Origin of the sequence: Rhizobium sp. P38BS-XIX (assembly GCF_012641435.1) — a bacterium.
Classification (GTDB): domain Bacteria; phylum Pseudomonadota; class Alphaproteobacteria; order Rhizobiales; family Rhizobiaceae; genus Rhizobium.
The window spans coordinates 336,088-391,017 of sequence record NZ_JABAIJ010000005.1 but is presented as its reverse complement, the minus strand read 5'-3'; the positions used below and the strand labels follow the sequence as shown (position 1 = coordinate 391,017).

57 protein-coding genes and 2 tRNA genes (2 of these 59 cut by a window edge) are annotated in these 54,930 nt (G+C 60.1%); 24 read left to right on the top strand and 35 right to left on the bottom strand.

Annotated elements, in window-relative coordinates:
- Both argF and HGP17_RS18745 read right to left on the bottom strand, forming a co-directional pair.
- On the bottom strand, window positions 1-98 hold the 5' portion of the coding sequence (gene argF, locus HGP17_RS18750) for an ornithine carbamoyltransferase (RefSeq protein ID WP_168811711.1). Its footprint begins 820 nt before the window's first position; 98 of the gene's 918 nt are visible here — the first part of the coding sequence; its start codon is at window positions 96-98; its stop codon lies off the left edge, out of view.
- Between the two features lie 73 nt (window positions 99-171).
- Window positions 172-1,371 carry an aspartate aminotransferase family protein gene (locus tag HGP17_RS18745; protein ID WP_168811709.1) on the bottom strand — a complete coding sequence of 400 codons (1,200 nt, stop codon included), beginning with the start codon at window positions 1,369-1,371 and terminating at the stop codon, window positions 172-174.
- A 425-nt stretch (window positions 1,372-1,796) separates the two neighbouring features.
- Here HGP17_RS18745 and HGP17_RS18740 point away from each other — a divergent pair, with 425 nt between their 5' ends.
- On the top strand, window positions 1,797-2,324 hold the full coding sequence (locus tag HGP17_RS18740) for a GcrA family cell cycle regulator (protein WP_168811707.1): 528 nt from the start codon (window positions 1,797-1,799) through the stop codon (window positions 2,322-2,324).
- A 93-nt stretch (window positions 2,325-2,417) separates the two neighbouring features.
- Here the strand turns inward: HGP17_RS18740 and phoB are convergent, their stop codons facing one another.
- From phoB to phoR, 7 genes are all read right to left on the bottom strand, one after another.
- On the bottom strand, window positions 2,418-3,101 hold the full coding sequence (gene phoB, locus HGP17_RS18735; RefSeq protein ID WP_004128368.1) for a phosphate regulon transcriptional regulator PhoB: 684 nt from the start codon (window positions 3,099-3,101) through the stop codon (window positions 2,418-2,420).
- A gap of 31 nt (window positions 3,102-3,132) precedes the next feature.
- On the bottom strand, window positions 3,133-3,846 hold the full coding sequence (gene phoU, locus HGP17_RS18730) for a phosphate signaling complex protein PhoU (protein WP_015338719.1): 714 nt from the start codon (window positions 3,844-3,846) through the stop codon (window positions 3,133-3,135).
- Between the two features lie 51 nt (window positions 3,847-3,897).
- Window positions 3,898-4,713: a phosphate ABC transporter ATP-binding protein PstB gene (gene pstB, locus HGP17_RS18725; RefSeq protein ID WP_168811705.1), complete on the bottom strand. Its 816-nt coding sequence runs from the start codon at window positions 4,711-4,713 to the stop codon at window positions 3,898-3,900.
- 14 nt (window positions 4,714-4,727) lie between these two features.
- Window positions 4,728-6,062, bottom strand: coding sequence for a phosphate ABC transporter permease PstA (gene pstA, locus HGP17_RS18720; protein WP_168811702.1), 1,335 nt, complete (start codon window positions 6,060-6,062; stop codon window positions 4,728-4,730).
- Entirely contained in the window at window positions 6,059-7,540 is a 1,482-nt protein-coding gene (gene pstC, locus HGP17_RS18715; RefSeq protein ID WP_168811700.1) for a phosphate ABC transporter permease subunit PstC, read from the bottom strand. Before pstC ends, pstA begins: the two co-directional genes overlap by 4 nt.
- A gap of 62 nt (window positions 7,541-7,602) precedes the next feature.
- Window positions 7,603-8,637 (bottom strand): substrate-binding domain-containing protein, encoded by a 1,035-nt coding sequence (locus HGP17_RS18710; protein ID WP_168811698.1) that lies wholly within the window; start codon window positions 8,635-8,637, stop codon window positions 7,603-7,605.
- A gap of 184 nt (window positions 8,638-8,821) precedes the next feature.
- Entirely contained in the window at window positions 8,822-10,042 is a 1,221-nt protein-coding gene (gene phoR / locus HGP17_RS18705) for a phosphate regulon sensor histidine kinase PhoR (RefSeq protein WP_246704153.1), read from the bottom strand.
- 278 nt (window positions 10,043-10,320) lie between these two features.
- On the opposite strand from phoR, the gene ppk2 reads away from it, so the two are divergent.
- The gene (ppk2, locus tag HGP17_RS18700; protein ID WP_168811694.1) at window positions 10,321-11,202 is read left to right on the top strand and encodes a polyphosphate kinase 2; all 882 of its coding nucleotides are present in this window, start codon (window positions 10,321-10,323) and stop codon (window positions 11,200-11,202) included.
- A 17-nt stretch (window positions 11,203-11,219) separates the two neighbouring features.
- Here ppk2 and HGP17_RS18695 read toward each other — a convergent pair whose 3' ends face one another.
- Entirely contained in the window at window positions 11,220-12,491 is a 1,272-nt protein-coding gene (locus tag HGP17_RS18695; protein WP_168811692.1) for a hypothetical protein, read from the bottom strand.
- 313 nt (window positions 12,492-12,804) lie between these two features.
- Here HGP17_RS18695 and HGP17_RS18690 point away from each other — a divergent pair, with 313 nt between their 5' ends.
- The 4 genes from HGP17_RS18690 (at window position 12,805) to HGP17_RS18675 (ending at window position 14,711) form a co-directional block, all read left to right on the top strand.
- Window positions 12,805-13,764, top strand: coding sequence for a nitronate monooxygenase family protein (locus tag HGP17_RS18690; RefSeq protein ID WP_168811690.1), 960 nt, complete (start codon window positions 12,805-12,807; stop codon window positions 13,762-13,764).
- Window positions 13,765-13,900: 136 nt separating this feature from the next.
- Window positions 13,901-13,976: transfer RNA gene (locus HGP17_RS18685), tRNA-Thr, on the top strand.
- A gap of 163 nt (window positions 13,977-14,139) precedes the next feature.
- Window positions 14,140-14,388: a DUF982 domain-containing protein gene (locus tag HGP17_RS18680; RefSeq protein ID WP_168811688.1), complete on the top strand. Its 249-nt coding sequence runs from the start codon at window positions 14,140-14,142 to the stop codon at window positions 14,386-14,388.
- Window positions 14,389-14,459: 71 nt separating this feature from the next.
- On the top strand, window positions 14,460-14,711 hold the full coding sequence (locus tag HGP17_RS18675; protein WP_168811686.1) for a DUF982 domain-containing protein: 252 nt from the start codon (window positions 14,460-14,462) through the stop codon (window positions 14,709-14,711).
- A 110-nt stretch (window positions 14,712-14,821) separates the two neighbouring features.
- Here the strand turns inward: HGP17_RS18675 and HGP17_RS18670 are convergent, their stop codons facing one another.
- A complete protein-coding gene (locus HGP17_RS18670; RefSeq protein ID WP_168811684.1) occupies window positions 14,822-15,193 on the bottom strand; it encodes a TM2 domain-containing protein in 372 nt (123 codons plus the stop codon).
- Between the two features lie 209 nt (window positions 15,194-15,402).
- On the opposite strand from HGP17_RS18670, the gene HGP17_RS18665 reads away from it, so the two are divergent.
- The gene (locus tag HGP17_RS18665; protein ID WP_068397432.1) at window positions 15,403-15,702 is read left to right on the top strand and encodes a putative quinol monooxygenase; all 300 of its coding nucleotides are present in this window, start codon (window positions 15,403-15,405) and stop codon (window positions 15,700-15,702) included.
- A gap of 130 nt (window positions 15,703-15,832) precedes the next feature.
- Here the strand turns inward: HGP17_RS18665 and HGP17_RS18660 are convergent, their stop codons facing one another.
- From HGP17_RS18660 to HGP17_RS18650, 3 genes are all read right to left on the bottom strand, one after another.
- Window positions 15,833-16,048: a hypothetical protein gene (locus HGP17_RS18660; RefSeq protein ID WP_168811682.1), complete on the bottom strand. Its 216-nt coding sequence runs from the start codon at window positions 16,046-16,048 to the stop codon at window positions 15,833-15,835.
- A 184-nt stretch (window positions 16,049-16,232) separates the two neighbouring features.
- Window positions 16,233-16,607: a hypothetical protein gene (locus HGP17_RS18655; RefSeq protein ID WP_205926028.1), complete on the bottom strand. Its 375-nt coding sequence runs from the start codon at window positions 16,605-16,607 to the stop codon at window positions 16,233-16,235.
- 94 nt (window positions 16,608-16,701) lie between these two features.
- The gene (locus HGP17_RS18650) at window positions 16,702-17,928 is read right to left on the bottom strand and encodes a LysR family transcriptional regulator (RefSeq protein WP_168811993.1); all 1,227 of its coding nucleotides are present in this window, start codon (window positions 17,926-17,928) and stop codon (window positions 16,702-16,704) included.
- A 442-nt stretch (window positions 17,929-18,370) separates the two neighbouring features.
- Here HGP17_RS18650 and HGP17_RS18645 point away from each other — a divergent pair, with 442 nt between their 5' ends.
- The 4 genes from HGP17_RS18645 to HGP17_RS18630 all read left to right on the top strand — a co-directional run bounded on the left by HGP17_RS18645 (window position 18,371) and on the right by HGP17_RS18630 (window position 22,262).
- A complete protein-coding gene (locus tag HGP17_RS18645; RefSeq protein WP_168811680.1) occupies window positions 18,371-19,282 on the top strand; it encodes an ABC transporter substrate-binding protein in 912 nt (303 codons plus the stop codon).
- Between the two features lie 123 nt (window positions 19,283-19,405).
- On the top strand, window positions 19,406-20,572 hold the full coding sequence (locus HGP17_RS18640) for an ABC transporter permease (RefSeq protein ID WP_168811678.1): 1,167 nt from the start codon (window positions 19,406-19,408) through the stop codon (window positions 20,570-20,572).
- Between the two features lie 5 nt (window positions 20,573-20,577).
- Window positions 20,578-21,516, top strand: a complete 939-nt coding sequence (locus tag HGP17_RS18635; RefSeq protein WP_246704152.1) for an ABC transporter ATP-binding protein — start codon at window positions 20,578-20,580, stop codon at window positions 21,514-21,516.
- Complete coding sequence (locus tag HGP17_RS18630) at window positions 21,513-22,262, top strand: ABC transporter permease (protein ID WP_168811674.1); 750 nt, start codon at window positions 21,513-21,515, stop codon at window positions 22,260-22,262. Before HGP17_RS18635 ends, HGP17_RS18630 begins: the two co-directional genes overlap by 4 nt.
- A 50-nt stretch (window positions 22,263-22,312) precedes the next feature.
- On the opposite strand, the gene HGP17_RS18625 is transcribed toward HGP17_RS18630, so the two are convergent.
- Window positions 22,313-22,696, bottom strand: coding sequence for a YciI family protein (locus HGP17_RS18625; protein WP_168811671.1), 384 nt, complete (start codon window positions 22,694-22,696; stop codon window positions 22,313-22,315).
- Between the two features lie 173 nt (window positions 22,697-22,869).
- Here HGP17_RS18625 and HGP17_RS18620 point away from each other — a divergent pair, with 173 nt between their 5' ends.
- On the top strand, window positions 22,870-23,265 hold the full coding sequence (locus tag HGP17_RS18620; protein ID WP_168811669.1) for a VOC family protein: 396 nt from the start codon (window positions 22,870-22,872) through the stop codon (window positions 23,263-23,265).
- Window positions 23,266-23,325: 60 nt separating this feature from the next.
- On the opposite strand, the gene HGP17_RS18615 is transcribed toward HGP17_RS18620, so the two are convergent.
- The gene (locus HGP17_RS18615) at window positions 23,326-23,718 is read right to left on the bottom strand and encodes a PRC-barrel domain-containing protein (RefSeq protein WP_168811666.1); all 393 of its coding nucleotides are present in this window, start codon (window positions 23,716-23,718) and stop codon (window positions 23,326-23,328) included.
- Window positions 23,719-24,065: 347 nt separating this feature from the next.
- On the opposite strand from HGP17_RS18615, the gene HGP17_RS18610 reads away from it, so the two are divergent.
- Window positions 24,066-25,763, top strand: coding sequence for a long-chain fatty acid--CoA ligase (locus HGP17_RS18610; RefSeq protein WP_168811664.1), 1,698 nt, complete (start codon window positions 24,066-24,068; stop codon window positions 25,761-25,763).
- Window positions 25,764-25,937: 174 nt separating this feature from the next.
- The gene (pgi, locus tag HGP17_RS18605; protein ID WP_168811662.1) at window positions 25,938-27,563 is read left to right on the top strand and encodes a glucose-6-phosphate isomerase; all 1,626 of its coding nucleotides are present in this window, start codon (window positions 25,938-25,940) and stop codon (window positions 27,561-27,563) included.
- Between the two features lie 80 nt (window positions 27,564-27,643).
- On the opposite strand, the gene HGP17_RS18600 is transcribed toward pgi, so the two are convergent.
- From HGP17_RS18600 to HGP17_RS18590, 3 genes are all read right to left on the bottom strand, one after another.
- Window positions 27,644-28,570 (bottom strand): carbohydrate kinase, encoded by a 927-nt coding sequence (locus HGP17_RS18600; protein ID WP_168811660.1) that lies wholly within the window; start codon window positions 28,568-28,570, stop codon window positions 27,644-27,646.
- Between the two features lie 77 nt (window positions 28,571-28,647).
- The gene (locus HGP17_RS18595; protein ID WP_168811658.1) at window positions 28,648-29,346 is read right to left on the bottom strand and encodes an orotate phosphoribosyltransferase; all 699 of its coding nucleotides are present in this window, start codon (window positions 29,344-29,346) and stop codon (window positions 28,648-28,650) included.
- 119 nt (window positions 29,347-29,465) lie between these two features.
- Entirely contained in the window at window positions 29,466-30,116 is a 651-nt protein-coding gene (locus HGP17_RS18590; RefSeq protein ID WP_168811656.1) for a TetR/AcrR family transcriptional regulator, read from the bottom strand.
- A 98-nt stretch (window positions 30,117-30,214) separates the two neighbouring features.
- Between HGP17_RS18590 and HGP17_RS18585 the strand changes: the two genes are divergently transcribed.
- Window positions 30,215-31,045, top strand: a complete 831-nt coding sequence (locus HGP17_RS18585) for an NmrA family NAD(P)-binding protein (protein ID WP_168811655.1) — start codon at window positions 30,215-30,217, stop codon at window positions 31,043-31,045.
- Window positions 31,042-31,521, top strand: coding sequence for an anthrone oxygenase family protein (locus HGP17_RS18580; RefSeq protein ID WP_168811653.1), 480 nt, complete (start codon window positions 31,042-31,044; stop codon window positions 31,519-31,521). Before HGP17_RS18585 ends, HGP17_RS18580 begins: the two co-directional genes overlap by 4 nt.
- Before the next feature lie 25 nt (window positions 31,522-31,546).
- On the opposite strand, the gene HGP17_RS18575 is transcribed toward HGP17_RS18580, so the two are convergent.
- From HGP17_RS18575 to HGP17_RS18550, 6 genes are all read right to left on the bottom strand, one after another.
- Window positions 31,547-32,698, bottom strand: a complete 1,152-nt coding sequence (locus HGP17_RS18575) for a GGDEF domain-containing protein (protein WP_168811991.1) — start codon at window positions 32,696-32,698, stop codon at window positions 31,547-31,549.
- A gap of 199 nt (window positions 32,699-32,897) precedes the next feature.
- A complete protein-coding gene (gene pyrC / locus HGP17_RS18570; RefSeq protein WP_168811651.1) occupies window positions 32,898-33,938 on the bottom strand; it encodes a dihydroorotase in 1,041 nt (346 codons plus the stop codon).
- A 144-nt stretch (window positions 33,939-34,082) separates the two neighbouring features.
- Complete coding sequence (locus HGP17_RS18565; protein ID WP_168811649.1) at window positions 34,083-34,715, bottom strand: nucleoside triphosphate hydrolase; 633 nt, start codon at window positions 34,713-34,715, stop codon at window positions 34,083-34,085.
- Window positions 34,712-35,500, bottom strand: coding sequence for an ATP-binding cassette domain-containing protein (locus HGP17_RS18560; RefSeq protein WP_168811988.1), 789 nt, complete (start codon window positions 35,498-35,500; stop codon window positions 34,712-34,714). Before HGP17_RS18560 ends, HGP17_RS18565 begins: the two co-directional genes overlap by 4 nt.
- Window positions 35,497-36,561, bottom strand: a complete 1,065-nt coding sequence (locus tag HGP17_RS18555; protein ID WP_168811647.1) for an ABC transporter permease — start codon at window positions 36,559-36,561, stop codon at window positions 35,497-35,499. The genes HGP17_RS18560 and HGP17_RS18555 overlap by 4 nt, the downstream gene beginning before the upstream one ends.
- A gap of 170 nt (window positions 36,562-36,731) precedes the next feature.
- Entirely contained in the window at window positions 36,732-37,757 is a 1,026-nt protein-coding gene (locus tag HGP17_RS18550) for a sugar ABC transporter substrate-binding protein (RefSeq protein ID WP_168811645.1), read from the bottom strand.
- A 244-nt stretch (window positions 37,758-38,001) separates the two neighbouring features.
- On the opposite strand from HGP17_RS18550, the gene HGP17_RS18545 reads away from it, so the two are divergent.
- Window positions 38,002-39,249 (top strand): ROK family transcriptional regulator, encoded by a 1,248-nt coding sequence (locus HGP17_RS18545; protein ID WP_168811643.1) that lies wholly within the window; start codon window positions 38,002-38,004, stop codon window positions 39,247-39,249.
- A complete protein-coding gene (locus HGP17_RS18540) occupies window positions 39,233-39,667 on the top strand; it encodes an RbsD/FucU domain-containing protein (RefSeq protein ID WP_168811641.1) in 435 nt (144 codons plus the stop codon). Before HGP17_RS18545 ends, HGP17_RS18540 begins: the two co-directional genes overlap by 17 nt.
- A 119-nt stretch (window positions 39,668-39,786) precedes the next feature.
- Here the strand turns inward: HGP17_RS18540 and HGP17_RS18535 are convergent, their stop codons facing one another.
- The 5 genes from HGP17_RS18535 to HGP17_RS18515 all read right to left on the bottom strand — a co-directional run bounded on the left by HGP17_RS18535 (window position 39,787) and on the right by HGP17_RS18515 (window position 45,361).
- Complete coding sequence (locus tag HGP17_RS18535) at window positions 39,787-40,824, bottom strand: 4-hydroxyproline epimerase (RefSeq protein ID WP_168811639.1); 1,038 nt, start codon at window positions 40,822-40,824, stop codon at window positions 39,787-39,789.
- Between the two features lie 168 nt (window positions 40,825-40,992).
- On the bottom strand, window positions 40,993-42,297 hold the full coding sequence (locus HGP17_RS18530) for an alpha/beta hydrolase (RefSeq protein WP_246704141.1): 1,305 nt from the start codon (window positions 42,295-42,297) through the stop codon (window positions 40,993-40,995).
- Between the two features lie 584 nt (window positions 42,298-42,881).
- Window positions 42,882-43,763 carry an aldo/keto reductase gene (locus tag HGP17_RS18525; protein ID WP_168811637.1) on the bottom strand — a complete coding sequence of 294 codons (882 nt, stop codon included), beginning with the start codon at window positions 43,761-43,763 and terminating at the stop codon, window positions 42,882-42,884.
- A gap of 233 nt (window positions 43,764-43,996) precedes the next feature.
- Window positions 43,997-44,650, bottom strand: a complete 654-nt coding sequence (locus HGP17_RS18520; RefSeq protein ID WP_168811635.1) for a TetR family transcriptional regulator — start codon at window positions 44,648-44,650, stop codon at window positions 43,997-43,999.
- A gap of 12 nt (window positions 44,651-44,662) precedes the next feature.
- Window positions 44,663-45,361, bottom strand: coding sequence for a methyltransferase domain-containing protein (locus tag HGP17_RS18515; protein ID WP_168811633.1), 699 nt, complete (start codon window positions 45,359-45,361; stop codon window positions 44,663-44,665).
- A 216-nt stretch (window positions 45,362-45,577) separates the two neighbouring features.
- Here HGP17_RS18515 and HGP17_RS18510 point away from each other — a divergent pair, with 216 nt between their 5' ends.
- Window positions 45,578-46,525, top strand: coding sequence for an oxidoreductase (locus HGP17_RS18510; RefSeq protein WP_168811631.1), 948 nt, complete (start codon window positions 45,578-45,580; stop codon window positions 46,523-46,525).
- Between the two features lie 54 nt (window positions 46,526-46,579).
- Here the strand turns inward: HGP17_RS18510 and HGP17_RS18505 are convergent, their stop codons facing one another.
- On the bottom strand, window positions 46,580-47,044 hold the full coding sequence (locus HGP17_RS18505) for a BA14K family protein (RefSeq protein ID WP_348648966.1): 465 nt from the start codon (window positions 47,042-47,044) through the stop codon (window positions 46,580-46,582).
- Between the two features lie 139 nt (window positions 47,045-47,183).
- Here HGP17_RS18505 and HGP17_RS18500 point away from each other — a divergent pair, with 139 nt between their 5' ends.
- Together HGP17_RS18500 and HGP17_RS18495 are read left to right on the top strand one after the other, a co-directional pair.
- Entirely contained in the window at window positions 47,184-47,633 is a 450-nt protein-coding gene (locus HGP17_RS18500) for a MarR family transcriptional regulator (protein ID WP_168811629.1), read from the top strand.
- Entirely contained in the window at window positions 47,630-49,186 is a 1,557-nt protein-coding gene (locus HGP17_RS18495; protein WP_168811627.1) for an MDR family MFS transporter, read from the top strand. Before HGP17_RS18500 ends, HGP17_RS18495 begins: the two co-directional genes overlap by 4 nt.
- Window positions 49,187-49,209: 23 nt before the next feature.
- Here HGP17_RS18495 and HGP17_RS33465 read toward each other — a convergent pair whose 3' ends face one another.
- The 4 genes from HGP17_RS33465 to HGP17_RS18475 all read right to left on the bottom strand — a co-directional run bounded on the left by HGP17_RS33465 (window position 49,210) and on the right by HGP17_RS18475 (window position 53,534).
- Entirely contained in the window at window positions 49,210-49,398 is a 189-nt protein-coding gene (locus tag HGP17_RS33465; RefSeq protein WP_205926026.1) for a hypothetical protein, read from the bottom strand.
- A 244-nt stretch (window positions 49,399-49,642) separates the two neighbouring features.
- Window positions 49,643-49,719 (bottom strand) — tRNA-Arg (locus HGP17_RS18485).
- Between the two features lie 126 nt (window positions 49,720-49,845).
- Window positions 49,846-51,366, bottom strand: coding sequence for a HAMP domain-containing sensor histidine kinase (locus tag HGP17_RS18480; RefSeq protein WP_168811625.1), 1,521 nt, complete (start codon window positions 51,364-51,366; stop codon window positions 49,846-49,848).
- 167 nt (window positions 51,367-51,533) lie between these two features.
- Window positions 51,534-53,534: a methyl-accepting chemotaxis protein gene (locus HGP17_RS18475; RefSeq protein WP_168811623.1), complete on the bottom strand. Its 2,001-nt coding sequence runs from the start codon at window positions 53,532-53,534 to the stop codon at window positions 51,534-51,536.
- Window positions 53,535-53,933: 399 nt separating this feature from the next.
- Between HGP17_RS18475 and rpmH the strand changes: the two genes are divergently transcribed.
- The 3 genes in view from rpmH to yidC are tightly spaced (at most 25 nt apart) and all read left to right on the top strand, a layout consistent with a single transcriptional unit that may run on beyond the window.
- Entirely contained in the window at window positions 53,934-54,068 is a 135-nt protein-coding gene (rpmH, locus tag HGP17_RS18470) for a 50S ribosomal protein L34 (RefSeq protein WP_092843085.1), read from the top strand.
- Window positions 54,069-54,093: 25 nt separating this feature from the next.
- On the top strand, window positions 54,094-54,495 hold the full coding sequence (rnpA, locus tag HGP17_RS18465; protein WP_168811621.1) for a ribonuclease P protein component: 402 nt from the start codon (window positions 54,094-54,096) through the stop codon (window positions 54,493-54,495).
- Window positions 54,495-54,930 carry the start of a membrane protein insertase YidC gene (gene yidC, locus HGP17_RS18460; RefSeq protein WP_168811619.1) on the top strand. 1,376 nt of this gene lie beyond the right edge of the window, so only the first 436 of its 1,812 coding nucleotides appear in the window; the start codon lies at window positions 54,495-54,497; its stop codon lies off the right edge, out of view. Before rnpA ends, yidC begins: the two co-directional genes overlap by 1 nt.

Genomic DNA, 54,930 nt, shown 5'->3' with positions numbered 1-54,930 from the left:
TTCTGCGCGGTCTTTCGCACGATCGCATCATCGATGATGCTGCGCAGATCGGCAGTCGCGACGGCCGAGAGATCGAGAAAGTGTTTCGGAGAAGCCATGTCCTTACCTGTACTCCAGAAAAAACAATAACGCCCGCGTGGGGCAGGAACGCCCCGACAGCGGGCGTTGAGTTCAAGCCGATTTTTTGGTGCGAGCTGCGCGCGCGCGCTCGGCGGCACGCTCGATGCGTGCGATGCCTTCGCGTGCCTCTTCGGCAGTGACCACCAGCGGCGGCAACAGTCGGATGACATTGTCGCCGGCCGGCACGCCAAGCAGGTGCTCGGCGCGGATCGCCTGCAACAGGTCTGCCTGCGGAATGGCAGCCTTGATGCCGAGCATCAGGCCCTCGCCGCGAACGTCCTCGATGATATCGGGAAAGCGATCCTTGAGCGACGCGAGACCCTGACGGAAGACGAGGGCGATATCGCGAACGTGTTGCAGGAAGCCATCGGCAAGGATGACATCGAGAACGGCGTTGCCGACTGCCATGGCCAGCGGATTGCCGCCGTAGGTGGAACCGTGCGTGCCCGCCTTCATCCCGGAAGCGGCTTCCGCCGTTGCAAGGCATGCACCGAGCGGGAAGCCGCCGCCGATACCCTTGGCGACGGCCATGATATCGGGGGTGATGCCGGCCCATTCATGAGCAAAAAGCTTGCCGGTACGGCCGACGCCGCTTTGAACTTCGTCGAGGATCAGCAGCAGGCCATGCTCGTCGCAAATCTGGCGCAGGCCGCGCAGGAATTCGTTTGTGGCCGGGCGGATACCGCCCTCGCCCTGCACAGGCTCGATGAGGATCGCAGCCGTCGCATCGGTGATTGCGGCACGAACCGCATCGAGATCGCCGAACGTCACCTGGTCGAAACCGGCGGCCTTCGGGCCGAAGCCTTCGACGTACTTTTCCTGACCGCCCGCGGCGATCGTCGCGATCGTACGACCGTGGAAGGCGCCTTCGAAGGTGATGATGTGGAACTTCTCGGGATGGCCCTTGGAGAAGTGATAGCGCCGCGCCGTCTTGATGGCGCATTCCAGAGCCTCGGCGCCCGAGTTGGTGAAGAACACCTTGTCCGCGAACGTCACGTCCGTCAGGCGCTTGGAGAGCTTTTCCTGACCCGGGACTTCGTAGAGGTTGGAAAGGTGCCAGACCTTGTCGGCCTGTGCCTTCAACTCTGCAACCAGATGTGGATGCGCATGACCGAGCGAATTGACCGCAACGCCAGCCGCGAAATCAAGATAACGCTCGCCGCTTTCGGTCACCAGCCAGACGCCTTCACCTCGCTCGAACCGCAGCGGAGCACGCATATAGGTGTCATAAAGCGGCGCGGTCTCGGCCATGGCCATGTCTCCTCGATCACAACTTTAAGGACCAATCGCTTCCGCTTGATGAAACGGGTCCGAAAAAATCAAAAATGCCGCCTTTCGGCGGCCCGGGCACTATTGATGTTTTGCACCGCGATGTCAACAAAACTGGCGTCTTAGCAGGTGCGAGAAAGCGCTTGCGGGCAAAAGAGACGGGTTCACGGCGGCCTATTGCAGAAATGCCACGCCCGGGCAGCAAGTTGGGGAAAACCTAGAAATCGATTCCTCAAGATTCTCGCGACTCTTGTCACGGAGTCAGCCTCACACTAGGTTAAAAAGCAATTGCTAGACTGCATGCGGCGGAACTAGTCACCACAATTTTAAAGCGTTTCAAGCCTCGATCCCATGCGAGGCGATGGTGAGGGATTCTGCCATCCGAAACGCGACAGCGGAGACAGGGCATGAATTGGACAGACGAACGCGTCGAGAAGCTGAAAAAGCTATGGTCCGAAGGTTTGAGCGCCAGCCAGATCGCGGCGCAGCTTGGTGGCGTCAGCCGTAATGCCGTCATCGGCAAGGTGCATCGCCTGAACCTTCCCGGCCGAGCGAAGGCCGGCGGCACGGCAACTGCAGCGCGCACGCCGAAGCGCAGCGCCGCGTCTCCTCGCCCGACAAACTACGGTTCTCGCGTTGCGACCCGCACGGTGGTTACCCGCCAGCAGGGCGCAACCATGCTGAAGGAAGAGATCGAGGTCGATTCCGTCAACGAAATCCAATATCGCCCGTCGTCGAACGTCGTCGTTCCGATCTCGCGCCGCCTCGGCCTGACGGAGCTGACGGAGCGCACCTGCAAGTGGCCGGTGGGCGACCCGCTGAAGGACGATTTCCATTTCTGCGGCAACGACAGCCCGGATTCGTCGCCCTACTGCACCTATCATCAGCGCATGGCTTACCAGCCTGTGAACGAGCGCCGCCGGAACAACGGCTAAGCCTCTGCCTCTTTAAGCAGACAAGAGAAACGGGCCCTTTCGGGCCCGTTTTCTTTTTCCGCCGCTATATTGGTGCCGGAGCGGGCTTGCCGCTCAGGCTTCCATGGAGTAGCCCGCGCCGCGAACGGTGCGGATGACATCCTGCATATTGGAGAAGTTCAGCGCCTTGCGCAGACGGCCGACATGGACGTCGACGGTGCGTTCGTCGACATAGATATCGTGCCCCCATACGCCGTCCAGCAGCTGCGAACGCGAGAAAACGCGGCCCGGCGAGGACATGAGGAATTCCAGCAGGCGGAATTCCGTCGGTCCCAACCGCACTTCGCGGCTCTTGCGATGGACGCGATGCGTTTCGCGGTCCAGCTCGATATCGCCGCAACGCAGCACCGTGGAGAGAACCTCCGGGCGGGCACGCCGCAGCATCGCCTTGACGCGAGCCATCAGCTCGGGCGTCGAGAACGGCTTGACGACATAGTCGTCCGCGCCGGTGGAAAGGCCGCGCACGCGCTCGCTTTCCTCGCCTCGGGCCGTCAGCATGATGATCGGCAGGCGCTCCGTCTCCGGCCGCATACGCAGCCGGCGGCAGAGCTCGATGCCGGACACGCCGGGGAGCATCCAGTCGAGGATCAGGAGATCTGGGATGCGCTCCTGGAGACGCAACTCGGCCTCATCGCCCCTGAGGATCGTGTCGACCTCGAAGCCTTCGGCCTCGAGATTGTAGCGCAGCAGAACGCTGAGCGCTTCCTCGTCTTCTACAACAGCAACTCTCGGAACCATGCGCCTATGGTCTCCTTTCTTCGCTTCAAGATTATTCCGTCACTGCGCCGACGGTGTTGGCGGTATCGTCCTTCGGGCGCTCGCCTTCCGGCTGAGCACCGGTCGCCATGTAATAGATCGTCTCGGCGATGTTGGTGGCATGGTCGCCGATGCGCTCGATGTTCTTGGCGCAGAAGAGAAGATGCGTGCAGGTGGTGATGTTGCGCGGATCTTCCATCATGTAGGTGAGCATCTCGCGGAAGAGCGAGGTGTACATTGCGTCGATTTCTTCGTCGCGTTCGCGGATCGACACGGCCTTGTCCGGCGAGCGGGTAGCGTAGACGTCCAGAACTTCCTTCAGCTGGCTCAGCGCCAGTTCGGAAAGGTGCTCGATGCCACGAGCGAGACGACGCGGCACGCCGGTGCCCTGAACGGCGATGACGCGCTTTGCGGTGTTCTTGCCGAGGTCGCCGACGCGCTCCAGATCGGAAGCGATGCGGATCGAGCCCATGATTTCGCGGAGATCGGCCGCCATCGGCTGACGACGAGCGATGGTGACGATCGCCTTGTCGCCGACTTCGCGTTCGGCATGGTCGAGAACGACGTCATCCGAGATGACCTTCTGCGCCAGAGCGGCATCGCTATTGACCAGCGCGCGTACGCTGTCGCTTACCATCTGCTCGGCCAGGCCGCCCATTTCGGCGATACGGCGCGTCAGGAACTTCAGGTCTTCGTCATAAGCAGAGAGAATGTGGGTGGAGACCATTTTTCTATCCTCAAGGTGAACTGTGTGAAAGGTGCCGCGCGCCTGATATCATCAACCAAAACGGCCCATGATGTAATCCTGCGTACGGAAATCGTCGGGATTGGTGAACATTTTATCGGTGTCGTTCTCCTCAACCAGATGGCCGAGATGGAACATTGCGGTGCGTTGCGAAACGCGGGCTGCCTGCTGCATGGAATGCGTCACGATGACGATCGTGAAGTTCTCCCGCAGCTCATGAATAAGGTCTTCGACCTTTGCTGTTGCAATCGGATCGAGCGCTGAGCACGGTTCGTCCATCAGGATGACTTCCGGGCTGACGGCAACGGCCCGCGCGATGCAAAGGCGCTGCTGCTGACCACCCGAAAGGCTGGTGCCGGCGTCGTGAAGCCGATCTTTCACTTCGCCCCACAGACCGGCCTTCTGCAGGCTGGTTTCGACGATATGCTCGAGATCGGCCTTCGAGCGATGCAGGCCATGAATGCGCGGACCGTAAGCCACATTCTCGAAGATCGACTTCGGGAACGGGTTCGGCTTTTGAAAGACCATGCCGACGCGCGCGCGCAGCTCCACAACGTCGATGCTGTTGTCGTAGACATCCTGGTCGTCGAGCGTGATCTTGCCGGTGACGCGGCATGTCTCGATCGTGTCGTTCATGCGGTTGAGGCAACGCAGGAAAGTGGACTTGCCGCAGCCCGAAGGCCCGATCAGCGCCGTCACCGTATTGGCGCGGATCTTCAGATTGACGTCGAAGAGCGCGCGCTTGTCGCCGTAGAAAACCGAAACGTCCTGGCCGATCATCTTGTAGGGGATCGTCGTCATCTTCCTGGCCAATGCTCTTTCGCTTGCGGCTTCCGTCATCATGTTCATGGTCCAGCCCTCCCCTACCAGCGCCGTTCGAAGCGGCGACGCAGCAGAATTGCGCCGATGTTCATTGCGACAAGGAAGAAGAGCAGGACGATGATGGCGCCGGACGTTCTTTCGACGAAAGCACGTTCGGCCTCGCTCGCCCACATGTAGATCTGCACCGGCAGCGCCGTCGAAGGATCGAGAGGCGATGTCGGATAGTTGGCAACAAAGGCGACCATGCCGATCAGAAGCAACGGCGCCGTTTCGCCGAGCGCATGGGCAAGCCCAAGGATCGTGCCGGTCAAGATGCCGGGCATGGCGAGCGGCAAAACGTGATGGAACACCATCTGCATGCGCGAGGCGCCAAGCCCGAGCGCCGCGCTGCGGATCGAGGGCGGCACGGCGCGCAGCGCGGACCGCGTCGCGATGATGATCATCGGCAGCGTCATGAGGCTCAGCACCAGCCCGCCGACCAAAGACGCCGAACGCGGCAACCCCATCATGTTGATGAAGACCGACAGACCCAGCAGGCCATAGACGATGGAGGGGACCGCCGCCAGATTGTTGATGTTGACTTCGATCAGATCCGTCAGCCGGTTTCTCGGCGCGAACTCCTCGAGATAAATCGAGGCCGCCACGCCGACAGGTAGCGCAAGCGCGAGTACGGTCAGCATCAGATAGAGCGAGCCGATCAGCGCCACGCCAAGACCTGCAGCTTCCGGCCGGCTAGAATTGCCTGACAGGAAGAGGCCGCTGTTAAAGACCTTGTGCAGGGCGCCGGCCGCTGTGAGCTGCTGCATCCAGGCCAGCTGGCGATCGGACACCTTGCGATCTTTCTCTTCGCCGCTGAGATCGATCTGACCCTTGTTGGCGGAATCGATGTTGGCATTTGCCAGCATCGTGACGTTCTGCGTAGTTCCGACGATCGACGGGTTCGCCACGACCTTGTCGCGCAGCGTGATCCTGGCGCCGTCCGACACCATGGCCATCGCCTGGCGCATCAGCATGCGATCGGAAGGATCGATACCAAGGGCCTTTGCCAGCGCATTGCGGATGAGGATCGGATAATTCGCTGCGATCAATACCTTTGGATCGCTGGATCGCTTGTTGGCGGGGTCGATGACCGCCTCGCTGAATTCGATGGGCAGGGTGATCGAGGTCTGCACGAAGGCGGTATAGCCATTGCGGACGACGGTCGACACCAGAATGAGCAGAAAGACGAGACCGAAAATGACGGCAGCGAAACCGAAGGCGCGGAAGCGACGCTCGGCAGCATAGCGACGCTTGATGCCGATATCCCGACGCAGCGAGGTGCCGGACGTCAGCTCATGCGGAATATTGGAGTGCGGAGAGGATACGATGTCGCTCATTCGTATTGCTCCCGGTAACGGCGGACGATGTAGAGCGCATAGACGTTCAGCGCGAACGTCAGGCAGAACAGCGTGATGCCGAGCGCGAAGGCGACAAGCGTCTGCGGCGAGGTAAACTCCAGGTCGCCGGTCAACTGGTTGACGATCTTGACGGTCACGGTGGTCATCGGCTCGAAGGGATCGAGCTGCATACGGGCAGCGACACCGGCGGCCAGAACCACGATCATGGTTTCACCGACAGCCCTTGAGGCCGTCATCAAAAGCGCGCCGACGATGCCCGGCAGCGCTGCCGGCAGCAGCACGCGCTTCACCGTCTCGGAGCGGGTGGCGCCGAGACCAAGCGAGCCGTCGCGCAGCGAGCGCGGCACGGCCATGATGATATCGTCGGACAACGATGAAACATATGGGATGAGCATGACGCCCATGACAAAGCCCGCCGTCAGCACGCTCTGTGCCTCGATGAAGCTCCTGTAACTTCCTGTCACCAGCCCATCGATATCAGCTGAAATATCCCTGAGGAATGGCCCGACCGTGACCAGCGCAAAGAAGCCGTAGACGATGGTGGGAATGCCGGCCAGTACTTCGAGCATCGGCTTGGCGATCGAACGCACGCGGGCCGAAGCATATTCCGCCATGTAGATGGCGGCGAACAATCCGATCGGTACGGCAAACAGCATGGCGACGACGCTGATATAGATCGTGCCTGCGAGCAGCGGGATGAGCCCGAACGTTCCCGACGTTTGCGAGCCGGCACCGGCGAAGCGCGGATCCCAGACAGTGCCGAAGAAGAATTCATTGGCCGGGACCATGCTGAAGAAGCGCGCCGCTTCCGATAGCATCGATACGACGATGCCGATCGTCGTCAGCACGGCAATCGAAGAGGCAACGATGAGAGCGCCGAGGATGACCTGCTCGACACGGTTGCGTGCGCGAAACCGGGGAGCAATGGCGCGCAAGCCATAGGCTGACAAAAGGAGCGACAGAAGGATCGCCACCGCGGACATGACGGTGCGGCTGAATTCGCGCATGCCGTCATACCGATTGGCGGCATCGATCATGTAACCCGTTGGGCGAACCGCCAGCGGCACACCCTTCTGCGCCAGAAGCAACTGGAGATCGGCCGAACCGCTATCGACGGCGGCAAGTTCCTGTCGATTGAGCATGCGCATGCCATGAGCGATGCTGCGTACCATGCCGTAGCTGAGATTGAGTTCCGCCTGCGGCAGGCTCTTTACCTCTTCTGGGAAGGACTTGATCACGAGACGATCGATCACGATCGGGCTGACGACAAGCCAGATGCATACAAGCGCCAGAGGCGGCAACACGGCCCAGATCGCTGCATAGGCTCCATGATAGCCAAGCCGGGAATGCATCGAAGAGGACCGGCCGCCCGAAAGCGCAATCGCCCTCGCACGCCCGAGCACGAAGGCAAGGGCGCCGATGACCGACAGGCACAATAGCAGCAGCGATACGCTCATTCACATTCCCCGGCGAGCGCCGGAGCGGGCAACACCCGCACCGGCACACAATTCGCATGCACTTACATGATCTTCCCGTCCGCGAAGTCCTTGCGGATCTGGTCGCGCTCGGCGTCTGGCGCCGGCACAAGGCCATATTCCGCAAGCGGACTGTCGGGACCGATCATCTGATCGCTCGTGAAGAAATCGACATATTCCTTAAGCCCGGCAATAACGCCGAGATGCGCCTTCTTTACGTAGAAGAACAGCGGACGCGAAACCGGATAGGTTCCATCCGCGATCGTCTGGCCAGACGGCACGATGCCGCTGACCGTGGCGACCTTCAGCTTGTCGGCATTGTTCTGGAAGAAGTAGAGACCGAACACGCCGATGCCATGCTTGTTGGCATTGATGCGCGCCAGGGTCTCCGGATAGTCGCCGTCGATATCGACAGCCACGCCATCCTTGCGCACGGCAATGCACTTCTTGGCCTGCTCCGCGGCATCGGAAATAGTTTTGCTGATGATATCGGCTGCGCCGGATACCTTGCAGCCGGCAGCGAGCACCTTCTCTTCGAAGACCTCGCGCGTGCCGTGCTTCTCGCCCGGGATATAGGCGGCAATTTCGAAATCCGGCAGCGACGGATTGATCTGCGACCACGTCTTGTAGGGGTTGGCGACCAGCTTGCCGTTGACGACGACTTCCGCGGCGAGCGCCTTGTAGAGATCGACCGGTTCGAACTTGATGTCCGGATTGCTCTTGTCAAAGGCGAAAACGATGCCGTCATAGCCGATCTTGACCTGCTGGATATCGGTCACGCCAGCGGCTTTGCAGGCCTGGACTTCACTGTCCTTGATCGGCCGCGAGGAGTTGGCGATATCGATGGTATCGGTGCCGACGCCCTTGCAGAATTCCTTGAGCCCGGCACCGGAACCGCCGGACTCGACCACCGGCGTCTTGAAATTGGTAAAGGTCTCGCCGAAGCTTTCGGCAACGATCTTGGCATACGGGAATACAGTCGACGAGCCTGCGATCTGAATCTGATCGCGCGCCGAGGCGGCACCAGCGAATGCAGCCGATGCAACCAGCGCAAGTACGGACAATTTCAAAGCATTCATACTGAATCCCCCTGACAAGCCTTGAAGAGCGCTGTTGCGGACGCCGCATCCGCATCTTTCAGCGCCTCACTCTTAGCGGCCAAAGCACCGCCCTTTTATGTCAGGCGAGTGAAACAATTATGACACTTTATCCTTTTGAAATCGCTTGAATAATTTAAACGAAAAATCGACCGTTCACAGAGTTTCAGAAACGGACCGTAAAGTCCGTTCCCTTGCCAACCTCGGACTTGACGATCAGTCTGGCGCGATGCCGGGTCAGGATGTGCTTGACGATGGCAAGCCCCAGACCGGTGCCTTTCTTGGAGCGGCTGTCCTCAACGTTAACGCGATAGAAGCGCTCGGTGAGGCGCGGCACATGCTCTGCGGGAATTCCCGGCCCCTTATCGGACACGACGACGGCGACCGGCTGGCCAGGCTCGTTGAGCAGCGAAACCTCGACCGCTTTGCCTTCCTGACCGTATTTGCAAGCATTCTCGATCAGGTTCTCGAACACCTGCACGAGCTCGTCACGATCGCCCAGCACCTCCACCTTGCCGGCCGGAAGATGGAGATTGATGACCACGTCCAGATCGCTGGCAAGCGGCAGCAGCGAATCCCTCACATGCCCGAGTAACGGCACGAGATCGACCTTCTGGTCCGGGGCGATATGCGATTTCAACTCCAGCCTTGAGAGCGACAGGAGATCGTCCACCAGCCGGCTCATGCGCGTCGTCTGATCGAACATGATGCCGAGAAAGCGCTGCTGCGCTTTCGGATCGGCCTTCGCAGGACCCTGGATGGTTTCGATGAAACCTCTGAGCGACGCAAGTGGCGTTCGCAGCTCGTGGCTGGCATTGGCAACGAAATCGGAGCGCATGCGGTCGATGTGATGCAGCTCCGATATGTCGCGGAACGACAGCAGGAAGAAGGCGTGGGTATCCAGCTGCGGCAGATCGATCGGCGCAATTCGGACGATGTAAACGCGCTCCGAAGGCAGGCGCTCCGAATGTTCTATCTGGTTCGGCGCATTGGTGGCGATCGTCTCGCGCACCATGTCGAGCAGGCCCGGAGAGCGCAGCTTCGAGGAAATATGCGAGCCGATCGGAAAGGCGCCGAAAGCCTTCTCGACGGCGGTGTTCTGCACGAGAACGGAGGCCTCGCGGTCGATGATCAGCGCCGGCATGTCCAGCGCGGCCAGTCCTGCAAAGACCGTGCGCAGCAAAATTTCAGGACTGGCTGGCGCCGGCTCGGCGGTCGACGGAACGACGACGCGCTCCACGAGGGGTGGTCGGATGAGGGCCACGACCATGACGATCACCCAGATCCAGAAGACGGCTCCGGTGTTGATGCCCTCGATCAGCGCAAGTGCAGCGATCAACGTCGCTAAAATCAGGATGGCGATCTCCTGCCGCAATCTCACCGCCAACTTCCTGACAAATGACCATTCGTCTTCCAATTGCGCCCGTCCCTTCGCCTGCCGTCATGGAATGCTGGATTCCGCGTATTAGCCGGGATTCATGACAGAAGTATTCGGCTCTATCCACAGAAGGCGGCAACTGACGATAATAAATGTAGCCGGCAAAAGGGGAAGTTGGCAAAGGGGTTGAAACCATTGAATAAAAGCCCCAGTTTGCTCGGAAAGCTTTTTTTGTCGCATCCAAGCGGCAGGGTTAACAGACCATCAACAGCCGAGGAGCCTGGCCTATGGGGGAAGAAGCGCAAAGCCGCATCGTGGAGCTGGATATTCATGGAACAAAGCAGGCATTCGACGTCGACGACCCCAACCTACCCGAGTGGATCGACGAGGAAGCGCTGACGTCAGGCGGATATCCCTACAAGAAAAAGCTCAAGGAAGACGATTATCTCGACGAGCTGAAGAAACTGCAGATCGAGCTCATCAAGGTGCAGTTCTGGCTTCAGTCCACGGGCAAGCGGGTGATGGCCCTGTTTGAAGGGCGGGATGCCGCGGGCAAGGGCGGCTCGATTGCCGCTACATCAGCGCATATGAACCCTCGCCTGGCGCGGGTGGTCGCGCTGACCAAGCCGACCGACCGTGAGGCGGGGCAATGGTATTTCCAGCGCTATGTCGCCCAGTTTCCAACGGCCGGCGAATTCGTGCTGTTCGACCGCTCCTGGTACAACCGCGCCGGCGTAGAACCGATCATGGGCTTCTGCACGCCGAAACAGTACGAGCAGTTCCTGAAGCAGGCACCGCAGATGGAGAAGCTGATCGTCCAGGACGGGATCCTGTTTTTCAAATTCTATCTCGACATCGGCCGGGAGATGCAGCTGAAGCGCTTCCACGACCGGCGCCACGATCCGCGCGCCGTCTGGAAACTTTCGTCCATGGATATTGCCGCGCTGCCGAAATGGAAGGAATACAGCGAAAAACGCGATCGCATGCTCAAGGATACGCATACGGACTATGCGCCCTGGACCGTGATCCGCGCCAACGACAAGCGGCGGGCACGGCTGAACCTGATGCGCCACATCCTGCCGACGCTCGACTATGACGGCAAGGACAAGAAGGCCATCGGCGAAATCGACGACAAGATCCTCAGCGTCGGCCCGGCCGTTCTCAAATAGCGCAGCGGCGCCCGGGCTTATTGCCCGGGCAACACGCGGATGGCGTAGATATTGATGCCACGCGCCTTGCCATCGACATCGCTATTGATGATCAAACGGCCGGAACCCGCGGGAGCCGTCGACCCGTCGAAGCGGATCTGGAACAATGCATCCGTTTTCTGCCGGCTTGCCGTGAAGCGATGGCGTCCGCAACGGCCCAACGATCCGAAGTCGCATTCAACGGTGATCTGCATGGGCGCATCGGAGGTCGACTGCAAGGTGAGCGCGATCGTCGATGGCTTGCCGGCCATCTGCTGCAGCACGCTTGCCGGCACTTCGATGGAACCGCTCCCATCGGTGCCGCTGGTGAGAGACGTCAACCGCACCGCCGGCCCTTCGTTTTCCGACACATTTTCGGCTTTCGCCTGCGCGCCAGCCTTCACCTTGGCGGCGTCGGTCGGCTTCAATACCTCTATCCATTCCGAAGAGAAGCTGTTCTGCGGATCGATGGTTGCCAGGCCCGGATTGACGGGGCCGCTGTTGTCGTCATCGTCGGCATTATCATCATCGCCGTTGTTGCCGCTGAAATCCTGTGAGTCGACATGGGCGGGCGGATTGCGGACGCTCGTATCCCGCTGCGATGCCGGCATCAGCACACCCGACGTCTTGATCCACCAGGCTCCGACGCCGAGAAACGCCAGCAGGATGCAGAACACAAGCAGTCGCGAGAAGAATTTGCGCGGCTTGCGGCGCACCGCGGCACGCTCGGGCTTGAAATTCATCGACCGTGCGGAAGGCCGCGCCTCGGCCATCGGCCGCACATCGCCGTCGGCGCCGAAATGGTCTGACGGGGCGGCGCGCATGTCGCCGAAATCGGATTGCGGAGCTTCGGCTTCGACGGATACCGGCTCGACCGGAGCGGATGCACGGCCGGAAGGCGGCAGCGTATCGCGCGTATCGCGCGTTTCGCCGCGCACACCCATGACAGGCTCGGAACGCTGTCCCGGCTGGCTTGGTGGCGGGCTTGGCGCTGCCCTTGGCGCGGCGGGCGAGACATCCAGATCGTCAAGCGTTGGCGATACAGGCACATCCTCGGGCGGACGCGCTCGTTCTTCCGCCTCGATCTCGCGGATGGTCGCCTCCAGTCGTTGACGCTGGGCGGCAATGATGTTGACGTCGGTAATGTCCTGCTTGCGGAGGCCGGCTTCCAATGCCTGGCGTGCAGATTGATAGATGCGAGCCCGGATTTCCGGATTGGCGCGCTCGGACCGGTCCAACGCGCTTCTGATAGCCGTTTCTAATCCGCTCACATCAGATCCTTTACTCTCACTCGCAACATACTCGCATACTCTGCCGGCAAGACGAACTCGGTCTTTTAGCATTCATTAACCGGATTCGGTAACGCCCCGTCCGACAATACGCAAGTCTTCGACGGGACCGGCGCGCACTCCAGCGGGGATAAATGCGAAAGACGACGCAATTGCGATAGTGAGCAGGCCGCTTCAGGGGGATCATCGGGGATGGACCGAGCTAAAAGCTATTCGATAGGGCAGCCCTTCCCACCGCTTTCCTCATCTGTTATTTCTTTGACGTTTTCGTAAACGTCAATAAGGGATGATATTGATGGCCCTCCCCTCGATCCTGAAAGACCATCTGCGGCTCCCGGTCGTGGCCTCGCCGCTTTTCATCATCTCTCATCCTGCCTTGACGCTGGCACAATGCAAGGCCGGCGTTGTCGGCTCCTTTCCCGCGCTCAATGCGCGGCCGGAAAGTCAGCTGGACGAATGGCTTGCCATGATCACCGAAGACCTGGCCGCGCACAATGCCGCAAATCCCGAACGACCGGCCGCTCCATTCGCCGTCAACCAGATTGTCCACACATCGAACAAGCGCCTGGAGCATGATCTGATGCTCTGCGTCAAATACAAAGTGCCGATCGTCATTTCTTCGCTTGGCGCGGTGCCCGAAGTGAATGCTGCCGTCCATTCCTACGGCGGGATCGTGCTCCACGACATCATCAACAATCGCCACGCCAATTCGGCAATCCGCAAGGGCGCGGACGGCCTGATCGCGGTCGCAGCCGGTGCCGGCGGCCATGCCGGTCGGCTTTCGCCCTTTGCCCTTATCCAGGAAATCCGCGAGTGGTTCGACGGCCCTCTGCTGCTCGCCGGCGCCATCGCCACGGGCGGCGCCGTTCTGGCCGCCCAGGCGGCCGGCGCGGATATGGCCTATATCGGCTCTCCCTTCATCGCGACGCAGGAAGCACGCGCCGCGGATGCCTATAAGCAGGCGATCGTCGAAGGTACTGCCGCCGATATCGTTTACTCCAACTATTTCACCGGCGTTCACGGCAACTACCTCAAATCCTCCATCGTTGCCTCCGGACTGGATCCCGACAAGCTGCCCGAGGCAGACCCGTCGAAGATGGACTTCGAGGCCGCGACGACAGGCCCCAAGGCCTGGAAGGATATCTGGGGTTCCGGCCAGGGCATTGGCGCCGTCAAAGCCATCGAACCCGTCGCCCGGCTTGTCGACCGGCTCGAGACGGAATACCGCCAGACACGGGCTCGCCTTTCGCTTTGAGCACCGTGAAAGCGCGCCTGTTTTTCACAGCCCCTTCGCTTTTTTACCAAATGGCGATTTGAGCGCTTGAAATCTGGTCTCATAGACTGTATCAGCGCCATGCAAATCGCGGGGCCGAACCGAACGCCCCTGGAATGCCGCTTTAGCTCAGTCGGTAGAGCACATCATTCGTAATGATGGGGTCACGTGTTCGAGTCACGTAAGCGGCACCATTTTCTCAAAGACATCTTTTAGAAGATTGCGCTACATGCAGGCCATTGCTATCGCATGACCGCCATCCGCGCGCTTTCAACAACCGTGCGGGATTAATAAAGTTAAATGCATCCGCGCCGTCAAAAGGCGAAAAGGTGTCTAGCTTTGGCGGAGGCTTCGACCATGAATACCTTACCGTCCTTCCCTCCCGTGCGCGTCATAGATGACTATGCAGGCGAGGTCAGATCCGTCAGAACAGCCGATGACGTCTGGAAGACGCTTCTGGATAACTGGCCGCTGTCTGAGGGCGATTGTTTTCTTTCGGCCCTGCTCGTCTGCATCGACGTGCAGTGTGGTATGCGGGCGCCCGAAGAGGCGCGGGCAGCCTTCGTGGCGGCGGCGGTCGAGGCAGGGGTGCCTCTGCTCTCCTGATATCCACCCCGTGGCAGCGACCACGGAACATTCGCGGAATCCACACGTTGACGCCAGGAAGGAGAAAGCCCATGGCACAATGGTGGAGCAAGCCCGTTATCGTCGAAACGCGAAAGACCGGAGACCGGCTGGTGATTTCGAACGCCGAGCGTGCGGCCGAATTCATGCTGAACGAGTGGCCGACCCTTGAGGATGGGCAGGCCTATCATGCCGGCAAAAAAGCGCTGCTCGCGGCGCATGCGGGCAAGATGGACGCGGAGGAAGCGCGCGACGCCTTCGTTGCAGCGTTGAAAGAAGGCGACGTCTACATTTTTGACGAGTGACATTGCCGCGGCATCATTTGCGTGCCGGTTGCGATCGGGGCAGGCCTTAACGGTTCTGCCCCGTTTGTTTGGAGCACAGCCTTGCTGCGGACGAGCGCAGCAACAATTCCTCAGACGTGACCCGGAATAACGGTGCGCTTGGGTTCCTCAACAGGCTGGTTCACCCATGTCGCAATCTCGCTCAATCTATGACGCAGCTGCGACTTCTGTTCGGCAACGATGCCGGGGATCATGAATGCATCGACGATCCACCAAATGCTGAGCGCGATCAGCAGGACACCGCCGACGACGATGAACAGGGTCAACCATCCGAAAATAAGCAGAAGCAGTTGCGCTACACCGGTGCCCGTCTTGCCCAGGTAGAAGCGATGCGCGCCAAAGCTGCCAAGGAAAAGCCAAAGCAGGTAGGCGGCGCCCACAGATTTTGCCTCGTTCGTCACCTGCTGTTCGATCAATATCTGCTCTTGCGTGGAAAGCGCCATATTCCTTCTCATATGGATGTCGGCGCAACCCCTCGCGCCTGACTGGATAGATGCGCAAAATTTCGCGTCATGATAGAAGAATGCGCCGAACGAATTTGAAGTCAAGCCTTCGGATATCGGCGTTCTGTGATATCACTTGCAGCCGGCCGCGCAGTTTAGCGGCATCCGATATTTTCACCCGCACACTCTATTATTTCAGGGACATGATCATGATCCACGTTCTCGCCATCCTCACCGCCCTGCCCGGCAAGCGAGCCGAAGTGCTCGAGGCATTTCAGGCCAATGTGCCGGCCGTTCATGCCGAAGACGGCTGCATCGAATACACGGCCGTGGTCGATGTCGAAGGCGCTGACCCGGCATTCGGCCCCGACACGTTCGTCGTCGTGGAAAAATGGGCATCGATGGATGCATTGAAGGCACACGCTGCCGCAGCCCACATGGCCGCCTACGGCGAAAAGGTAAAACATTTGATGGCGGCCCGCGCCGTGCATGTGCTCAACCCGGCTTGATGCCGAGGCTGAAGCAGGTAACGCAAAAGCGTGGGAAGCGACTCCGGGAGATCGCGACGCGCTTTGAAACTACATCTGACGACAAAAAAGCGGCGCCTTGAGGCGCCGTTTCTGTCTGCGGTCATTATTTTCAGCTATGCGAGAAATGCGGCCGGCTGTGGTGATGCCGATCCCAACGATGGTCGTGGTGCCAGCCGTGATGACGATCCCAGCCATGGTGGCGGTGATGCTCAACGATGACAGGCCGATGGTGATGCCACCGATGATGATAATCGCGCGCTTCAGCATAGGTCGCGGGAAGAGCGACAACACCAAGCGCAACAAGCGCCGTTGCAAGAATTTTCATGTACAATCTCCTTGGGTTCCGGACGATATCCTGGGGTTAGCATACGTGCGTCCGGACTAACCTAGCGTGGCTTAAACGCAGATATGGCGTTTTGGTTCCACCTGACCGCCATATCGCGGATCTCGATGAGGTAAACGACGGCTACCGTGGCGAGCGCGGTAGCACGCCGTTTGCAGGGCTTTGATCAGTTATGAGAAAAATGGGGTTGGCTGCGATAGCGCCAGCCATGACCTCCATGCCATCCGCCGCCTCGCCAGCCGCCACCGTGCCAGCCATGATAGTATCCGCGGCCGCCCCAGCCGTGATGGTAGTGGCGATATCCGCCGAAACCACCAATCAAGCCGAATGAATAATAGGGCTGATAGTAGCCGTAATACGGCCGCTCATAGCCATAATACGGGCGGTAGTAGTAGTGGCGATAATAATGATGATGGTAGTAATGGTGCCGATGGACGATCACACGATGATGGTGTCCATGGTGATGGGGACGCGCTTCGGCATAAGTCGCCGGCAGCACGATCATGCCTAAAGCAATGAGCGCCGTTGCCAGAATTTTCATTTCCAGCCTCCTTGAATGCCGGACGCCAACGCGACTCGGATCACTCGCGTGTCCGGACCATATAAACAACGCGAAGGCGTACCCGTTGGTTCCGTCAGTTGCGTGCCGCCGCACGCTTTCGCGGCATGGCCATATCGCCCACCAGTTCTCGCACCGCCTGCTGGATTAGCCGGCAGGCCTCGACCGAAGCTTTCCGGCCGTTATGCGCGATATAATAAGACAGCGGCAGAACCTCATCGGGATCGACGATGCGGACCTTGTCGGCAATCGGAAGGGCGCTGACGCGGCCCAGGAACGACACATAGCCATGATTGGCGACGAGATCGACAATGACGGGCAGCGAGTCCGCCGAGGTGATGTCGCGCCCGCGAAACCGGCGGCGATCGCGGCTGTCATAGCCGAAGGCGGTTGCGGCATTGCCGATGCCGGTGCGCGGGCTCGGCACGCAAAGCGGATGGTTTTCGACCAGCGCCGACAGGGTTTCCTCCGTGCTGTCGGGCGGCGCGATGGCCACCATGTCGGTCGCGACAAGCTCCATATGCTCGAAGGCATCGAGACCGAAGACGGAATCGACGATGGCGACATCAATGCGGCCGGAGCGAAGCGCCTCACGCAAATCGTCGGCCGTCATCAGCATCAGCGACAGCATGTTGCGGTTGCCGCCGATATTCCAACGCGACACCAGGCTTGCGAGCGAGCGCGCGACCCAGCTTTCGGAGCCAGTCGGGATGATCGAGCCGATGCGGACGGCCCGGGCTGTCCGCTGAAAGCGCTCGTCCGCCGCCGCTTTCATCTCGTCCCAGGCCTGCGCGATGGCAAAGAGGATTGCATGAACTTCCTGCCCGGCCTCCGTCAGCACCGAGCCTTGTGCCTGCCGCGCAAACAGGCGGCAACCGAACAGATCTTCGAGATTGGCGATCTGCAACGAAAGTTGAGGCTGGCCCAATCGCAAGCGGCGGGCAGCACGATTGATGCTGCCCTGGTCTGCAACTTCGAGGAAACGCTCGATAGTGGCGATCTTCAATGGGAGGCGCGCGGCCCATTGATCATAATCCTGCGGCGCCGGCGGCTCTTTCACCAGAGTGGACAGCTGACGGATAGAGGCGAGAATGGGCTGCACGCCCTTCTGGATCTTGGAACTGGCCAAAAGGGTGGCGAGTTCACCAGAGGCGCGCTCCACGAGCTTTAGGGCCAATTCCGTTTCCAGCCGGCGGAGCGCGCTGGAGACGGTGGAGGCTGAGAATGAGAGCCGGCGCGCGGTCTCCCTGATGGAGCCGACGGAAAATACCATGTCGGCTATGAACAATGCGCCGAGATACACACCCAGCCCTTTCCTACCCATCGCCCACCTTCAAGTTTGTGGGCGGCGTTAACGATGCCAAGACGATATGACGTGTTCTGAAAAAAAGATATCCCTAAGGATACAGGTGGCGGCTATCGTTTCTTTCGCTGCCTAACCGATCCGGCCAGGAAATGAGATCAGAAGAGCGGCAAACGGGTAAGGGGAACAAAAACAAACGCACTTGCCCCCGAAAAAAGAAATCCAATTTCGCGCGAATGTCGAGTACGCTCGTCATAATCGCGCGACTGCGACGGGACTTATGGTTGCATCGACTTTTCCTCGATGCACGCCCGAGGCCTGAAGCAGCGTCGAATTCGCCTGTGGGCCGCAAGCCCGCTCGAAGATTGCGTGTCCGAACGGCGCCTGGACGGCGGCACGGGCTGGCAAAACAAGTTTTTAACGGGGTACAAAGGGAAACATCATGCTTAAGAAGCTAGCACTTGCCGCCACGCTGACGGCCTTCCTCGCCAGCGGCGCCAGCGCCGCAGACGTCGTCGTCGTCTCCTCCAAGATCGATACCGAAGGCACACTGCTCGGCAACATCATCCTGGCGGCGCTGAATGCCAATGGCATCAAGGCACAGGATCGTATCGCACTCGGCACCACGCCGGTCGTGCGCAAGGCGATCACCGCAGGCGAGATCGACATCTATGCCGAGTATACCGGCAATGCCGGCTTCTTCTTTAACAAGGCAGACGATGCCGCCTGGAAGAACCTGCAGCAGGGCTATGATCTGGCCAAGAAGCTGGATTACGACGCCAACAAGATCGTCTGGCTGACGCCTTCGCCTGCCAACAACACCTGGGCGCTCGCCGTACGCAGCGATGTTGCCGGCCCGGCCAAGCTGAAGACCATGTCCGATTTCGGCAAGTGGGTTGCCGGCGGCGGCTCCGTCAAGCTCGCGGCGTCTTCGGAATTCGTCAACTCTCCGGCCGCTCTGCCCGCTTTCGAGACCACCTACAGCTTCAAGATGAAGCCCGATCAGGAAGTCGTCCTCTCGGGCGGCGACACCGCAGCGACGATCAAGGCCGCAGCCGACCAGACGAACGGCGTCAACACCGCCATGGTCTACGGCACCGACGGCGCCATCGAGGCCGCCGAACTGACGGTTCTTGATGACGACAAGAGCGTCCAGCCGGTCTACGCGCCGACCCCGATCATTCGCGAGGCCGTGCTGAAGGCCAATCCGAAGATCGAGGAAGTTCTCGCGCCGATCTTCAAGGGCTTGACCGCCGACGTGCTGCGCAAGCTGAACGGCCGCATCCAGGTCGACGGCGAACCGGCCAAGGCGGTTGCCGAATCCTACCTCAAGGACAACGGCTTCCTGAAGTAAGCCTTTCACCGCTGCTCTCACGGCTCCATTTTGATAGACTGGAGCCGCGGGACACTCGAATGGGCATGATCTTGTCCGAACCCGCCTTGAATTTTGGGCTCATGTGCTGACGGAGCTTGCCTGATGGAAGATGCACAAACGGTCCACCCTGCAGACCGTCTCGGAGTGGTGCTGGTGGCGGGCGGCGCGTTGGCGATAGCCTGGATGCCCTTCATCATCGTCAAGGCAAACCGCATCGCCGCCGGCAAGCCGCAACTTCTGGATCAGCTGATAGCCCAGCCTGCCGCGCTGACGTTGATCGTCCTTCTCGTGGCAGCGGCGCTTGCCGCGGCTTTTCTGAAAAATCAGGTTCTCCGTCTCGGCATCGCCACGCTTACGATCGTCGCACTGATCGTCGCACTTGGAGTTGTGTCCACAGCTGCCACTCCGCCAGGGAGTACGGTGGCGCGCATCACGCCCGGCGGCGCTTTCTGGGCGCTGCTTGCCGTCGTCGGATTAATGATTTCGGATGCTCTGGTGAAACTGCGGCTGACGCCATGGCTCAGGGTCGCTGCCCTTGCGGTCTATGCCGCCCTTCTAGCCGCCGTCCTGCGTTCCGGCCTGCTCGACAATCTCTCCATTATGAAGGAATACGCCAACAATGCCGATAAGTTCTGGCATGAGGCACTTGGTCACCTGTTCCTCTCGCTCGGCTCCGTCGCCATCGCCATCGTGCTCGCACTGCCGCTCGGCATCTTCTGTTATTGGCAGCCGCGCATTCGCGCCGTCGTGCTGCGAGCGCTCAGCCTCGTGCAGACCATCCCGAGCCTGGCGCTGTTCGGCATCCTGATGCTGCCGCTCGGCTACATCGCCGCCCATGTGCCTTTCGCAGCCTCGATCGGTATCCAGGGCATCGGCGTGGCGCCGGCATTGGTGGCGCTCGTCATCTACTCGCTGCTGCCGATCGTCGCCAACACCGTCGTCGGACTTGCCGGCGTCGATCCTTCCGTGCGCGACTCCGCCGCCGGCATGGGACTGACGCGCCGGCAGATCCTGACCGGTATCGACTTGCCGCTTGCCTTTCCCATCATCCTTACCGGCATCCGCATCGTGCTGGTGCAGGCGATCGGCCTCGTCACCGTGGCGGCGCTGATCGGCGGTGGCGGGTTCGGCCTGTTCATCTTCCAAGGCATCGGCCAGACGGCCAATGATCTCGTGCTGCTCGGCGCCGTGCCGACGGTCTTTCTCGCCTTCTCATCGGCCGTCATCCTCGATGCGGTCATCGATAGCATCCGGGGACAACACGCATGACCAACATGATCGAGCTTAATGGCGTGACAAAGCGCTATGGCAACGCCACCGTGGTCGACGACGTCAGCATGAGCATGGAGAAGGGCACCATCACCGTCATCGTGGGTACGTCCGGCTCCGGCAAATCGACGCTGATGCGGATGATCAACCGGTTGGTACCGATCTCCAAGGGTCAGATCTTCGTTGGCGGCGAGGACATCATGAGCGTGCAGGCAACCGAGCTTCGTCGCCGCATCGGCTATGCCATTCAAGGTCATGGGCTGTTTCCGCATCGCACGGTCGCGCAGAACATCGCAACGGTCCCCGAGCTGCTCGGTTGGGAAAAGGCACGCATCGACCGGCGTGTCGAAGAACTGCTAAATCTCTTCCACCTGGATCCCGCCAGCTTTGCCGGCAAATATCCGAACCAGCTTTCCGGTGGTCAGCAGCAGCGCGTCGGGGTCGCCCGCGCCCTTGCTGCGGAGCCTGAAGTGCTGTTGATGGACGAGCCCTTCGGGGCGCTCGACCCCGTCATCCGCGGCAAGGCTCAGGACGATCTGCTCGCCATCCAGAAGCAGTTCGGCACGACCGTCATCCTCGTCACGCACGACATGGACGAAGCTTTCCATCTCGGCAACAAGATCGCCGTCATGAGCGGCGGCAAGCTTTTGCAATGTTCCGAACCTGAGAAGATCCTGACCGAACCGGCCGATCCCTTCGTGCAGCAGCTGACCGGCACCTCCGACCGCGCCTTGAAGCTGATGTCGCTGCTGCCGCTGAAGGAGAGCATGCAGCCGCCGCGGCCCGGCATCGGCTACAGCCTGCCGCAGACCCTCAACCTGCGCGATGCCCTGGCTGAACTGATTTGGCAGGGCGCAAACGAGGCAACTGTCGAAGACGAGCGCAAGATGCCGGTCGGGTCGATCTCGATCCAGCATCTGATCGAGCTGGGCCGCAAAGCATGAGATTTTTCTTCGCCAATCTTTTTCGGCTTCTGGCGCTGGTGCTGCTGCTGATCATGCTCTTTCGTCCGGAATGGCTGACGCCCGTTCTGGCGCCGCTGACCAAATTCGGGGCGTCGCCGATCTATACGCAGAACAGCCTGCCGAGCCTTGCGCTCAGTCACCTCGAGCTGATCGTCATCTCGATTGCCGCAAGCGGCATCCTGGCGGTGCTTGGCGGCATCTTCGTGACGCGGCCGATCGGCGCCGATTTCCTACCGCTGTCTCGCGCGATCGCCAATGCCGGCCAGACCTTCCCGCCGGTTGCCGTGCTGGCGCTTGCCATCTCGACCACCGGCTTCGGCGCCATTCCGACATTCATCGCGCTGTTTCTCTATGCCCTGCTGCCGATCTTCGAGAACACGGTGGCCGGCCTGCAGCAGGTGCCGGCCTCCGTCCTCGATGCCGCCGACGGCATGGGCATGAATGGCTGGCAACGCCTTTTCCGCGTCGAGCTGCCGCTCGCACTGCCGTTGATCATCGAAGGCCTGAAGATCGCGACCGTCATCAATATCGGCACGGCGACGATCGGCTCCACCGTGGCCGCCAAGGGACTGGGCGAGGTCATCATTGCCGGTCTCATCAACGACAACACCGCCTTCATCCTGCAGGGCGGCCTGATCGTTGGACTGATGGCGGTGCTGATCTATGACGGTATGGAAATGATCGAGCGGTCCGTGACCAACAAGATCGGCCTGCATCCTCATTGATACCCCGGGCTGGATCGCCGCGATTCACCTCCAATGAGCAGACGGGCCGGTCAGTTGCCTTCGCCTTTTGGCAGCGATGCACCGGGCAGATATAGCGCGACCGGCCTGATTTCGTAGACAGCTGTCGGATTGGCGCGGCGCAGATCGCGTGCCGCCTCAATGGCGCCTTCGATCGTCGGAAAATCGACGATGTAGAAGCCGAGCAACTGTTCCTTGGTTTCGGCAAACGGACCGTCGACGACCAGTCCTGCGCCCCGCCCACGCAAGGTCACGGCATTCTGTGTCGCTCCCAGGCGAGCAGCCGGCCCCAGTGACTTCTGCGCGATCATGCGATCGTTGATCGCAAGAAGCTCGGTCATGAGCGCTGTATCCTCCTCCTTGCTCCAGGATTCGACGATATCCTCCTCGTGATAAGCGAGAATTGCAAAGTACATGGACTTCCCTCCGATCATCCAGCTTTGCGTCGGAGTTAAGCAGAGAGATCGCCATCGGGGAACCCGGAACGTGCAGCGATTTGCGGTTGGAGCAGGCTTCGCATGCTTGCCATCGTTGATTGCCGATGGCATTGGCTTTGCGTCACACGCGCAGACGAAGGACGGAAGCTACCATGGCCAAGATGATTCACTCGATGATCCGCGTACTCGACGAGGTCCGTAGTCTCGAATTTTACGATCGGGCTTTCGGTCTGAAAATCGCCGATCGCATTGCCTTCGAAACCTTCACGCTGATCTATCTCAGCAATCCGGAAACCGGGTTCGAGCTGGAGCTGACGGTCAACCAGGGGCGCGTCGAACCCTATGGGCTTGGCGACGGCTATGGTCACCTCGCGCTTTCCGTTACGGAATTAAGGGACGAACACGCGCGCATGACCGACCTCGGACTGAATCCGGGCAAGATCGTCGAACTCAATCGGGATGGAAAGCTTTTTGCGCTATTCTTCTTCGTCTCCGACCCCGACGGTTACAAGATCGAGGTCGTTCAGCGACATGGCCGGTTTCAATAAGGCCAAACAAAGCGCGGCCCCGCGACGGCGGGGCTTAAAGCGGCAAATACAGCCGTACCGTTACATCCAATAGGGCGGGACGCCAAAGTAATCATGGCTCTTGTGGCCATGGTCCTTATGGTCGTGCTCATCCCTGCCGGCAAAGCGACGGGCCTTTTCGATGTCGTTCTTGGTCATGCTGACGCGATAACCGTCGATCCGCGCATCGTAGCGCAGCTTTTCCCAAGGCAGTCGGTAGTGATCCTGGCCGATGCCGAAAAAGCCACCGAAGCTCAGGATGACGAACGCGATGCGCCCATCACTTTTTTCAAGCATCAGTCGCTCGATATGGCCAATCTGCTTGCCGTCGGAGCCGAATACTCTGGATCCTTCGACACGGTCGCACGCGACCAGCATCGACATGTCCTTGATGTAAAGGTCACGGCCCGAAAAATCGGCACTCTCTTTATGCATATGCGCACCTCCTTCTGGATACGCGTTACATAAACTAAGGAGCGTCCGACCTGCTCTTATGGGCAGTACGATGCTCCGATGGGTTTAGGCCCACGGCGCTATTAACGCTCCGTTGTCATAAAAGTTCCAGTCCTTTTTTCAAAACTGTAAAAAAACGTGACTGGACGGAAATTATTGACGTTTACGTCAAGGTTATTGTAGCTTGTGTTTATTCGTTCGATTTAGTTGCGGGCGAAGGCTGCGACAACGCGAAAAGCGGGAGACTTTTTGGTTGTGCGGTGACACTTTACATTGCCGTCGCTACAAGCGGCGGGGCGTGGTGATGATGCGTAGAGGAGGAAGTGCGCATGAATTCAATCTCCGCTCCTTCGGACAGACCGCAGGTCAAGAAGCCTTGGCTTGCCTCCTATCCGGAGATCGTACCGGCAGAGTTGCCGCCGCTGGAGCATGCGTCCCTCGTCGAGCTGCTGGAGGAAAACTGCGCGCGCTATGCGGACCGCGTTGCCTATACCAGCATGGGCAAGTCGATTACCTATCGCGATCTCGATTCGCAGACCCGCAAGATTGCCGCCTGGCTGCAGAGCCTTGGTCTCAAGAAAGGCGATCGCGTCGGTGTCATGATGCCGAATGTCCTGCAAAATCCAGTGGCTGTTTACGGCATCCTTCGCGCCGGGCTGGTCGTCGTCAACATCAATCCGCTCTACACGCCGCGCGAGCTGGAGCATCAACTGCGCGATTGCGGCGCAAAGGCGATCTTCGTTCTTGAGAATTTCGCCCACACCGTCGAGCAGGTGCTGGCGCATACGGAAGTTCGCCACGTCGTCGTCACGGCGCTTGGCGACATGCTTGGCCTCAAAGGTCATATCGTCAACTTCATCGTTCGCAAGGTGAAGAAGCTCGTGCCGGCGTGGTCGATCCCCGGTCATCGTGACTTCAAAGGCGTCATCTCCGAAGGTGCCCGGCTGCCGCTGAAACCTGCCGAACTCACCGGCAGCGACATCGCTTTCCTGCAATATACCGGCGGCACGACGGGCGTTGCCAAGGGTGCGATCCTCACCCACGCCAACCTGGTTGCCAATCAGCAGCAATTGCTGCTGTGGCTGCAGTCTGCCTATGTCTCCAAGCCGCGACCGGAACAGCTGACCTTCGTCTGCGCCCTGCCGCTTTACCATATCTTCGCGCTGACGGTGAATTCGCTGATGGGCATGACGATCGGCGGCCATAATGTGCTGATCGCCAACCCACGCGATATTCCCGGCTTCATCAAGGAACTCGGCAAGTACAAGTTCGACATGTTCCCGGGCCTGAACACGCTGTTCAATGCGTTGATGAACAACCCGGAATTCGCCAAGCTCGATCTTTCCAACACCGCGACTCTTGCCGGCGGCATGGCCGTGCAGCGTCCCGTCGCCGAGCGCTGGCAGAAGTTGACGGGCTCCTGGATCACCGAGGGCTACGGTCTTTCGGAGACATCGCCGGTCGCAAGCGCCAACCGCTTCGACAGCCCGGAATTCAGCGGCACGATCGGCCTGCCCATCACCGGCACAGATTTCGACATTCGCGATGAGAACGGCAACTCACTGCCGCTCGGCGAAGTCGGCGAGATCTGCATTCGTGGACCGCAGGTCATGGCAGGCTACTGGAAGCAGCCGGCTGAAACCGCGCGCGTGATGACCCCCGACGGCTTCTTCCGCAGCGGCGACATGGGCTTCATGGACGAGCGCGGCTATACGAAGATCGTCGATCGCAAGAAGGATATGATCCTGGTCTCGGGTTTCAACGTCTATCCCAATGAGATCGAAGAGGTCGCGGCCATGCATCCCGGCGTGCTGGAGGCGGCGGCGATCGGCGTTCCCGATCCCCATTCGGGAGAAGCGGTGAAGCTCTTTATCGTCAAAAAAGATCCGGCGTTGACAGAGGCTGACATGAAGGCGCATTGCGCCGAAAACCTGACCAACTACAAGCGCCCGCGCTTCATCGAATTCCGCACGGAGTTGCCGAAATCGAACGTCGGCAAGATCCTGCGCAAGGAGTTGCGCGGCTGACATAATTCCATGCCATTGAGGAGGCCGCTTGCCTTAGTCCGCAAGCGGCCTTTTTTCGTTTTGGACGATACGTGAACTTGATTTACGCCCTACATAGGGAATAGTTTCCGCGACCAAACTCAAAGCGCCCGGCCACATCCGACGGCCAGCGGCGTGAACCGCAAGGAGCCTCCCATGAACGCCCTCGTCGACCAACTGAAGAGCACCGCATCGGCAACCAAGGCCACGGATATCCGTGCTGCCTTTGCCGCCGACGCCAAGCGCTTCTCCCGCTTCAACGCGTCTGTCGACGACCTGCTGATGGATTATTCCAAGACGGCGGTGAACGACGAGATTCTGGCGCTACTCGAAAAATTGGCCGCAGAAGGCGGCGTTGCTGCCAAGCGCGATGAAATGTTCTCGGGCGTTGCGATCAACTTCACCGAAAACCGCGCCGTTCTGCATACCGCGCTGCGCAACCGTTCCAACACGCCGGTGCTCGTAGACGGCAAGGACGTGATGCCCGACGTCAACGAAGTCCTCGCAGCCATGGGCAAGTTTGCCGACGGCATCCGCTCCGGCGCGCTGAAGGGCTCCACGGGCAAGGCGATCACCGACGTCATCAACATCGGCATCGGCGGCTCGGACCTCGGCCCGGTCATGGCGACGCTGGCGCTCGCCCCCTTCCATGATGGCCCGCGCTCGCATTTCATCTCCAACATCGACGGCGCTCACATCGCCGACATCCTGAAGCTCGTTCAGCCGGAAACGACGCTCTTCATCGTCGCTTCCAAGACCTTCACGACCATCGAAACGATGACCAATGCCCAGACGGCGCGCAAGTTCATCGCCGATGCGCTTGGCGAAGCCGCCGTTCAGCACCACTTCGCGGCCGTTTCGACGGCGCTCGACAAGGTCGCCGCCTTCGGCATCGACAGCCAGCGTGTCTTCGGCTTCTGGGACTGGGTCGGCGGCCGCTACTCGATCTGGTCGGCCATCGGCCTGCCGCTGATGATCGCGATCGGTCCGGAAAACTTCGGCAAGTTCCTCGACGGCGCGCATGCGATGGACAACCATTTCCGCCAGGCGCCCTTCAAGGAAAACCTGCCGATGCTGCTCGGCCTCATCGGCTTCTATCATCGCAACGTGCTCGGCTACCCGACGCGCGCGATCTTGCCGTATGACCAGCGCCTGTCGCGCTTCCCGGCCTACCTGCAGCAGCTCGACATGGAATCGAACGGCAAGGGCGTCACCATCGACGGCACTCCGGTCGAAGGCAATTCCGGCCCGGTCGTCTGGGGCGAGCCCGGCACCAACGGCCAGCACGCCTTCTACCAGCTCATCCACCAGGGCACGAGCGTCATTCCGGCCGAATTCATGATCGCCGCCAACGGCTTCGAGCCGAACCTGCGTCATCAGCACCAGCTGCTCATGGCCAATTGCCTGGCGCAGTCGGAAGCATTGATGAAGGGCCGCACCTTCGAAGAGGCCAAGGCTCAGCTCACCTCAAAGGGCATGGACGACAAGAAGGCCGATTTCATCGCGCCGCACCGCGTCTTCACCGGAAATCGTCCGTCGATCACCTTCGTCTACGACAAGCTGACGCCTTACGCACTCGGCCAGCTGATCGCTCTTTACGAACACCGCGTCTTCGTCGAAGGCGTGCTCTTCCGCATCAACTCCTTCGACCAGTGGGGTGTCGAGCTCGGCAAGGAACTGGCAACCGGCCTGCTTCCGGTCGTTGAGGGCAAGGAGAGCGCTGCCGGCCACGACTCCTCGACGCAAGGTCTGGTGGCTGCACTGGCAAGCCGCGCGAAGTAATCATCGCGTTCGGATACAAAAAAGCCCGCCTGAAACACCAGGCGGGCTTCTTTATTTGAAATCTTGAAAGTCGAGCGAGCTTATAGCCCGATCTCATGCGCCCAAGGCGGATTGGCGCCGGCGCGAGAGACAGTGACGGCCGCAGCCTTGGCGCCGAGAGCCAGCGCATCCTGCAGCGCCTTTTCATTGAGCGATGCCACCTGTGCCTTGGTCAAAAGGCTGTTCATCTTCAGCGAGGCCAGAATGCCTGCATCGAAGGTATCGCCGGCACCGACCGTATCGACGACGGTGACGCGCTCACTCGGCACCGAAACCTTCAGCGACTTGGTATAGCCCGTCGCACCTTCCGCACCCTTTGTGATGACGACGAGTTTTGCGCCCTGTCCCAGCCAATGGGCGGCAAGCTCGTCGTGATTTCCAGAGATGCCGAACCACTCCAGATCCTCATCGGAGAATTTGAGAATGTCCGACATGGCTGCCATTCGACCGATGCGGCCCATATGGGCTGCCTTGTCCTTGATGAAGCCTGGACGGATATTCGGGTCCAGCGAGATGACTCGGCTCTGATGTTCACGCTTCATCAGCGCCTCGTAGGTCGCGCCGCAGGGATCGGGGATCAGGCTGATCGCGCCGAAATGCAGTGCCTCGCAATCATCGCCGAGTGCCGGAAGATCCGCTTCGGTGATCATCCGCCCAGCCGAGCCTTCATCATAGAAAGCATAGGTCGCCTGGCCATTGACCAGCTTGACGAACGCGATCGTGCTCGGGCGCGGGGTGATGGCACAATAGCTGTAGTCGACCTTGGAAGCCGACAGCGTATCGCGCAGGATTTCACCCATCATGTCGTCCGCGATACCGGTGAAGAAGCCCGTGGGCGCGCCGAGACGGCCAAGCGCTATCGCGGTGTTGAAGATCGCACCGCCGGCATAGGGGGCAAAGCCCTTTTCGCCCTGCGTGGTTTCCCGCGGCAGCATGTCGATCAAAGCTTCGCCACAGCACAATATCATTCCGGCCTCCCAAAGAGCGCGTCTGTCATGTCGAGTTACATAAATCGATTAGATAGATTCAATGCAAAAGCAAAGCGTCAGTTTGTCGGCAGCTCCGAAATGCCACCATTCCAGCCGGACCAGGTAAGCGGCGCGTTGAGAAAGGCCTCGACTTCCTCGAGCGTCTTTTCGTCGAACAGCTTCTGCTCCTTGGCGACCGCAAGCACTTCGCGCCATGTCGTAATGTATTGCAGGCTGACTTTCCGGTTGGCGAAGCGCTCGACCGCCTCCGGAAAGAGGCCGTAGTAAAACAGCGCCATGCCGTGATCGACGATGCCGCCGGCCGCGCGGATCGCATCGATGAAGGTGAACATGCTGCCGCCGGCGGTCGTCAGGTCCTCGATGACGAGCACGCGGGCGCCGTCCTTCATATCGCCTTCGATCTGGGCGTTGCGGCCATGGCCCTTCGGCTGCTTGCGGACATATATCATCGGCAGGTTCAGGCGCTCAGCCAGGAAGGCGGCAAAGGGAATGCCCGCCGTCTCGCCGCCGGCAACGCAGTCGAACTGCTCGAAGCCGACATTGCGAACGATGAGGCTTGCGGCAAAATCCATGATCGTCGAGCGGATGCGCGGATAAGAGATCAACTTGCGGCAATCGATATAGACCGGGCTCGCCATACCGGATGCGAACTTGTAGGGCTTGTCGGCGTTGAAGTGGACCGCCTTGATCTCCCAAAGCATCCTGGCCATCAGTTCGGCCATGACAGTGCGATCGGTGAATATCATCTGGGTCATAAGGGGCCTCCTTCACAGCGCTAATGTTCCAGCGGCAATAGCAGCAAGCGGCCCGAGTTTCCAGACGCATGGAATGTTTTGCAGATATCCGTCGCCGGCGCGGCAGACTGCGAGACCGTCTAGCGGATAATGCCGAGATCGGCAGGCAGCATCGCCTTGAAAAGCGCGATGGCCTTGTCGCCCTCTTCTCGTTCGATCGAGATCGCGTAGCGGACGGCAGCCGCCACCAGCTGCATGGTCAATCGGGCAATGCGTGCAAGCTCGGCATGATCGCGCTCCGGCCAAAGACGCTCGAGAACGGTCAGGAATGCCTGCGAATGCCATTCCATGTCTTCGGCATCGACCTGCTGAAGCAGTTTGTCGGCATGAGTGGCATGCCAGATGTCGCGCATGACGGGCTCACCCAGGAACATCGCATAGTAACCGTCCACGATGCGGCCAAGGCCAGCGTGAAGCTGGTCGCGGCTTTTGATCGCCACCAGCTCATCCTCGACGCACTGCCGCCCCTGCTCGTTAAAGCGCTCCGCCAGCACACGGATGATCGCCGTCTTGTCGGGGAAATATTGATAGAGCGAGCCGAACGAAACGCCGGCCTTCTCGACGATTTCCCCCATGCGCAGCGCATCGCTGCCATTTGCCGCAATCAGCTCGGATGCCACCGAAAGGATCAGATCGACGCGCTCTCGGCCGCGTTGCTGGCTGGGTATGCGCCTTGGCGTGCCCGCCTCGTCCTTGCTGCGCCTGCGTCTCGCGATCTGTTCCTGCGTCATGCCATTCCCTGCCTGTGACTGTTGACAAGCAATATAAGAGAGATTATCACATTTCGCAAATGAGAGAATTTATCACATTTTGGCTGGAGGAGTTTGAAATGCAAATCTCGACGATTGCCATCATCGGCGGATTGGGAAAGACCGGCGGTCGGGTTGCCGAACGGCTGAGGGAACGTGGCATTGCAATTCGTGCCGCGTCCCGCTCGACGACGCCGCGCTTCGACTGGCAGGACCGCGACACGTGGCATGGGGCGCTCGAAGGTGTTTCCGCCGCTTATGTGACGTTCCAGCCGGATCTTGCGGTCGAGTGGGCAGCCGAGGCTATCGCCGCTTTTGCGGAAGTGGCGATCAAAGCCGGGGTGGAGCACATCGTGTTGCTCTCCGGGCGCGGCGAAGACGGGGCTGTTCGCAGCGAGGAGAAATTGAAGGCCACGGGCATCGGCTACACGGTGCTGCGCGCCAGTTGGTTCAACCAGAATTTTAGCGAGGGTGCATTCCTGGACGGGCTGCTTCAGGGCAAGCTCGCCTTACCGGCCGGCGACGTGCCTGAGCCTTTCGTCGATGTCGACGATATCGCCGATGTAGCCGTTGCATGTCTGACCGATCCGCGTCACCGCAACCGGACCTATGAGTTGAGCGGCCCGCGTGCCCTGACCTTTCGCCAGGCGGTATCCGAAATTGCCAAGGCTTCCGGCAGGACCATCGGCTATGAGACGGTTCCCATCGATGCCTTCATCGCGGAAATGACCGCCTATGGCCTGCCGCGAGAGGCGACCGACCTCCTGCACGAACTCTTCACTCAGGTGCTCGATGGCCGCAATTCGCCTGTCATGGATGGCGTTAACCAGATTCTCGGCAGGCAGCCGAAAGATTTCTCCGACTATGCCCGACAAACCGCCGCAACCGGCATCTGGAGTATTCAGTCATGACCTTCCCGATCACGAATATCGCCCTTGTCATCGCCGCGATCAGCAGCGGCCTGCTTGCCGGCGTCTACTTCGCCTTCTCGACCTTCATCATGCAGGCCTTCGCCCGCCTCCCCGTCGACCAGGGCATCGCCGCGATGCAATCGATCAACACGACGATCGTCCGTTCGCCGTTCATTGCCCTTTTCATACTGACGGCCTTGCTTTCCATCTTCATCGCCGTGATGGCCATCCTCTATTGGCGCGGCGGCACCAGCATGTTCATGCTGATTGGAGCGGCGCTCTATATCGTCGCCAGCCTGCTCTCGACCATGATCTTCAATGTTCCCATGAACAACGCGCTCGATAAGGTCGACGGCCATTCCGCGGAATCGGCGCAGCTATGGTCGAGCTATCTCGTCGACTGGACGAGATGGAACCACGTTCGCACCGTCGCCTCATTGCTTGCAGCATGCGCTTTTGTGAAAGCCTTGTTCTGAACGGGACAAGGCCGCCGAATGCCGGTCAGACGGCGTGCAGATAGGCCGCAACCTCGACCCGGTTGCGGCCGTTTCGCTTGGCTTCGTAAAGTGCTTTGTCGGCGGCGCGAAGGACACTGTCGAACCCGACGCCATTGACCGTACCGGTTGCGACACCGGCGCTGACGGTGCAGACGAAAGACTTTTCGTCGATGTTGATCGCCTGCGCCGCAAAGGCATCGCGCACCCGCTCCGCCACCTGCTCTGCACGACCCGGCAGTGTGTTGTCGAGCACAAGCGCAAACTCCTCGCCGCCGAGCCGCGCCACGGTGTCCGAGGACCGCAGGCCAAAGGAGAGTTCCTCACCGAATAGCTTCAGCACGCGATCGCCGGCGGCATGTCCATGCTGATCGTTGATCGCCTTGAAGCGATCGATATCGAAAATGATGACGGCCATGGACGGACCGAAGGAGCGATGCCCGTAAAGATCGAAAAGCGCGCGGCGATTGAGCAGGCCCGTGAGAGAATCCGTGATCGCCTCCTGCCGATGCAGGGCAGCCTGGCGCCACTGATGCAAAGCGAGCGACAGCGCCCCGATGCCGGTCATTCCGGCGATGCAGACGGCGAGGCTGAAATCCTCCGCCCAGTTGTCCGGCGCATGCCCGAGCACGAGCTTGCCATCTGCAATCAGCACGGCGGCGCACAAGGCAAAAGAAATGGCCGTCATCGTGTAAAGCGCGGTGATGCCGTAAAGTGGCGTCGGTGCTTCACGGCGGCTCATCCAATATTCGCGCGCCGTCAGAAGCAAAAGGATCGTGACGACAACATTGTCAGCCATGAAAGCCAAGCCGTCGTAACCGGCGAGCATCGGCCCGACCGAGGCAACGATGCCGATGACGCTGCTGACAAAGAAGCGGATTTTCGAGAGGCGGCGTGTGCGAAACTGATGACCGGCAACCCAAATCGTCGGAAAGCCGATGAAAAACAGCACGAACGTCAGGATGGCAAAAATCGGCTTGGGATGGTCCACATAGGACCCGTAGATGAATATCCCGACGACCAGAGGCACGAGACCGGCGGAACACGTCAGAAGAAAGGTGTCAGGCCGACGCGAAAACCAGCTCCCGACCAACGTCACCGCGAGACAAGACGCGGAAACGCCAAGGGCTAGAAGAAGCGAATTGTAATCGACCAGCATCATGCTCTTTCAACGGTCTCTTTTTTACCGCAGGGGATCGACGACACGCTAGGCCTCAAGGGGTATCAAATTGGTTACGGCAAATAATAAAGAAGATATATATCAGCAAAATATACGTGTCATATCGCGGCAAAACACGCTTATATTTCCGCTTTATTTCTGACAGGTCGACATTAGTTATATTAGATATATATAATATTTAGATTTCGACATCCCAGTGCAACGGGAACATAGGGTCGAAAACGGTAACCGGACCGGCGCCCGTTTCAATTTTCGCCGGGAAGGCGACCGTTTGCGAACGTCGTACCAACGTGATGGTATCGTCGTTCACAGGCAGCCCATACCAGGCCGGGCCGTTCAACGAGGTGAAGGCTTCCAGCCTGTCCAAAGCGCCATCCTGTTCGAAAACGTGGGCAAGGCAGCTCATCGTATTGATTGACGTATAGATGCCGGCACAGCCGCACCCGCATTCTTTCAACGGATCGACGTGCGGAGCGGAATCGGTGCCCAGGAAAAACCGGCTGTCACCACTGGTCGCAGCCGCGCGCAATGCCAGACGATGGCTCTCGCGCTTGGCGACCGGCAGGCAATAATAATGCGGGCGGATGCCGCCCACGAGGATGGCGTTGCGGTTGATGATGAGATGATGCGTCGTGATGGAGCCCGCGAGGTTCGCCTTTGCCGACTTGATGTAGTCGATGCCATCCGATGTCGTCACATGCTCCATCGTAACCTTCAGCTCCGGCAGGCGCTGGCGTAGCGGATCGAGCACGGTTTCGATGAAAACGGCCTCGCGATCGAAGATATCGACATCAGCCGTCGTCACCTCGCCGTGGACGCAGAGCGGTAGGCCGATCTTTGCCATGCGCTCCAGCACCGGCATGGCATTGTCGAGATTGCGCACGCCGCCGTGGGAGTTGGTCGTCGCACCGGCCGGGTAGAGCTTGACGGCCGTGATCAGGCCGCTCTTCTTGCCTTCCTCGACATCGTCGGGGTTGGTGTGCTCGGTGAGATAAAGCGTCATCAACGGCTGAAAGCAATCACCTGACGGCAGGGCTTTCAGGATGCGCTCGCGATAGGCGGTCGCGTCCGCCGTCGTCACGACCGGCGGCACGAGGTTGGGCATGATGATCGCGCGGGCGAAATGCCTGGAGGTGTCGCCAATCACGCCTTCCAGCATGGCGCCATCCCGCAAGTGCAAATGCCAGTCATCGGGACGGCGGATGGTGAGCTTTTGCATGGGCGCGACCTCTCGGCGTATGAGCGCGATCTTGCCGCAAGGCGGTTTCAGCCTCTTCGGAATCGCGCTTTTTGACAGTGCGCTTCGATAGCACTATCCGCCCCGGGAAAACAATCGGAGACCGCATCGAAATGCACGAAAGGCTCAGTCCTGTACGATATCGATCGTAACGTCGGCGGCGCGACGGTTTTCCAGAATGAGCCGGCCATTCGGCAGGTCGTTGCCATAGACCTTGGCGCTGGATTCCTCGTCAGCGAGATTATAGCCCCGCCAGCGGGCCCATAACCGCTCCTCCAGCACCTCCATCGGCGGGGCGAGCATGATCGAATAATCGAACATACCTTCGAGCTCAGCCCATTTCCCCTGGCTGAACAGAAGATAGTTGCCCTCGATCACGATAAAGCGGTGGTCGGCGGAGACGATCCTTGCCGAAGCGATCGCCAGCTCGCGCGAGCGATCGAAGACCGGAACCAGCACCTCCTGATCGGCGGCGCGCACGGCTTTGACGATATCGAGGAAGGCCCGCACATCGAAGCTTTCGGGAACGCCCTTGCGCTTCAGCAGGCCCTTCTCGATCAGGACGGCATTGTCCATATGGAAGCCGTCCATCGGCATGACTTCGGCGCTCTCTCCCTTGGCTTTCAGGGCCTTGGCAAGATTGTCCGCCAGCGTCGATTTACCGGCGCCCGGAGGGCCGCCGATCGCTATGAGAAAGCGCTTGGTGTTGCCGGCGCGAGCGAAGATCTCACCGGCAACATCCTCAACGGAGATGCTCATGCGGCAACAGGCTCCGTGGGCGCAGCCTTTGCGCCGGTCATGAAGGCAACGGCATCCGACATCGAGTATTCCTTGGGATTGATGACGGTCAGGCGCCGCCCAAGGCGATGAATGTGGATACGGTCAGCAACCTCGAAGACATGCGGCATGTTGTGCGAGATCAGCACGATCGGCAGGCCGCGGGCGCGAACATCGAGGATGAGTTCGAGAACCTTGCGGCTTTCCTTGACGCCGAGGGCTGCCGTCGGTTCGTCCATGATGACGACCTTGGAGCCGAAGGCTGCCGCCCGCGCGACGGCCACACCCTGGCGCTGGCCACCCGACAGCGTTTCCACCGCCTGGTTGATGTTCTGGATGGTCATCAGGCCAAGCTCGGTCAGCTTGTCGCGGGCGCGCTTTTCCATGGCCGGCCGATCGAGCATGCGGAAGACCGAGCCGAGAATGCCGGGTCGGCGCAATTCGCGTCCCAGGAACATGTTGTCGGCAATCGAGAGCGCAGGCGACAGAGCCAAGTTCTGATAGACGGTCTCGATGCCGGCTTCGCGCGCTTCCATCGGCGAGCGAAACTGCACCGGTTTGCCTTCCAGCTTGATCTCACCCTCGTCGGGAATGACCGCGCCGGAGATCGCCTTGATCAGCGAGGACTTGCCGGCGCCGTTGTCGCCGATCACGGCGAGGATTTCGCCGGGATAGAGATCGAAATCGGCATTGTCGAGCGCAGTGACGCGTCCATAGCGCTTGACGAGGCCGCGGGCGGTGAGGATGGGTTCGCCTGTCGGGGTCATGCCGATACCTTTCTGATCCACTGATCGATCGCGACGGCGCCGATGATGAGCACGCCGGTCAAAAGCACCTTCCACTGCGGGTCGGCGCCGAGCATGTTGAGGCCCATGGAGACGACGCCGACGATCATCGCGCCGAAGAGCGTGCCGAGGATCGAGCCGCGGCCGCCGAAGAGCGAGATGCCGCCGATGACCGTTGCGGTAATTGCCTGAAGATTGAAATCCGTGACGGCTGAAGACGGCGACACCGAGCCGTTACGACCGATGGAAACCCAGGCAGCCAGGCCGGCAATGAGGCCAGAAACACCGTAAACGGCAAGAAGGACTTTCTTGGTCTGGATGCCGGCGAGCTTCGCCGCTTCCGGATCGTCGCCGACGGCATAGACGTGACGACCCCAGGCGGTGTGATTGAGGATGTACCAGAGAGCGACCACGAGAAGCACGGTGGCGATGACGCCAAGCGTCAGCACCGCACCACCGACACGGAAACTGATGGCGAAGAGGTGCAGGAGCGGCGCCTGTTGGTCGACATCGGTATCGCGAATGGTCTCGTTTGCCGAATAAATGAAGTTCGTCGCCATGACGATGTTCCAGGTGCCGAGCGTCACGATGAACGGCGGCAGCTTCATGTTGGCAACGAGGAAACCGTTGAGCAGGCCGCAGAGGCCGCCCACGACCAGGCCGGCCAGAATGGCGATCGGCGTCGGCAGACCGTATGTCACGGCGACATTGCCCATGACGACGGAGGAAATGACCATGATGACGCCGATCGACAGGTCGATGCCGGCGGTCAGAATGACCAGCGTCTGGGCGGCGCCGAGAATGCCGACGATGGCGATCTGCTGCAGGATCAGCGTCAGCGTATAGGCGGAAAAGAACCGCCCGCCGATGGTGATACCAAAGATCACGATCGACAGCACCAGGACGATCAGCGGCACCGCCGCCGGCGTCGAGTGCAGAAAGTGCTGCACGCGCTTGAGAAGAGAGACATTCTGATGCTCGAACGAGGCGACGTTCTTGTCGCTGCCGTCGAGAACACGTTCGAATTCCTGTGCTCCGGACATAATATTCCTCCGCCACCGCGCACATGCGCGGAAACCGCCGGCTGCTGGGGGCCAGCCAGGACGAACCCGACCGACGTGACTGTTGCGATTGTTCTGCTCCCTATCGAAGAGCCGCGCCAGCAGGCGCATGGCGCGGCTCCCGAAGAGACTATATCACATTCGTGAGGGGCTTAGCCCCAGCACTTTCCAAGGCCTTCCTTGGTGTCGATGGACTTAACGCCGGAAACCGGCTTGTCCGTCACCAGGGAGACACCGGTGTCGAAGAAGGACTTGCCTTCGGTCGGCTTCGGCTTTTCGCCGCTATCGGCGAATTTCTTGATCGCCTCGACACCGAGCGACGCCATCATCAGCGGATACTGCTGAGCGGTCGCGCCGATCACACCTTCGGTGACCGACTTGACGCCCGGGCAACCGCCGTCGATCGAAACGATCAGGACCTGCTTTTCGAGGCCGACGGCCTTGAGAGCCTGATAGGCGCCGACTGCAGCCGGTTCGTTGATCGTGTGGATGACGTTGATGCTGGAGTCCTTCTGGAGAAGGTTTTCCATGGCCTTGCGGCCGCCTTCTTCATTGCCGTTGGTCACGTCATGACCGACGATGCGCGGGTCGGTTTCGTCGCCGATCTTGTTCGGATCCTTCGGGTCGATGCCGAAGCCGATCATGAAGCCCTGGTCGCGCAGAACGTCGACGGAGGGCTGCGACGGGGTGAGGTCGAGGAAGCCGATCTTGGCATCCTTGGCCTTGTCGCCGAGCGTTTCCTTGGCCCACTGGCCAACGAGCTTGCCGGCGAGCAGGTTATCGGTTGCGAACGTGGCGTCGGCGGCATCGGCCGGCTCGAGCGGCGTGTCGAGCGCGATGACCAGCATGCCGGCGTCGCGGGCCTTCTTGACCGACGGGACGATGCCCTTCGTGTCGGAAGCGGCGATCAGGATGCCCTTGGCGCCATCGGCGATGCAGCTTTCGATCGCGGCGACCTGGCTTTCGCTGTCACCATCGATCTTGCCGGCGTAGGACTTCAGCGTCACGCCGAGTTCCTTGGCCTTGGCGGTCGCGCCTTCCTTCATCTTGACAAAGAAGGGGTTCGTATCGGTCTTGGTGATGAGGCATGCGGATACGCCGGCGGCCTTGGCAGGGGCTGCAAATGCAACGCCGAGCGCCAGAGCGGCGACTGCTGCGGAAATAACAGATTTCTTCATTCAATCCTCCCGATGTTTGAAAAGCCGGACCGTCCGGCAGCCCGGGCCCGAACCCGGCTGAAGCTGCGTTATGCCTGTCAGATTATTTCCGGTGGACCTCCTCCAAGGCCATAAACGCATCCTCTACGCTCATATCTGAGCCTAAAGATTTCCGGCTGTCAATAAATAAATCGGATTGAATTATTAATTCGATGTGGCATTCTGGTAGAAAATAGGGCATGGCCATGATGGAAGGAGCAGGCCCATGTCTCTCGTGCACGACCCGGAGGACACACCCACAACACCGGCGATTCTCGACCCCAGCGGGGGCGCGAACCAGCTTGGCGTGCGCGCCCATAACGAGCGGCTCGTGCTGTCGCTGGTGCGGCGTCACGATGCCTTGTCCAAGGCCGATATCGCCCGTCGCAGCGGGCTTTCGGCACAGACGGTGTCCGTCATCATGCGGGAGCTGGAAAAGGACGGACTGCTGTCGCGCGATGCCCCGGTGCGTGGCCGCGTCGGGCAGCCATCCATCCCCATGCGCCTCAATCCCGACGCGGTGCTTTCCTTTGGTGTGAAGATAGGCCGACGCAGCGCCGATCTGGTGCTGATGGATTTCGTCGGCGGCATCCGCATGCAGCTTCACCAGATTTACTCCTACCCGCTGCCGGAGAATATCATCGCCTTCATCACGGCCGGCATCAAGGAGCTGGAAGGCCGCCTCAGCGAGGGCGAGCGCCGCAAGATCGCCGGCATGGGTGTTGCCGCGCCCTTCGAGCTCTGGAACTGGGCCGAGCAGGTGGGTGCGCCGCCCGGCGCCATGGATATCTGGCGCGGCTTCGATCTGCGGGCGGAAATCGCCTCTCGCGTCCCCTACCCTGTCTTCCTGCAAAACGACGCGACCAGCGCCTGCGGTGCGGAACTGGTTTTTGGCGTCGGCTCACATTATCCTGATTTCGTTTACTTCTTCATCGGCTCCTTCCTTGGCGGCGGCATTGTCCTGAATTCCTCGATCTTCGTTGGACGAACAGGAACGGCCGGTGCGCTCGGCCCCCTGCCCGTGCGCGGCCGCAACGGCGAAAACCGCCAGCTGCTCGAGATCGCTTCCGTGTTCGTGCTGGAGAACCTGCTGCGGGATCACGGCTTCGATCCGCGGCCTCTCTGGTACTCGGCCGATAACTGGATCGATTTCGGCGAGCCGCTGGAAATCTGGATCCAGGATACGGCGAAGGCCCTGGCGCAGGCGATCGTCGCGGCCGCCTCGGTGATCGATTTCAGCGCCGCCGTCATCGATGGCGGTTTCCCCGACTGGGTTCGCGAGCGCGTGGTGCGCGCAACGATCAAGGCTGCCGCCGAACTTGACCTGCAGGGCGTCGTCATGCCCGATATCGTCGAAGGCGCGGTCGGCCCGCAAGCGCGCGCCATAGGCGGCGCCAGCCTGCCGATCTTCGCGCGCTACCTGATCGACCAGAACGTTCTTTTCAAGGAGATAGAGCATGCTGAAGGGCATTGACCCGTTGCTGAGCCCGGATTTGCTGGCGACCTTGCGCGCCATGGGCCACGGCGACGAGATCGCCCTCGTGGACGGCAACTATCCCGGGTTGGAGCATGGCCGCCGTCTCATCCGTCTCGACGGTCATGGCGTCATCCGCGTGCTCGATGCCGTGCTCAGCGTGCTGCCGATCGACGATTTCGTGCCGCAGGCCATCTTCCGCGCGACCGTGCGACAAGACCGCGATGCGGTCGATCCCGTTCATGCCGAAATGATCGAATGCTGTGGGCGGCACGCTCCGGACATCAAGGTGGTGCCTTTACTGCCGGCGGAATTCTACGAGCGGGTGCAGCGTGCGCATGCGCTGATCCAGACCAGCGAGCCCCGGCTCTACGGCAACATCATCCTGCGCAAGGGTGTGATCTATCCCATGAGGTAGCGAGGGCGGCTTGCCCCAAAACCCTTCATGCCGCCTTTGGCCTCCTTCTCCCCGCAAGCGGGGAGAGAGTTAGGGTGAGTAGCAAGACTCTCAAAGCAGCGAGAGCTCGCACTGCGCCCTCAAATATCCACTGCCGAGGGGCCCCAGACATCCGTCATGGCAAAGCCTTCCGCCATCGGATCGAACGGGTCCAGCGCAACCTGGGTCAAGCCGAATGTGAAGCCGCGGCCGGTGATGGTCGGGATAATGGCCGGCTTGCCGGCAACTTCGGTCTCCGCATGCAGGCCGACTTCGAATTCCGAACCGATGATCGAGCGGGATTTGAAGACATCGCCGACCTTGGCCTTGCCGCGAGCATGCAGCGTCGCCAGATTGGCGGAATTGCCGGTGCCGCAAGGCGAGCGGTCGGCGCGGCCGGGCCACATGGTCGTACAGGTACGGATGGCGCCATCGGTATCGATGTCGCGGAACATGACATAGGCGACGCCTGATATCGCCGGGATCTCCGGGTGAACCACCGACATGGAGCGGTTGATCGCATCCTTCAAGATCATGCCCGCCTGAACGAGAGCGGCCGCATTGCCCTTCTCGATCGTCAGGCCGATCTGGCCGACATCGACCAGCGCGTAAAAGATACCGCCATAGCAGAGGTCGAGCTTGATAGTGCCCCATTGCTCGGTATCGAGCGCCACATCGAGCTCATGCACGAAGGACGGCACCATGGTGAGACGCACCTTCTCGCAACGGCCATCACGGCAGGTCGCGGTGGCTCGGACGAGGCCGGCGGCGGTATCGAGTGTGACGACCGTTTCCGGCTCCTTCATCTCGACGATGCCGGATTCGAGCAAAGCGGTGGTCACGCAGATGGAATTCGAACCCGAGCTTGCATGCGCCTGATCCGGCTGCAGGATGATGAACCCGGCATCAGCCTCGGGATGCTTGGCGGGCAACAGAAGGTTCACTGACCCGATCGGCGCGCCACGCGGCTCCAGCACGAGGAAACGCCGCAACTCCTGACCTTTCGGATCGGTGTTCAGCCAATGCAGCTGTTCGGCAATGCTGTTGCCGGGGATCTTCGGCACACCGCCGATGGCGACACGACCGATTTCCCCTTCGCAGTGAACATCCAGCAGCTGGATCGTGCGCTTCCATCTCATCTCATCGGCTCCCATCCGACGCATCGCGTCATGTCATAGTCAGTGCGGGCGGCTCAACGACAGCTCTGCCGGCGCCATTCACCCGTCGCGATCCTGTGATATATCAGATCGCATGACGTGGCTATGGCGATCGATGGCGATGCCACCTTGCATCAAGCCCGAGCGGCCTTATTGCCGCAGAGCATCGCCGACATTGCTTCCGGTTGCTTCGACGCTATCGCCGAGTGAGCCGACCGTATTGTTGGCGGACGCGCCGACGCGGCGCCATTGCTCGCCGTAATTCTGCCGGGTGCGGGGATCGAAAATGGCAATGGGTGCGCTGACGGCTGCACCTGCAACGCTGCCCACCGTCTGCGCCGCCCCCATCGCAACCGCGCCGACCGCATCGCCAATGCCCACATCGGAATCAGTGATCGTCTGGCCTGCAATCAATCGGGCGCCGATCAGCTTTACCACCTCGGGGCTCTCGGCGAACTTGCCGTGGTTCAGGCCATCGCCCGTCTTGAGCTTGGTGAGGTCGAGGACTGTAATACCCTGCTTCTCCAGCTCGCTGCGATAAGGCTCGGCGGTTGGGTCGATCTGGCCGAGACGATCGATATTGCCGGAAATGCGGCGCGAGAGTGAAAGCGCGCGGTCGTCGCGCGAGACGAACAGGGTGAAATGCGGCTTGTCCTTGCCGAGTGCCGCAAACTGCCGTCCGAAGACATCGACATCGAGATCCGGCGAAGCGAGAATGACGTTCTTGATCTTGGGTGCAACGCGACCGTTGCGGATCGCCATTTGCCGAAGCGATTCGACAGCAAGCCAGCTGCCCATCGAATGCGCCATGACCGTGATGTCGCCAACGGAGGGATCGGCCGCGACACGACGCAGCAACTCTTCCAGCGAATCGCGAGAATAGTTGGTGCTTTCCTTGTCATAGGCGTAATCGAAGATGCTGGCGCGCGATGGCCAGGTGAAGACGATCGGGGCGACCTCGGCATGCGAATCGTGAACGATCTGCGCGAAGCGATAGACCGCATCCTCATAGCGATTGTTGAAACCGTGCACGAAGATCAGCACGCGCTTGTTCTTTGGCAGCTCCGCGTGCAGCCATGCGCGCCCGTCCGTTTCGGTGGCCAATGGCTTGACGGCGGTCGTAACGAAATTCTTCAGGGGATTGCCGGGCAGACGGCTGGGCCACTGAACCTGGCCGACCTTGCGATTGGCTTCCGGCGGGATGGAAACGCTGACGGCATCCACCTTCAGGCCGGGACCGCGTTCGCCGGAAAACAGGATTGCCGGATCCTTGTCCGGCAGGCGCGTGGTGGCGACAAGGAGATCGACCTTCGATGTGCCTGGAACATTTTCACCGACCGGCTGCATGACCCCGATGGGGCGACCGCAAGCCGCGAGGCACAGCGTCATCATGACGGCAGCAGTCCGGACAAGCATCATTTTCCATCGGCCGGAACTCGCCATACGCTGCATCATGCAACCTCTTTTTACGCCTGATTATCGCGCCACTCTACGCATCGGCATCCGACGCGCAAGCCGGCGACACCATTCTCGGCCACATGAACCGATGCTAATTCGCACCGGCATTGCAAAGGCGCAACGCCATGCTCAAACACTGAATGATGCGGAAATTCCTGGACTGAGCGGAATAAAAAAGAGCCCGATGCGGGAGGAGGATGCATCGGGCTCTTGATCCGGATTGGCAACTGGGAGGAGGAGTGTTGCCAATCATTGAAGGAGCGCTGGGAGGAGGAGTGCGCTGCCTTCGAGGGAGTAGATATAACGCCGGGCTCGGCATTGAAAGATAATCTTTCGCATTGCAGCAATGCACCAAGCGCATTGCTTCCTATCAAATAGCGACCCGGATGCGAAAAACCCCGTACGGAAACGGCAAATGAACCATCTGAACGCCTATTTTAAAGCCGCCCGCTTCCGATTCACATGATCGTGATCGCGAAAATGCATGCGTTCTTCGAGCGCAGAACGCAATCAGGCGACGGAGGTATCCTGCTCCGCCGCCTGATTTGCCGTCGATCGACGCTTCTTGAAGCCAAGTAGCCTTATGCTGCCTTGAATGCCTTCTTGCCTTCGGCATCCAGGGCCGTAAATTCGTCGTCGGACAATGTGATGTTCACCGCCGAGGTATTTTCCTCGAGGTGCTTCACCTTACCCGTTCCGGGGATCGGCAGCATCACCGGGCTGCGCTTCAGCACCCAGGCGAGTGCGATCTGGCTGGGCGCAGCATTATGCTTCTTGGCGATGGTGTCGAGAAGCGAGCCTTCCTTGGCAAGATCGCCGGCAGCCAGCGGGAACCACGGAATGAAGCCGATATTGTGCTTTTCGCAATAATCTAGAACGTCCTCGCTGGTGCGATCGACGAGATTATAGCGGTTCTGCACGGTCGCGACCTTGAAGTGCTTCGATGCGGCCTCGATGTCGGCAACCGAAACTTCGCTCAAGCCGGCATGACGAATAATCCCGTCGTCGAGCAGGGACTTTACGGCATCGAACTGTTCGGCGGCCGGCACCTTGGAATCGATGCGATGGAGCTGCCAGAGATCGATGCGGTCGACGCCGAGATTGCGAAGGCTCTTATGGGCCTGCTGTATCAGATATTCCGGGCGGCCGAGCGGCACCCAGACATTTGGCCCGGTTCGGGTCAGGCCGCCTTTGGTGGCAATGACGAGATCCTTGCCGTAGGGATGAAGGGCTTCCTTGATGAGACGTTCGGAAACATCCGGACCATAGGAGTCGGCGGTATCGATGAAGTTTATGCCAAGCTGCGGCAAGCGCTTCAGCGTGCGGACGGCTTCTGCATGATCTTCAGGCTCGCCCCATATGCCGGCACCGGTGACGCGCATGGCGCCGAAGCCGAGACGATGAACGGGAAGATCGCCACCGATCTTGAATTGACCTGATTTGGCTGCGTCGAAATCTGACATGGTTTTTGTCCCTTTGCTGATTTTAAATATATCGGGGTCTCCCGGCATTGGAGCCGTCGAGATCCGTCAAGCAAATTGAGCTGTTCGCGAAGGAGAGGAATGAGGTCGCGACGGTAAGTAGATGGGTCGGCATCCCCGCATATGCAATGCATTACCGGGGCTCGAATTCATCTTTCGGATGTCGATGATCGATAAAGGTCGTCAAGCGTACTCGGATCGCCGAGCTGACGGCATCAGCGAGCCTGCAAATGCTGTTTCGCCAATAGGCCCAGATCGGCAAAGGCGGCCCAAAACTCATCGAACATGACGCGGGCGAATTGCTCCAGCGGGAGATCGGCCTGCGCGGCATTCCAGCGCTCGCCGCCGATCCGCATCATGCTGACGACAGCCGCGGCAAGCATGCCCAAGCGCAGCTGCTCTTCCGCGCTGCCATCGCCGCGGGCACATAGGGCTTCAGCCAATTTCTTCTCGAGTTTGGCGTATTTCAATTGATCGCGCGCCCGAAGTGCCGGCGTATCCCGGATCAAAGCGGCAATGGCCAGCCGTTGCGGATCCGATATCGCTGCGTGAAGAGCAGCGTTGATCGCCGCTTCGATGACCTCGATCAACGAGGCTTCCACCGGCTGAGCGGCAACGGCTTCGCTCAATTCGTCGGCAAAGCCATCCTGCCAGGCGGCGACGACATTTTCCTTGCTTGGAAAATAATCGAAGAAGCTGCGCTTCGACACGTCCGCAGCCTCGGTGATATCTTCGATGGTGGTGTTGTCGAAGCCGCGTTCGAGAAACAGCTTCAGGGCCATGGCCTCGATTCGCTCGCGGGTCTGGCGGCGCTTGCGCTCGCGCCGGCCTTCTCTCAGCGCGATATCGATTCCCGGCACATCCGCCATGTGTTGCCCCCGTTATGCACCCGCTTCAGGCCGCCCCGTATCGGCCTTGCCGGCTTCCGACGCATAGGCGGCGATTCCGGCGTTGTCTGCGGTGCTACGATATTTGGAGCCGTTGATCGAGATCTCCAGCGGATTTTGCCGCGTTATCCGATAGACGCCGGCCGGCGGGATATTGCGGACGGTGCCGCCAATGCGCTTGCCGCGCAAACCAAGGCTTTCGAGAATAGGCCGCGTCACTGGACAGCGTGGGCCATAGGTGAACTGATAGAAGGCGCCGCCCGGCTTCATCGTTGCAAAGGCGCCACCGACGATCGCCTGAACTTTCGAAGGTGGCATCGACAGGAGCGGCAGACCGCTGACGACAGCACCGAAAGGCTCATCATCGAACAGGCCGCAATCAGCGAGCCTCGCCGCATCCATCTGCACGACCCGCGCTGCGGGAAAACGGCCTCGCAATCGAACGGCAAATTCCTCGCCAAATTCCACAAGCGTCAGTGCGCTTTCGGGTATGCCGCGAGCCAAAAGTGCGCGAGTGAAAACCCCTGTACCGGGGCCAAGCTCAAGAACCGGGCCATCGAATGGGTCGATCTCCTGCGTCATCAATTTCGCCAGGCGCTCTCCGGAGGGGGCAACGGCGGCAACCCGCATCGGATGGCTCACCCAAGAGCGGAAAAATTGCACGAAATCAGCGCATGATGTTTTTGTCGTCATTCCGCGAATCCAATCTCCGACTACGGTTCAGGCATGCGTGATCAGGGCCGAGCAGCATGGCATTTCAAAGGCATGCTTACCATTTGTTCTAGGGGAACCCTCGGCACCTGCAACCCGGCAGGGTCAAATATATTCAATCAATACAAACTTGCATTTAGTGCAAATAATAACCAAATACAAGAGGCGACGCTTAGTTCCCTTCACAGGAGTTCCGCAATGCCAGACTGGACAGTGAAAGACATACCGCCCCAAACAGGCCGAATAGCGGTGATTACGGGCGCGAACAGCGGCATCGGCTATGAAACGGCGAAGGCGCTCGCCGGAGCCGGTGCAAAGGTGATCATCGCATCGCGCAACGAGAGCAAAGGCCTTCAGGCGCTCGCGAACATCCGCGCGGCCACGCCGGACGCCGATATTGCCTTCGAGCCGCTTGATCTCTCCAGCCTCGATTCGGTTGCCCGGGCCGCCACGCGCGTCGCAGCCTCCGTCCCCCGCGTCGACCTCCTGATCAACAATGCCGGTGTGATGGCGATTCCTGACCGCCACGAAACGGAAGACGGCTTCGAAATGCAAATGGGCGCGAATTATATCGGCCACTTCGCCTGGACGATGCGCTTGCTGCCAAAGGTATTTCTTGCCGACAATCCACGCGTGGTGACTGTCAGCAGCCTGGCGCATCGCAGCGGCAGAATCCATTTCGACGATCTGCAGTGGCGGCGGAACTACGGACCCTGGCGTGCTTATTGCCAATCCAAACTGGCGACGCTTCTGTTCAGCCTGGAGCTCGACCGGATTGCCCGCACCGAGCATTGGGGATTGAGGAGCATTGCCGCCCATCCCGGTTACTCTGTTACGGGCCTGCAGACGTCAGGCCCGCGGATGGGGCGGGATAGAACAAGCCTTGCCGAGCTGGGAATGAAAATCATGGAGCCGCTGTTCTCGCAGTCGGCAGCCGCTGGTGCTCTGCCCACGCTTTTTGCCGCCACGGCACCTCAGGCAGAAAGCGGCGCCATGTATGGTCCCAATGGCTTCTACGAACTCAAGGGGCCGCCTGTCCGTTCGCGGATTGCCCCTCATACTCGTGATCCCGCCGTTTGGCGGCGGCTTTGGGACATTTCGGAACAACTGACGGGATTGACGTTGCCGTCGCCCGCCATGGGCTGATGTATCGCCTTCCCCGCAACAGCGGAGAAGGCGTCGTCCCTTCGTCTTATCCCGTTACGGGCTTACGCACTGGCGGCGCGGGCCGTTGGTCGGCTGGTAGGTATTGTCGGACGCGCGATAGGTCTTGTAGCGGCTCGCGCACCAACGAACATGCGCGCTGCCGCGCGGCGGATGAGAAACGGCGCCACCGATAATCGCACCGGCGGTGAATGCGGCAAGCGGATACCAGAAGCCGTCATGATAGCGGCGATAGCCCGGGCGGGCGTAGCGATAGCCCCGATGACCATGCCAATAGCCGCCGCGATAGTGATGGCGATAGTGCGGACGGAAATGCGGGCGATAATGTCCGCGGTGATGCCGATACTGGACGTCGATCACACCGGGAGCCTGACCGCCCGTTTGCGTGGTTGCAGGTTGAGCCATTGGCTGAATCGGTCCCGCGGCCGCCGGCTCAAAGGATGAAAGCGCCAGCATGGCACTCAAGGCGGTCACCGTCACCGTTGTCAGTAGTCGTTTCACAGCTCTTCTCCTTTTGAGGGGTAATAAGAAGTGATAACGCGCGGTGATTGAAATTGTTTCACGACATTATCGCTTGCGAATAAATGGCAAGCTGCAATATAGATAGCAAGCCTACCTAACTACTATTGGCCGATGACACATGGACAAATCCGACCTTCATCACGCTCTCGACGAGGCACATGCGCTTGCTGAAGCGCTGCGCCCCGCGCTCCACCGCCTGTATCGGCAATTGCGCCGCGAGAGCGACGATCCGGGGCTTTCACCGCTGCATGCACTGCTGCTTGCCGCAATCTTGCGGCAGCCGGGGATCGGCGTCGCCGAGCTGGCACGAATGGAAAAGCTGCGGGGGCCGACCATTTCCGGGCATGTAAAGGCCATGGAGCGGGGTGGGCTCATCACGCGCGCGGAACCCGACCCGAATGATCGCAGGCGCAATGGGCTTGTCGCGACCGAAAAGGGTCAGGATATCATTCGAAGCATGAAGCAGAAACGAACCGATTGGCTTGCCTCGGAACTCGCCAAACTATCACCGGACGAGCGTGCGGCGATCCGTGCCGCCGTCGGGCCGCTTGCGGAGATTGGACAATGAGCGACGTTCAGCCGAATATCGTGTCCTCTTCGACAGTAGCAGTCGATGACGCAGCCGACCGCCGCGAGATCCGCGCGGTGATCCTCGGCCTGATGATCGTTCTTGGCCTCGGCGCCATCGACCAGAGCATCGTTGCAACGGCCTTGCCGCGCATCGTCAGCGACCTCGGCGGTCTTACGCATCTTTCCTGGGTCGTCAGCGCCTATGTGCTCGCCTCCACCAGCACCATGCCGCTTTATGGAAAGCTCAGCGATCAATACGGCCGCAAGCCGATGATCTATGCCGCGATCCTGATCTTCCTGCTCGGATCCGTCCTCAGCGGCATGGCGCAGACGCTGATGCAGCTCATCATATTCCGCGCCATACAGGGCATCGGTGCCGGCGGATTGTTGCCGTTGGCGCAGATTATCATCGGCGACATCGTGCCGCCCGCAAGACGCGGCCGCAATCAGGGCTCGATCGCCGCCGTCTTCGCCGTTTGCAGCGTCATCGGCCCGATCGCCGGCGGCGTCATCACCGATCTCCTGTCATGGCATTGGATCTTCTATGTCAACCTGCCGATCGGCGCCGTTGCGCTCGTCATGATCGGTCGGGCGCTCAAGCGCCCGCATCAGTCGCGCAGCCGCCGCATCGATTACCTTGGAGCCGCGTTGCTGACGGGATGCACGACCAGCTTTCTGCTAGTCCTTGCGCTCGGCGGCAACGAATGGGCATGGAACTCTCCGGAGATTTTTGGGCTCTCCGGCGTTGCCCTGGTGCTTTGCGTCCTCTTCATCCTGCATATCCGGCGCGAGCCCGAACCGGTGCTGCCGCCCGATCTTTTCCGCAACCGGCTCTTTGTCGTTGCCTGCATCGTTCTCGCGCTGACGTTCATGGGAATGCTCGGGGCGAGCCTATTCTTTCCGCTGTTCTTCCAGATGGTCATGGGAGTAAGTCCGTCTCACTCCGGCCTGCTCACCGGCCCGCTTATGGTCGGCGTCGTCATCTCGTCCATGTTCAACGGGCGCATCCTCATGCATCGCTTCGGGCGCTACAAGCCGGCCCAGCTTTTCGGCCTGAGCTTGGCAACACTTTCCTTTGCGGCTCTTGCCTGGGCCGCGGCAACAAGTCAGGGCTTTCTGGTCATAGAGCCATCGGTTTTCGCGCTTGGTATGGGCCTTGGGCTTGTAATGCCGACCATGACCATCGCCGTTCAGAACGCCCTGCCCCTCGCCCATCGTGGCGTCGGTACGGCGACGCTGGCCTTCTTCCGCTCGCTCGGCGGCCTGATCGGCGTGACCGGCTCCGGCGCCATCCTGGCCTATCGTGTGCAGAACGCCTCCGGCGCACTCGAGAGCGTCCATATGTCGTCTCTCACGGAAACCGGCCTGAAGCAGCTGGCTACAGCGTCTCCCGAAGTCCACGCAGCCGCTATCGCTCTTTATCGCCACGCGATCGCCATGACGTTTGCAACGGGAACCGCGATCGTGGCTCTAGCATTGATCGCGTTGCTCTTTCTGCCGGAATTGCCACTGGCAACAGATCATGGACGGGATGTCAGCCGGCCAGGCTGACCTGGCGGAAAAGCTGTGGACATTTAAGACGCGACTTGCATCAGCGGAACTGACGTCTCTTCGGCAATAACGGACTTCACCACCTCGTAGCGTTCGCTGAACCGCGGATCGGGCTTGATGTCGTCTTTGAGAAATTGCGCATAAGATGCGAAACTGAACTCTATGAAATGCTCCAAAGCGATCAACCGATAGTCCTGGTGCCGCTTGAACATGTAGGAGCCTTCGACGCCAAGAGCTTCACCGATTTCGGGATAGACCGGAAAGCAGGCGCCCGTGATAATCGTATCTGCAGGTACGATGTCGGTCCGATTGGGTTCGAACCCACATGTCTGCAGAAAGATGTGCGCCCGCGGCCTCGACCCGAGACTTTATATCTCGACGGCTCCAAGGGCGATCTACACTAGCGCGAAAACTCACGCGCTTGGCAGAGCTTAGTCTAAAAGCTTGGGAAAGAAATGGCGCACCCGAAGAGATTCGAACTCCTGACCCCCAGATTCGTAGTCTGGTGCTCTATCCAGCTGAGCTACGGGTGCGTGGCCGATGCGGAAGTAAACCGCTGGCGTGGGCGGTTCTCTAAAGGGTCCTTTGAGGGAATGCAAGCGGATTTCCGAAAAAGATCGCAATTTTCGTCCATAAACATGTCAAGCGTATGAAAATGCTCAACTTTCTTGCAAGCTCCGACTGCGATAATCATCGAGCGAAACGGGACGATCTGGAATTTCGATTCGGAACTGCGTGCCGGCTGCCGGCTTTTCGACGAGAGCGATAGTGCCGCCGTGAGCAAGCACCAGCTCGCGCGCGATTGCCAGGCCAAGTCCGGTACCGCCCGAGCGCGCAGAGCCACGGAACGCCGTGAACAGGTTCTCCCGCGCCTTCTGCGGCATGCCCGGCCCGGTGTCGTCAACCGTGATGCTGACGACGCTGCCGATCCGGTGCGCCGACACGGTAATGCGCTTCATGCTGTCGGAGGTGATATCGCTGAAGGCGAGCAGTGCCTGATGCGCGTTGCGGCAAAGATTGTGAATAACGCGAAACAGCTGCTCGCTGTCGGCATCGACTTCGAGCTCCTGGCTCACCTGCTCGACGAACTCTATGCCGCTTTCAGGATCGATCGCCAAAATGTCCCGGACTTCGCTGATCAGCTCGACCAGATGAATCTTTCGCCGGCGCGGCGCCGATTCGGACGTCTGGCCGTAGGACAGCACCTCGGTCGTATAGCCGACGGCACGGTCTATCGTGCGCAGAAGCTTGGGAGCGAAGCGCTTTACCATCGGATCGTCGACATCGACCAGGCGGTCCGACATGAGCTGTGCGGCCGAAAGGATGTTGCGCATGTCGTGGTTGATCTTCGAGACGGCAAGACCGAGAGCCGCGAGATTCTTCTGCTGCTTCAGCGTCTTCTGCAGTTGCGACTGCATCGACGCCAGGTGACGGCCGGCCACGGCTAGCTCGTCGCGCCCCGTGTCGGGCACGAGAACCCGGCCCGGATCCTCCGGATCGTCCGAATAGGCCTGCATGCTGTCGGTCAGGCGGCGGATCGGCCGGATCATCATCCGGTTGATCGCAAAGAAGATCAGCGTTGCCGTGAAGAGCGAAATCAGGATGGAAACGAAGAAGACGCTGCCGGAATAGGCAAGCATCGCATTGCGCAACCGCGTGTCCTTCAACACTACCTCGATCCCGGTTCCGGCGTCGCCCCCGACCGGGCCGAAAACGCGGATGATGCGGTTGCCGCCGAATAGCAGGGTATCGAGCGCATCTTTGATGGCGGTCAGCTGCGAGACATCGCTCAGATCATACATGTCGTCGACGGAGGCCGGCATCTCTGCCGTTGCGAGCAGTCGTGACGTCCCGTCCTTGCGCAGGACGATGGCCCGCGTGCCGGTGGCCATCAATGTTTCCTTCTGCAGCGCACGCGGCAATTCGGCCGGCTGCAGGCCGTCGATGACGATGGCGGCGGCGGCGGCCGTGTTCAGCCTGTCTTCCAGCCAGCGCAGCCGCATATTGGCGACGGAGGGCACGAAGATGAGCACTTCAGCCAGAAGAATGAAGCCGATGGTCAGGATGAGGAGTTTGCCGGAGAGGCCGCCGAAGATCCCGGTCGGCCGGCAAAATTGAGACAGGCGGACCTTTCCGGTCTTGCCGCCCTTTGCGGCGTCCCTGTCCTGCCCACTGTCCATTTCAATTGTCCCGCGTTGCCGCAAAGCGAGCTGATGGCGACTGATCGAAATGACATAATAGGGGATTGTGGGATTTTTTCCAATCTCTTCCGGACAACGGGCATCTTGTGAGAGTTTGCGCGATAGCGGCGCCGCTCAGACGCCGCCGCTATCCGGTTCCGAAAAGATCAGAACTCTTCCCAGCTCTGGGCTGCGGCTGCGGACGAGCCACCGCCGAAGGCCGTTGCGACCTTGTTGATCATCCGACGTGCGGGCGAGGCAGCGGGGCGATGCGTTTCGGCCCGTGCAGGCACGGGAGCGGACATCGCGCCGGCGTCGACCTTGAAGCGGGAGACCAGACGCACGAGGCCGTCTGCCTCTCCTGCGAGGCGATGGGTTGCTGCCGAGGTCTCCTCGACCATGGCGGCATTGCGCTGCGTCACCTCATCCATCTGGTTGACGGCGTTGTTCACCTCCGACAGGCCGGTTGCCTGTTCGCGTGCGGCCGTCGCGATGGAATGGATGTGGTCGTTGATCTTCAGCACGCGGCCTTCGATGGTCGATAGTGCTTCGCCGGTTGCCTGCACCAGCTTGACGCCGACCTTCACCTGATCGCCGGATTTGCTGATCAGCGCCTTGATATCCTTGGCGGCCGTGGCGGAGCGCTGGGCAAGTTCGCGCACTTCCTGGGCGACGACAGCAAAGCCCTTGCCAGCCTCGCCGGCGCGTGCCGCCTCGACGCCGGCGTTCAAAGCCAGCAGGTTGGTCTGGAAGGCGATATCGTCGATGACGCCGATGATCTGGCTGATTTCGCCGGATGCCTGCTCGATGCGACCCATGGCATCGATGGCATTGCGAACGACTGTGCCGGAGCGGGCAGCATCGTCTTTGGCTTCGCTGACCATCACGCTCGCTTCACGGGCCCGTTCCGTCGAGTTCTGGACGACGGAGGTGATTTCGTCCAGGGCCGCGGAGGTTTCCTCAAGTGCTGCAGCCTGCTGCTCGGTGCGCTTGGAGAGATCGTCGCTGGCGTGACGCAGCTCATTGGTGTTAGAATTGATCGAGCCCGTGGTTTCTCGCACTTCGCGCATGGTGCTCTTCAGCGTTGCAAGCGTCGCATTGACGTTCTGCTGGAGCTCGGCAAAAGCGCCCTGGAACTCGCCCTTCATCTCCTGCGTCAGATCGCCGTCGGCCAGGCTTGCAATCACACGGCGCACTTCACCGATGCCGACATCGACGCTGACAAGCAGTTCATTCACGTTGCCGGCAAAGCGATTGAGGTTGGCATCGCCGTAGTCCTTGTCGATGCGGCGGCTGAAATCACCGGCGGCGGCGGCCGAAACGGCCAGCGACATGCTGGACTGAAGCTCGTCGCTCTTTGCCCGCATTGCCGTTTCCTCGGCGTTCATGCGGCGCACGGCGTTGCCGTTCTCCTTGAAGACGTCGACGGCTGCGGCCATCTCGCCGATTTCGTCGTTGCGTCCGGCAAAAGGAACCTCGATGTCGAATTGACCGTCGGCGACTTTCTTGATGGCATCAGTCACCTTGCGGATCGGGCGGCTCAGGTGAACGGTGCCGATGTAGATGCCGAGGCCGACGCCAGCGGAGATGCCGACAATCATGATGCAGAGGACCACCCAAAAGACGCTATCGTGGAAGGATGCGATGTCGCTTTCGGCTTCCGAGAGCGCTGCCTTGTCGGCCTGGACCACGGCATCGATTTCGGCCTGGAAGGCCTTGCGATTGGCGCGATTGGCTTCGTTATTGCCTTGCTTGGCGGCGGCATCCGGGCCATCCGTCACGCCGAGGCGGGCGGTCTCGGTGCGGAATGTGCGAAACTCCTGGGCACGAGCCTGCAGCTTGGAAAAATCGGACTTCTGGCTGGCCGGGACCAATGGCGACCAGGCAGCGAGCACCTTGTCGATCTCATCGAGGTCGCCCATCAGGCCATCGGCAAAGCTCTTGGAATCCTTCGCCGAGGCGGCGGCATAGATGCCTCGCGCCTCCATGACCACGGCGGTGACGTAACGGTTCAGATGCTCGCCCATGTATGCGCGGCTGGCAGTCTGCTCATAACTCTGTAATTTCTGGTCGTATTGACGCAACGTATAAAGAGCGGTGCCTCCAATCAGGAACGCCGCTCCAGCCATGACAAGTACAAGCAGATTTATTTTGCCGCGAATTTTCAAGATACCCTCCGGCGCCAACCCGATCCCCCGAAAATCGATGGGTTTTCCGACACTGGACTAGATATCAGCGAAATTCATTAAAGTTATATTGAAGCATTTTTAGTTAAAACTTATCGAAACTTCCCATCAAACTCACATAAATTAGAAAATACTTATTTTAAAGCAGAGCAATGCTGTTTGCCCTGCACCTTCGCACGCGGAGTTTTCAGCTCGAAATGTCCGGCTTTCATGAATCTGCGCGGGTATAATTGACTTTCCAGGTGGTGATCCTTATAAGCCCGCGCACGTTCGGTCATGGAGCCTGCATTTGCGGGCCAAGTCCGTTCGTCATAATCAACAACGCTCCTTGCTATTAAAAGCAAAGCTCAAGAAGGGCCGCACTCCGCGGTGTTTAAATAAATGAAGCGTACCTATCAACCATCCAAGCTTGTCCGCAAGCGTCGCCACGGTTTCCGTTCGCGTATGGCTACCAAGGGCGGTCGCGCGGTTCTTTCCGCACGCCGTAACCGCGGCCGCAAGCGTCTTTCGGCCTAACGGCCGAAGTGCCCGATAATCCAGGATGGCGGGCAAATTGACGAATGAACGACCCAAAAAGACTGTCGGGCGGCTGAAAAGCCGGCCGCAGTTTCTTGCAGTCCGTGAAGGCGAGAAGCGCCGAGGCAATTTCTTCCTGATAGAGATGCTGGACCGCAAGACCGCCGACGCCGACCCCCGCGTTGGTTTTACCGTTACCAAAAAACATGGCAACGCGGTGGAGCGCAACCGCATGCGGCGCAGGCTGAAAGAAGCCGTGCGGCTTCATGCCGGGTTTGCAATGCAGCCCGGACACGACTATGTGGTTGTCGCGCGGCGCGAAGTGCTGACCGCACCTTTCGAAAAGCTGGTGGGTGAACTCGTCCAGCGTATCGAATCCAGGCCGAAACACCGGCGACCGGAAACGGACCGCTCCAGGAAAACATGATGCAAAACAACCGCAATTACTTCATAGCGATTGCCCTGTCGGTGCTGATCGTCCTCGCTTGGCAGTTTTTTTATATGAACCCGCGCCTTGAAGCGCAGCGCAAGGCCGAACAGGCCGCCAAGCTGCAGCAGCAGACGCAGCAGGCTCAGACGACGCAGCCGGCCGCAGCAGGCGCAGGCGCAGCCGTCAACGGTTCGCTGCCAGCGGGTGGCCAGAACGCGGCGGCGACGCTGACCCGCGATCAGTCGGTCGCCAAGACGTCTTCGGCACGCGTCATCATCGACACGCCGGCGCTCTCCGGCTCCATCAACCTGGAAGGCGCACGCCTCGACGATCTGCAGCTCAAGAGCTATCATGAGACCGTCGACAAGAGCAGCCCGATCATCACGCTGTTCAGCCCGGCCGACACCAAGGATGGTTATTTCACCGAACTCG

What these genes read in the sequence shown, in the direction of transcription:
- HGP17_RS18745 (WP_168811709.1), bottom strand. Translation starts at nt 1,371, where the DNA reads ATGGCCGAGACCGCGCCGCTTTATGACACCTATATGCGTGCTCCGCTG.
- HGP17_RS18740 (WP_168811707.1), top strand. Translation starts at nt 1,797, where the DNA reads ATGAATTGGACAGACGAACGCGTCGAGAAGCTGAAAAAGCTATGGTCC.
- phoB (WP_004128368.1), bottom strand. Translation starts at nt 3,101, where the DNA reads ATGGTTCCGAGAGTTGCTGTTGTAGAAGACGAGGAAGCGCTCAGCGTT.
- phoU (WP_015338719.1), bottom strand. Translation starts at nt 3,846, where the DNA reads ATGGTCTCCACCCACATTCTCTCTGCTTATGACGAAGACCTGAAGTTC.
- pstB (WP_168811705.1), bottom strand. Translation starts at nt 4,713, where the DNA reads ATGAACATGATGACGGAAGCCGCAAGCGAAAGAGCATTGGCCAGGAAG.
- pstA (WP_168811702.1), bottom strand. Translation starts at nt 6,062, where the DNA reads ATGAGCGACATCGTATCCTCTCCGCACTCCAATATTCCGCATGAGCTG.
- pstC (WP_168811700.1), bottom strand. Translation starts at nt 7,540, where the DNA reads ATGAGCGTATCGCTGCTGCTATTGTGCCTGTCGGTCATCGGCGCCCTT.
- HGP17_RS18710 (WP_168811698.1), bottom strand. Translation starts at nt 8,637, where the DNA reads ATGAATGCTTTGAAATTGTCCGTACTTGCGCTGGTTGCATCGGCTGCA.
- ppk2 (WP_168811694.1), top strand. Translation starts at nt 10,321, where the DNA reads ATGGGGGAAGAAGCGCAAAGCCGCATCGTGGAGCTGGATATTCATGGA.
- HGP17_RS18690 (WP_168811690.1), top strand. Translation starts at nt 12,805, where the DNA reads ATGGCCCTCCCCTCGATCCTGAAAGACCATCTGCGGCTCCCGGTCGTG.
- HGP17_RS18680 (WP_168811688.1), top strand. Translation starts at nt 14,140, where the DNA reads ATGAATACCTTACCGTCCTTCCCTCCCGTGCGCGTCATAGATGACTAT.
- HGP17_RS18675 (WP_168811686.1), top strand. Translation starts at nt 14,460, where the DNA reads ATGGCACAATGGTGGAGCAAGCCCGTTATCGTCGAAACGCGAAAGACC.
- HGP17_RS18670 (WP_168811684.1), bottom strand. Translation starts at nt 15,193, where the DNA reads ATGGCGCTTTCCACGCAAGAGCAGATATTGATCGAACAGCAGGTGACG.
- HGP17_RS18665 (WP_068397432.1), top strand. Translation starts at nt 15,403, where the DNA reads ATGATCCACGTTCTCGCCATCCTCACCGCCCTGCCCGGCAAGCGAGCC.
- HGP17_RS18660 (WP_168811682.1), bottom strand. Translation starts at nt 16,048, where the DNA reads ATGAAAATTCTTGCAACGGCGCTTGTTGCGCTTGGTGTTGTCGCTCTT.
- HGP17_RS18655 (WP_205926028.1), bottom strand. Translation starts at nt 16,607, where the DNA reads ATGAAAATTCTGGCAACGGCGCTCATTGCTTTAGGCATGATCGTGCTG.
- HGP17_RS18645 (WP_168811680.1), top strand. Translation starts at nt 18,371, where the DNA reads ATGCTTAAGAAGCTAGCACTTGCCGCCACGCTGACGGCCTTCCTCGCC.
- HGP17_RS18640 (WP_168811678.1), top strand. Translation starts at nt 19,406, where the DNA reads ATGGAAGATGCACAAACGGTCCACCCTGCAGACCGTCTCGGAGTGGTG.
- HGP17_RS18635 (WP_246704152.1), top strand. Translation starts at nt 20,578, where the DNA reads ATGATCGAGCTTAATGGCGTGACAAAGCGCTATGGCAACGCCACCGTG.
- HGP17_RS18630 (WP_168811674.1), top strand. Translation starts at nt 21,513, where the DNA reads ATGAGATTTTTCTTCGCCAATCTTTTTCGGCTTCTGGCGCTGGTGCTG.
- HGP17_RS18625 (WP_168811671.1), bottom strand. Translation starts at nt 22,696, where the DNA reads ATGTACTTTGCAATTCTCGCTTATCACGAGGAGGATATCGTCGAATCC.
- HGP17_RS18620 (WP_168811669.1), top strand. Translation starts at nt 22,870, where the DNA reads ATGGCCAAGATGATTCACTCGATGATCCGCGTACTCGACGAGGTCCGT.
- HGP17_RS18615 (WP_168811666.1), bottom strand. Translation starts at nt 23,718, where the DNA reads ATGCATAAAGAGAGTGCCGATTTTTCGGGCCGTGACCTTTACATCAAG.
- HGP17_RS18610 (WP_168811664.1), top strand. Translation starts at nt 24,066, where the DNA reads ATGAATTCAATCTCCGCTCCTTCGGACAGACCGCAGGTCAAGAAGCCT.
- pgi (WP_168811662.1), top strand. Translation starts at nt 25,938, where the DNA reads ATGAACGCCCTCGTCGACCAACTGAAGAGCACCGCATCGGCAACCAAG.
- HGP17_RS18600 (WP_168811660.1), bottom strand. Translation starts at nt 28,570, where the DNA reads ATGATATTGTGCTGTGGCGAAGCTTTGATCGACATGCTGCCGCGGGAA.
- HGP17_RS18595 (WP_168811658.1), bottom strand. Translation starts at nt 29,346, where the DNA reads ATGACCCAGATGATATTCACCGATCGCACTGTCATGGCCGAACTGATG.
- HGP17_RS18590 (WP_168811656.1), bottom strand. Translation starts at nt 30,116, where the DNA reads ATGACGCAGGAACAGATCGCGAGACGCAGGCGCAGCAAGGACGAGGCG.
- HGP17_RS18585 (WP_168811655.1), top strand. Translation starts at nt 30,215, where the DNA reads ATGCAAATCTCGACGATTGCCATCATCGGCGGATTGGGAAAGACCGGC.
- HGP17_RS18580 (WP_168811653.1), top strand. Translation starts at nt 31,042, where the DNA reads ATGACCTTCCCGATCACGAATATCGCCCTTGTCATCGCCGCGATCAGC.
- HGP17_RS18575 (WP_168811991.1), bottom strand. Translation starts at nt 32,698, where the DNA reads ATGCTGGTCGATTACAATTCGCTTCTTCTAGCCCTTGGCGTTTCCGCG.
- pyrC (WP_168811651.1), bottom strand. Translation starts at nt 33,938, where the DNA reads ATGCAAAAGCTCACCATCCGCCGTCCCGATGACTGGCATTTGCACTTG.
- HGP17_RS18565 (WP_168811649.1), bottom strand. Translation starts at nt 34,715, where the DNA reads ATGAGCATCTCCGTTGAGGATGTTGCCGGTGAGATCTTCGCTCGCGCC.
- HGP17_RS18560 (WP_168811988.1), bottom strand. Translation starts at nt 35,500, where the DNA reads ATGACCCCGACAGGCGAACCCATCCTCACCGCCCGCGGCCTCGTCAAG.
- HGP17_RS18555 (WP_168811647.1), bottom strand. Translation starts at nt 36,561, where the DNA reads ATGTCCGGAGCACAGGAATTCGAACGTGTTCTCGACGGCAGCGACAAG.
- HGP17_RS18550 (WP_168811645.1), bottom strand. Translation starts at nt 37,757, where the DNA reads ATGAAGAAATCTGTTATTTCCGCAGCAGTCGCCGCTCTGGCGCTCGGC.
- HGP17_RS18545 (WP_168811643.1), top strand. Translation starts at nt 38,002, where the DNA reads ATGTCTCTCGTGCACGACCCGGAGGACACACCCACAACACCGGCGATT.
- HGP17_RS18540 (WP_168811641.1), top strand. Translation starts at nt 39,233, where the DNA reads ATGCTGAAGGGCATTGACCCGTTGCTGAGCCCGGATTTGCTGGCGACC.
- HGP17_RS18535 (WP_168811639.1), bottom strand. Translation starts at nt 40,824, where the DNA reads ATGAGATGGAAGCGCACGATCCAGCTGCTGGATGTTCACTGCGAAGGG.
- HGP17_RS18530 (WP_246704141.1), bottom strand. Translation starts at nt 42,297, where the DNA reads ATGATGCAGCGTATGGCGAGTTCCGGCCGATGGAAAATGATGCTTGTC.
- HGP17_RS18525 (WP_168811637.1), bottom strand. Translation starts at nt 43,763, where the DNA reads ATGTCAGATTTCGACGCAGCCAAATCAGGTCAATTCAAGATCGGTGGC.
- HGP17_RS18520 (WP_168811635.1), bottom strand. Translation starts at nt 44,650, where the DNA reads ATGGCGGATGTGCCGGGAATCGATATCGCGCTGAGAGAAGGCCGGCGC.
- HGP17_RS18515 (WP_168811633.1), bottom strand. Translation starts at nt 45,361, where the DNA reads ATGACGACAAAAACATCATGCGCTGATTTCGTGCAATTTTTCCGCTCT.
- HGP17_RS18510 (WP_168811631.1), top strand. Translation starts at nt 45,578, where the DNA reads ATGCCAGACTGGACAGTGAAAGACATACCGCCCCAAACAGGCCGAATA.
- HGP17_RS18500 (WP_168811629.1), top strand. Translation starts at nt 47,184, where the DNA reads ATGGACAAATCCGACCTTCATCACGCTCTCGACGAGGCACATGCGCTT.
- HGP17_RS18495 (WP_168811627.1), top strand. Translation starts at nt 47,630, where the DNA reads ATGAGCGACGTTCAGCCGAATATCGTGTCCTCTTCGACAGTAGCAGTC.
- HGP17_RS33465 (WP_205926026.1), bottom strand. Translation starts at nt 49,398, where the DNA reads ATGTTCAAGCGGCACCAGGACTATCGGTTGATCGCTTTGGAGCATTTC.
- HGP17_RS18480 (WP_168811625.1), bottom strand. Translation starts at nt 51,366, where the DNA reads ATGGACAGTGGGCAGGACAGGGACGCCGCAAAGGGCGGCAAGACCGGA.
- rpmH (WP_092843085.1), top strand. Translation starts at nt 53,934, where the DNA reads ATGAAGCGTACCTATCAACCATCCAAGCTTGTCCGCAAGCGTCGCCAC.
- rnpA (WP_168811621.1), top strand. Translation starts at nt 54,094, where the DNA reads ATGGCGGGCAAATTGACGAATGAACGACCCAAAAAGACTGTCGGGCGG.